This window comes from Kordiimonas marina (assembly GCF_023006325.1).
Lineage (GTDB): Bacteria > Pseudomonadota > Alphaproteobacteria > Sphingomonadales > Kordiimonadaceae > Kordiimonas > Kordiimonas marina.
In genome coordinates this window covers 1-56,080 of the sequence record NZ_JAINDF010000001.1, presented here as the reverse complement: position 1 = coordinate 56,080, position 56,080 = coordinate 1, and the positions used below count along the sequence as shown (strand labels likewise).

Annotated in this window: 58 protein-coding genes, 1 other RNA gene and 1 pseudogene (1 of these 60 cut by a window edge); 41 read left to right on the top strand and 19 right to left on the bottom strand. The window is 60.1% G+C overall.

Features of this window, described 5'->3' with window-relative positions; translation table 11 throughout:
* Positions 1-211: the 5' portion of a chloride channel protein gene (locus K6118_RS00290; RefSeq protein WP_247118123.1), read on the bottom strand. 1,259 nt of this gene lie to the left of the window's left edge; 211 of the gene's 1,470 nt are visible here — the first part of the coding sequence; its start codon is at positions 209-211; the stop codon falls past the left edge of the window.
* A 259-nt stretch (positions 212-470) separates the two neighbouring features.
* Between K6118_RS00290 and K6118_RS00285 the strand changes: the two genes are divergently transcribed.
* Positions 471-3,998: an AsmA family protein gene (locus K6118_RS00285; RefSeq protein WP_247118122.1), complete on the top strand. Its 3,528-nt coding sequence runs from the start codon at positions 471-473 to the stop codon at positions 3,996-3,998.
* 12 nt (positions 3,999-4,010) lie between these two features.
* Here K6118_RS00285 and K6118_RS00280 read toward each other — a convergent pair whose 3' ends face one another.
* Complete coding sequence (locus tag K6118_RS00280) at positions 4,011-4,244, bottom strand: ribbon-helix-helix domain-containing protein (RefSeq protein ID WP_247118121.1); 234 nt, start codon at positions 4,242-4,244, stop codon at positions 4,011-4,013.
* 127 nt (positions 4,245-4,371) lie between these two features.
* Here K6118_RS00280 and K6118_RS00275 point away from each other — a divergent pair, with 127 nt between their 5' ends.
* Entirely contained in the window at positions 4,372-4,686 is a 315-nt protein-coding gene (locus K6118_RS00275; protein ID WP_247118120.1) for an ArsR/SmtB family transcription factor, read from the top strand.
* 2 nt (positions 4,687-4,688) lie between these two features.
* Positions 4,689-6,053, top strand: a complete 1,365-nt coding sequence (locus K6118_RS00270) for a pyridoxal phosphate-dependent decarboxylase family protein (RefSeq protein ID WP_247118119.1) — start codon at positions 4,689-4,691, stop codon at positions 6,051-6,053.
* A 53-nt stretch (positions 6,054-6,106) separates the two neighbouring features.
* Here K6118_RS00270 and K6118_RS00265 read toward each other — a convergent pair whose 3' ends face one another.
* Together K6118_RS00265 and K6118_RS00260 are read right to left on the bottom strand one after the other, a co-directional pair.
* Complete coding sequence (locus K6118_RS00265) at positions 6,107-7,717, bottom strand: fumarate hydratase (protein WP_247118118.1); 1,611 nt, start codon at positions 7,715-7,717, stop codon at positions 6,107-6,109.
* Positions 7,718-7,811: 94 nt separating this feature from the next.
* Complete coding sequence (locus tag K6118_RS00260; protein ID WP_247118117.1) at positions 7,812-8,360, bottom strand: SspB family protein; 549 nt, start codon at positions 8,358-8,360, stop codon at positions 7,812-7,814.
* Positions 8,361-8,792: 432 nt separating this feature from the next.
* On the opposite strand from K6118_RS00260, the gene K6118_RS00255 reads away from it, so the two are divergent.
* From K6118_RS00255 to K6118_RS00240, 4 genes are all read left to right on the top strand, one after another.
* Entirely contained in the window at positions 8,793-9,530 is a 738-nt protein-coding gene (locus tag K6118_RS00255; RefSeq protein WP_247118116.1) for a LuxR family transcriptional regulator, read from the top strand.
* 99 nt (positions 9,531-9,629) lie between these two features.
* The gene (locus tag K6118_RS00250) at positions 9,630-10,265 is read left to right on the top strand and encodes an acyl-homoserine-lactone synthase (RefSeq protein WP_247118115.1); all 636 of its coding nucleotides are present in this window, start codon (positions 9,630-9,632) and stop codon (positions 10,263-10,265) included.
* Entirely contained in the window at positions 10,262-10,612 is a 351-nt protein-coding gene (locus K6118_RS00245; RefSeq protein WP_247118114.1) for a hypothetical protein, read from the top strand. The genes K6118_RS00250 and K6118_RS00245 overlap by 4 nt, the downstream gene beginning before the upstream one ends.
* Positions 10,590-11,465: a phytanoyl-CoA dioxygenase family protein gene (locus K6118_RS00240; RefSeq protein WP_247118113.1), complete on the top strand. Its 876-nt coding sequence runs from the start codon at positions 10,590-10,592 to the stop codon at positions 11,463-11,465. The genes K6118_RS00245 and K6118_RS00240 overlap by 23 nt, the downstream gene beginning before the upstream one ends.
* Positions 11,466-11,631: 166 nt before the next feature.
* On the opposite strand, the gene ssrA is transcribed toward K6118_RS00240, so the two are convergent.
* Positions 11,632-12,007: a transfer-messenger RNA gene (gene ssrA, locus K6118_RS00235) on the bottom strand.
* A gap of 117 nt (positions 12,008-12,124) precedes the next feature.
* Here ssrA and K6118_RS00230 point away from each other — a divergent pair.
* From K6118_RS00230 to K6118_RS00195, 9 genes and pseudogenes are all read left to right on the top strand, one after another.
* Positions 12,125-12,502, top strand: coding sequence for an ArsR/SmtB family transcription factor (locus K6118_RS00230; RefSeq protein WP_247118112.1), 378 nt, complete (start codon positions 12,125-12,127; stop codon positions 12,500-12,502).
* Positions 12,503-12,528: 26 nt separating this feature from the next.
* Entirely contained in the window at positions 12,529-13,581 is a 1,053-nt protein-coding gene (gene arsB / locus K6118_RS00225; protein ID WP_247118111.1) for an ACR3 family arsenite efflux transporter, read from the top strand.
* Positions 13,582-13,602: 21 nt separating this feature from the next.
* A pseudogene (locus K6118_RS17460) lies at positions 13,603-13,998 on the top strand (arsenate reductase ArsC); the annotation flags it as partial.
* A 15-nt stretch (positions 13,999-14,013) separates the two neighbouring features.
* Complete coding sequence (locus tag K6118_RS17455; RefSeq protein WP_343269894.1) at positions 14,014-14,472, top strand: VOC family protein; 459 nt, start codon at positions 14,014-14,016, stop codon at positions 14,470-14,472.
* A 105-nt stretch (positions 14,473-14,577) separates the two neighbouring features.
* A complete protein-coding gene (locus K6118_RS00215) occupies positions 14,578-15,180 on the top strand; it encodes a hypothetical protein (protein ID WP_247118109.1) in 603 nt (200 codons plus the stop codon).
* Positions 15,181-15,326: 146 nt separating this feature from the next.
* Positions 15,327-15,665 (top strand): zinc ribbon domain-containing protein YjdM, encoded by a 339-nt coding sequence (locus K6118_RS00210; protein WP_247118108.1) that lies wholly within the window; start codon positions 15,327-15,329, stop codon positions 15,663-15,665.
* A gap of 154 nt (positions 15,666-15,819) precedes the next feature.
* Positions 15,820-16,614: a thymidylate synthase gene (locus K6118_RS00205; protein ID WP_247118107.1), complete on the top strand. Its 795-nt coding sequence runs from the start codon at positions 15,820-15,822 to the stop codon at positions 16,612-16,614.
* A 27-nt stretch (positions 16,615-16,641) separates the two neighbouring features.
* Positions 16,642-18,534: an ATP-binding protein gene (locus K6118_RS00200; protein WP_247118106.1), complete on the top strand. Its 1,893-nt coding sequence runs from the start codon at positions 16,642-16,644 to the stop codon at positions 18,532-18,534.
* 23 nt (positions 18,535-18,557) lie between these two features.
* The gene (locus K6118_RS00195) at positions 18,558-19,040 is read left to right on the top strand and encodes a dihydrofolate reductase (RefSeq protein ID WP_247118105.1); all 483 of its coding nucleotides are present in this window, start codon (positions 18,558-18,560) and stop codon (positions 19,038-19,040) included.
* A gap of 3 nt (positions 19,041-19,043) precedes the next feature.
* Here the strand turns inward: K6118_RS00195 and K6118_RS00190 are convergent, their stop codons facing one another.
* Complete coding sequence (locus K6118_RS00190) at positions 19,044-20,138, bottom strand: Mrp/NBP35 family ATP-binding protein (protein ID WP_247118104.1); 1,095 nt, start codon at positions 20,136-20,138, stop codon at positions 19,044-19,046.
* Between the two features lie 148 nt (positions 20,139-20,286).
* On the opposite strand from K6118_RS00190, the gene hflK reads away from it, so the two are divergent.
* The 4 genes from hflK to K6118_RS00175 are packed head-to-tail and all read left to right on the top strand — an operon-like array spanning position 20,287 to position 24,032.
* A complete protein-coding gene (gene hflK, locus K6118_RS00185) occupies positions 20,287-21,363 on the top strand; it encodes an FtsH protease activity modulator HflK (RefSeq protein ID WP_247118103.1) in 1,077 nt (358 codons plus the stop codon).
* 3 nt (positions 21,364-21,366) lie between these two features.
* Complete coding sequence (gene hflC, locus K6118_RS00180; RefSeq protein ID WP_247118102.1) at positions 21,367-22,242, top strand: protease modulator HflC; 876 nt, start codon at positions 21,367-21,369, stop codon at positions 22,240-22,242.
* A gap of 6 nt (positions 22,243-22,248) precedes the next feature.
* Positions 22,249-22,443, top strand: coding sequence for a DUF2065 domain-containing protein (locus K6118_RS17450; RefSeq protein WP_343269708.1), 195 nt, complete (start codon positions 22,249-22,251; stop codon positions 22,441-22,443).
* A 56-nt stretch (positions 22,444-22,499) separates the two neighbouring features.
* Complete coding sequence (locus K6118_RS00175) at positions 22,500-24,032, top strand: DegQ family serine endoprotease (RefSeq protein ID WP_247118101.1); 1,533 nt, start codon at positions 22,500-22,502, stop codon at positions 24,030-24,032.
* 91 nt (positions 24,033-24,123) lie between these two features.
* Here the strand turns inward: K6118_RS00175 and serB are convergent, their stop codons facing one another.
* The gene (gene serB, locus K6118_RS00170) at positions 24,124-25,008 is read right to left on the bottom strand and encodes a phosphoserine phosphatase SerB (protein WP_247118100.1); all 885 of its coding nucleotides are present in this window, start codon (positions 25,006-25,008) and stop codon (positions 24,124-24,126) included.
* Positions 25,009-25,046: 38 nt separating this feature from the next.
* Here serB and miaA point away from each other — a divergent pair, with 38 nt between their 5' ends.
* The 4 genes from miaA (at position 25,047) to ilvC (ending at position 29,678) form a co-directional block, all read left to right on the top strand.
* The gene (gene miaA / locus K6118_RS00165; protein ID WP_247118099.1) at positions 25,047-25,991 is read left to right on the top strand and encodes a tRNA (adenosine(37)-N6)-dimethylallyltransferase MiaA; all 945 of its coding nucleotides are present in this window, start codon (positions 25,047-25,049) and stop codon (positions 25,989-25,991) included.
* A gap of 260 nt (positions 25,992-26,251) precedes the next feature.
* Complete coding sequence (locus K6118_RS00160) at positions 26,252-28,051, top strand: acetolactate synthase 3 large subunit (RefSeq protein ID WP_247118098.1); 1,800 nt, start codon at positions 26,252-26,254, stop codon at positions 28,049-28,051.
* Between the two features lie 39 nt (positions 28,052-28,090).
* Positions 28,091-28,603: an acetolactate synthase small subunit gene (ilvN, locus tag K6118_RS00155; RefSeq protein WP_247118097.1), complete on the top strand. Its 513-nt coding sequence runs from the start codon at positions 28,091-28,093 to the stop codon at positions 28,601-28,603.
* A 55-nt stretch (positions 28,604-28,658) separates the two neighbouring features.
* On the top strand, positions 28,659-29,678 hold the full coding sequence (gene ilvC, locus K6118_RS00150) for a ketol-acid reductoisomerase (RefSeq protein ID WP_247118096.1): 1,020 nt from the start codon (positions 28,659-28,661) through the stop codon (positions 29,676-29,678).
* Positions 29,679-29,824: 146 nt separating this feature from the next.
* Here the strand turns inward: ilvC and K6118_RS00145 are convergent, their stop codons facing one another.
* Positions 29,825-30,361, bottom strand: a complete 537-nt coding sequence (locus K6118_RS00145) for a hypothetical protein (protein ID WP_247118095.1) — start codon at positions 30,359-30,361, stop codon at positions 29,825-29,827.
* A 589-nt stretch (positions 30,362-30,950) separates the two neighbouring features.
* On the opposite strand from K6118_RS00145, the gene K6118_RS00140 reads away from it, so the two are divergent.
* From K6118_RS00140 to K6118_RS00095, 10 genes are all read left to right on the top strand, one after another.
* Entirely contained in the window at positions 30,951-32,495 is a 1,545-nt protein-coding gene (locus tag K6118_RS00140) for a 2-isopropylmalate synthase (protein WP_247118094.1), read from the top strand.
* Between the two features lie 129 nt (positions 32,496-32,624).
* The gene (locus tag K6118_RS00135) at positions 32,625-33,416 is read left to right on the top strand and encodes a CPBP family intramembrane glutamic endopeptidase (protein WP_247118093.1); all 792 of its coding nucleotides are present in this window, start codon (positions 32,625-32,627) and stop codon (positions 33,414-33,416) included.
* A 272-nt stretch (positions 33,417-33,688) separates the two neighbouring features.
* Positions 33,689-34,723: a rod shape-determining protein gene (locus K6118_RS00130; RefSeq protein ID WP_247118092.1), complete on the top strand. Its 1,035-nt coding sequence runs from the start codon at positions 33,689-33,691 to the stop codon at positions 34,721-34,723.
* 61 nt (positions 34,724-34,784) lie between these two features.
* Positions 34,785-35,654 carry a rod shape-determining protein MreC gene (gene mreC / locus K6118_RS00125; RefSeq protein ID WP_247118091.1) on the top strand — a complete coding sequence of 290 codons (870 nt, stop codon included), beginning with the start codon at positions 34,785-34,787 and terminating at the stop codon, positions 35,652-35,654.
* A complete protein-coding gene (gene mreD, locus K6118_RS00120) occupies positions 35,651-36,160 on the top strand; it encodes a rod shape-determining protein MreD (protein ID WP_247118090.1) in 510 nt (169 codons plus the stop codon). The genes mreC and mreD overlap by 4 nt, the downstream gene beginning before the upstream one ends.
* A gap of 4 nt (positions 36,161-36,164) precedes the next feature.
* Positions 36,165-38,069: a penicillin-binding protein 2 gene (gene mrdA / locus K6118_RS00115; RefSeq protein WP_247118089.1), complete on the top strand. Its 1,905-nt coding sequence runs from the start codon at positions 36,165-36,167 to the stop codon at positions 38,067-38,069.
* The gene (gene rodA / locus K6118_RS00110; protein WP_247118088.1) at positions 38,069-39,223 is read left to right on the top strand and encodes a rod shape-determining protein RodA; all 1,155 of its coding nucleotides are present in this window, start codon (positions 38,069-38,071) and stop codon (positions 39,221-39,223) included. The genes mrdA and rodA overlap by 1 nt, the downstream gene beginning before the upstream one ends.
* An 88-nt stretch (positions 39,224-39,311) precedes the next feature.
* Positions 39,312-40,637, top strand: coding sequence for an amidohydrolase (locus tag K6118_RS00105; protein ID WP_247118087.1), 1,326 nt, complete (start codon positions 39,312-39,314; stop codon positions 40,635-40,637).
* A gap of 127 nt (positions 40,638-40,764) precedes the next feature.
* Positions 40,765-41,238 carry a transcriptional repressor gene (locus K6118_RS00100; RefSeq protein ID WP_247118086.1) on the top strand — a complete coding sequence of 158 codons (474 nt, stop codon included), beginning with the start codon at positions 40,765-40,767 and terminating at the stop codon, positions 41,236-41,238.
* Between the two features lie 60 nt (positions 41,239-41,298).
* Positions 41,299-43,479 (top strand): tetratricopeptide repeat protein, encoded by a 2,181-nt coding sequence (locus K6118_RS00095; protein WP_247118085.1) that lies wholly within the window; start codon positions 41,299-41,301, stop codon positions 43,477-43,479.
* A gap of 7 nt (positions 43,480-43,486) precedes the next feature.
* Here K6118_RS00095 and K6118_RS00090 read toward each other — a convergent pair whose 3' ends face one another.
* Together K6118_RS00090 and msrA are read right to left on the bottom strand one after the other, a co-directional pair.
* The gene (locus tag K6118_RS00090) at positions 43,487-44,368 is read right to left on the bottom strand and encodes a 5'-nucleotidase, lipoprotein e(P4) family (protein WP_247118084.1); all 882 of its coding nucleotides are present in this window, start codon (positions 44,366-44,368) and stop codon (positions 43,487-43,489) included.
* A 169-nt stretch (positions 44,369-44,537) separates the two neighbouring features.
* A complete protein-coding gene (gene msrA, locus K6118_RS00085; RefSeq protein ID WP_247118083.1) occupies positions 44,538-45,005 on the bottom strand; it encodes a peptide-methionine (S)-S-oxide reductase MsrA in 468 nt (155 codons plus the stop codon).
* A 114-nt stretch (positions 45,006-45,119) separates the two neighbouring features.
* Here msrA and K6118_RS00080 point away from each other — a divergent pair, with 114 nt between their 5' ends.
* The 4 genes from K6118_RS00080 to K6118_RS00065 all read left to right on the top strand — a co-directional run bounded on the left by K6118_RS00080 (position 45,120) and on the right by K6118_RS00065 (position 46,734).
* The gene (locus tag K6118_RS00080; RefSeq protein WP_247118082.1) at positions 45,120-45,563 is read left to right on the top strand and encodes a hypothetical protein; all 444 of its coding nucleotides are present in this window, start codon (positions 45,120-45,122) and stop codon (positions 45,561-45,563) included.
* Positions 45,564-45,584: 21 nt separating this feature from the next.
* Positions 45,585-45,923 (top strand): hypothetical protein, encoded by a 339-nt coding sequence (locus K6118_RS00075; RefSeq protein ID WP_247118081.1) that lies wholly within the window; start codon positions 45,585-45,587, stop codon positions 45,921-45,923.
* A gap of 159 nt (positions 45,924-46,082) precedes the next feature.
* Positions 46,083-46,496, top strand: coding sequence for a putative toxin-antitoxin system toxin component, PIN family (locus K6118_RS00070; protein ID WP_247118080.1), 414 nt, complete (start codon positions 46,083-46,085; stop codon positions 46,494-46,496).
* Positions 46,489-46,734, top strand: a complete 246-nt coding sequence (locus K6118_RS00065; RefSeq protein WP_247118079.1) for a YlcI/YnfO family protein — start codon at positions 46,489-46,491, stop codon at positions 46,732-46,734. The genes K6118_RS00070 and K6118_RS00065 overlap by 8 nt, the downstream gene beginning before the upstream one ends.
* 173 nt (positions 46,735-46,907) lie before the next feature.
* Here K6118_RS00065 and K6118_RS00060 read toward each other — a convergent pair whose 3' ends face one another.
* The 5 genes from K6118_RS00060 to K6118_RS00040 form a co-directional block, all read right to left on the bottom strand.
* Positions 46,908-47,288 carry an acyl-CoA thioesterase gene (locus K6118_RS00060; RefSeq protein ID WP_247118078.1) on the bottom strand — a complete coding sequence of 127 codons (381 nt, stop codon included), beginning with the start codon at positions 47,286-47,288 and terminating at the stop codon, positions 46,908-46,910.
* Positions 47,289-47,291: 3 nt separating this feature from the next.
* Entirely contained in the window at positions 47,292-48,455 is a 1,164-nt protein-coding gene (locus tag K6118_RS00055; RefSeq protein ID WP_247118077.1) for a mechanosensitive ion channel family protein, read from the bottom strand.
* 9 nt (positions 48,456-48,464) lie between these two features.
* Positions 48,465-48,722, bottom strand: a complete 258-nt coding sequence (locus K6118_RS00050; RefSeq protein ID WP_247118076.1) for a hypothetical protein — start codon at positions 48,720-48,722, stop codon at positions 48,465-48,467.
* A gap of 53 nt (positions 48,723-48,775) precedes the next feature.
* A complete protein-coding gene (locus tag K6118_RS00045) occupies positions 48,776-49,081 on the bottom strand; it encodes a hypothetical protein (protein ID WP_247118075.1) in 306 nt (101 codons plus the stop codon).
* Between the two features lie 62 nt (positions 49,082-49,143).
* Positions 49,144-49,899, bottom strand: a complete 756-nt coding sequence (locus tag K6118_RS00040) for a DUF1499 domain-containing protein (RefSeq protein ID WP_247118074.1) — start codon at positions 49,897-49,899, stop codon at positions 49,144-49,146.
* A 308-nt stretch (positions 49,900-50,207) separates the two neighbouring features.
* On the opposite strand from K6118_RS00040, the gene K6118_RS00035 reads away from it, so the two are divergent.
* Entirely contained in the window at positions 50,208-50,636 is a 429-nt protein-coding gene (locus K6118_RS00035; RefSeq protein WP_247118073.1) for a CBS domain-containing protein, read from the top strand.
* 13 nt (positions 50,637-50,649) lie between these two features.
* On the opposite strand, the gene K6118_RS17445 is transcribed toward K6118_RS00035, so the two are convergent.
* Entirely contained in the window at positions 50,650-51,819 is a 1,170-nt protein-coding gene (locus K6118_RS17445; RefSeq protein ID WP_247118072.1) for a glycosyltransferase family 4 protein, read from the bottom strand.
* Positions 51,820-51,830: 11 nt separating this feature from the next.
* Positions 51,831-52,817 (bottom strand): patatin-like phospholipase family protein, encoded by a 987-nt coding sequence (locus tag K6118_RS00025; RefSeq protein WP_247118071.1) that lies wholly within the window; start codon positions 52,815-52,817, stop codon positions 51,831-51,833.
* 182 nt (positions 52,818-52,999) lie between these two features.
* Between K6118_RS00025 and K6118_RS00020 the strand changes: the two genes are divergently transcribed.
* Entirely contained in the window at positions 53,000-54,013 is a 1,014-nt protein-coding gene (locus K6118_RS00020) for a lipid A deacylase LpxR family protein (RefSeq protein WP_247118070.1), read from the top strand.
* 13 nt (positions 54,014-54,026) lie between these two features.
* Here the strand turns inward: K6118_RS00020 and K6118_RS00015 are convergent, their stop codons facing one another.
* A complete protein-coding gene (locus K6118_RS00015; RefSeq protein WP_247118069.1) occupies positions 54,027-54,248 on the bottom strand; it encodes a helix-turn-helix domain-containing protein in 222 nt (73 codons plus the stop codon).
* 19 nt (positions 54,249-54,267) lie between these two features.
* A complete protein-coding gene (locus tag K6118_RS00010; RefSeq protein WP_247118068.1) occupies positions 54,268-54,798 on the bottom strand; it encodes a DUF2975 domain-containing protein in 531 nt (176 codons plus the stop codon).
* 285 nt (positions 54,799-55,083) lie between these two features.
* Between K6118_RS00010 and K6118_RS00005 the strand changes: the two genes are divergently transcribed.
* Positions 55,084-55,695, top strand: coding sequence for a hypothetical protein (locus tag K6118_RS00005; RefSeq protein WP_247118067.1), 612 nt, complete (start codon positions 55,084-55,086; stop codon positions 55,693-55,695).
* Positions 55,696-56,080: the final 385 nt, after the last annotated feature.

Sequence of the window (56,080 nt, the reverse complement as noted above, 5' to 3'; positions counted from 1 at the left end):
GGCCGATGGGCGGCAGCATATAGGCCACGACCGGCCACCGTGTGAGCACGGTACCGAAGGCGCGGTGTGCTTCATCCGCCATGTAGGCCATGCCGACCGCGAAAGCGCCCACTGTCAGGCCGCCAAGCACGAACATGATCCGCCGTGTCCAGCGTGTCAGCCAGACGCGGTGTGCGCGGTGGTCTGTCAAATGATGCAAGTGCGACGGCATGGGGCGTTCCTGTAAGCGGTAAGCATTACAAATGTTTTTGGTATTCGAAAATGCGCCCGGTCTGGAATGCATCCGGTCTGGGAAGCTGCGTTTCAGAGGGGGCGTCAGGGCCGAATCGGTTGGCGGTGATCCTAACAGGAGTTTACGCGCCGTCAACATAGACAGAGAGGGAAATTCCGCCGTATCCTTGCCCCAATTCCGCGGATACTTATAGGCGGTAGGAATGGGCGGATGAATGCCCACGAATCGGAGGCCGGACGTGAAACAGAACAAGCTCGCCAAAATCGCTTATTGGGTGGCGGGAAGTATCGTTGGTCTCATCATTCTCCTGTCGGTTCTCCTGAACTTTCTGGACTGGAATCAGTACCGCAGTACCCTGGCCGCCATGGCATCCGACCAGCTTGGAATGCGGGTGGAACTGGCGGGCGACGTGAAGCTCGCCCTGTTCCCGCACCCGCTGGTGTCCGCCCGGTCTGTGCGCATCACGCCTGAAGGGGCGGCAAGTACGGACGGCGCTGTCGCTACCGCCGACCGGATCGAAATGAAGCTCGGGCTCTCTGAACTCCTGAGCGGGCAGATCGCCGTCTCCCAGCTCAATCTCGATGGTCTCAGCCTGAAGGTGGCAGAGGATGCGGATGGCAGCTGGCGAGTCAAAGGCTGGCCGCAGCGCACGGATACGGGGGGCACGCCGACGGCCATCCAGCTTGATAAGCTCCAGGTCAATGGCGGGCGGATCAATATCCAGCCATACGGCACACCCGCGCGCGTGGTGGAGGACCTTTCCTTCGAGCTTTCGGGCATGGTGCCGTCCGGGCCATTGGAATGGCAGGGCACTTTCGTCAGCGCGGGCGAGAAAGTAACCACGGACGGCAGAATGCGGCCGTCACCCGAACGGGACGACTTCGCCTTCAAGAGTGACTTCACCCTCCAGGGCGGCACCATGACGCTGTCCGGCCGGGTCGGGGCCGCGGACGGGGCCGGTCGTATCCAGCTTTCCGGTGACAGTCTCAAGAATTTCCTGAGCGCCGCGCGCCGCGTCTTTGTGGGCGGTGGGGCTGATGTGACCATGCCGGACATGGGTTTCTCGCTCGATGTGCAGGCGGACCGCAAGGGCGATGTCACCCATCTTGTTTCCAGGCAGGTGGAGCTTGGCAGCACGCAGGGCCGGCTGGACCTCACGCTTGCGCAAAAAGGCGGTCAGCCGCATGTGGCGGGTGCCTTGACCCTCGGCATTATCGACCTGAAGCCCTGGGCGGATGCTTTCAAGACGCTGCCGGTGAAGGCTGAGGGCACTCCGGCTCAGGCCCAGTCTTCAGCTCAGCCTTCTGGTTCGTCCCCAGCCCAATCCTCTACGCAGTCCCCGGCTCCGGCCTCGGTGCAGTCCCCCGCCAAGGGCAAGGGGCAGGCCCAAGCGATGAAGATGCCCCTGACGGGTACGCTCGATATCTCGGTGGAGGCACTGCAGATCGGCGGCGATGCTGTCCAGCATTTGGAAGCTGTAGCCGGTCTCGCGCCTGACGGCCCCTATGTGACCAGCCTTCAAGGCCTGATGCCGGGCGGCAGTGCGGTGTCCTTCCAGGGGCATGTTGCCCTCAAGGACGGTGGCGAAGGCCAGGTTCGGATGACCTCAGGCAACCTGCAGGCGTTTCTGAAATGGCTCGGGAGTGATGTTTCCAAGAGCGTGCAGCCGGGCCGGCTCGCCACTGCGGACCTTAGTGGCACGCTTACCGTTTCCGCGGACGACTGGTCGCTCAAGGACCTCACGGGCAAGGTCGACACCATGGCGCTCAAGGGCCATATCTCTGGCGCGCGGGATGACGGGATGCCGACCGACGTGGCGCTGACAGTCGATCAGGTCAATCTGGATGCCTATATGGCGAAAGCTGGCAAGGGCGAGGCGGACTTCGCGGCCCTGATGCCGCTGAAGCCCATGGCGTTCGACCTGCAGGCAGGGGCGCTTTTGTGGCAGGGCAGCCAGTTCAGCAATGTTCATCTGAACGGTAAGGCCGGGGGCAAGCATCTGTCGCTGGAAGCAGGCGATGTTTCCTATGAAGACGGCCGCCTGGCCCTGGCCGGGGACCTGCGCCACGATGCCGACACCTGGGTCGCGGACCTCAACCTGAACGCCGACAAGTGGCGACTGCCGTTTGTCCGGGCCTTCATGCCGGAAGCAAAGCCGTATCTGACGGCCCTCAGGGCAAACAGCGTCAGCGGTAAGGTGAGCCTGACCGGCCCCATGAGCAACCTCCGCCTGTCCAGCCATCTGGACCAGGGGGTGGGCACCTGGGTCCTGAACGGCAGCGCCGGGGTGAAAGGCGGGGCACTTGATGCCCTCAATGTGCAAGGCACGGTCAGCCACAAGAATCTGGCGCCGCTGATGCATCTTCTCGGGCTCAAGGATGCCCGCAACCTGCCTGCGTCGCTGACGGTCAGCGCCGCGCGTCAGGAAGCCGGGGCACCGCTGGCCCTGCGCCTGAGCGGGGACCTCGCCGGGGGGCAGATTATTGCGGATGGCCGCATGGCGCCCGCGGGCCGCAAGATCCAGGTTACCTATGACCATAAGGTGGCGGCACAGGCCTTCAGGCGGTTTGGGCTCGGGCTTGCAGCGCCTGAACCGGCTGAGCCGGTCCACGCCGACCTTACCCTCGTTCTGGAGGAGGGCGGCTGGCGTCTGGACGGTGTCGATATGCGCAATGGCGGGGCCTCTCTGCGCGGCGCGCTTGCCGGTAAAGGCACGGCGGATGTAACCGGCAGTCTGAAGCTCGCCGGGTACCGGGTGCGCACCGGGCGTCTTGGCTCGGCGGCGCCGGAGACCGACAACAGCTTCCAGATGCCGACAGGCTGGGAAGGTTACAGCGGGAAAGTCGCGCTTGCGATTGACAGCCTGGCTATTTCGGGCCAGCGGCTGGATGCGCCCCATGCGACGGCGGTGGCCGACAAGGGCACGCTGACGCTTGACCTCGGGGCCGACGCCAAACTGAACGGCGCACCTGCGGCAGGCAGTTTTACCCTCAAGGACGGCAAGATCCCGGTGCTGAACGGCCGGATGAAGCTGGATTCCGTCGATATCGGCAGCTTCTTCAAGGCGCAAGGCTTGGGCGGCATCGCAAGCGGTAGCACGGGCTTCACCTTCGATTTCGATGCGAAAGGAGCAAGCGGCGACGCGATCCTCCGCTCCGCCAAGGGGCATGGTGTCCTCAAGGGGCGTGCGGGCACGCTCAACTTCCTTTCGGTGCCGCAGCTTGTGCAGGAAATAAGGTCGGCGCCGTCGGGGCTTTCATTCCTCAATGTGGTTGGCGGTCTGTTGCGGACCGGGCAGACCACCTATAGCGATATGGATGCCAGCTTCACGCTCGATGGCGGTACCGCGCTTGTCGAAACCGCCAAGGCTGCCGGGACATGGGGGAACTTAACCCTCGATGGTCAGATCAACCTGCTGGCGCGGCAGATGGACATGAAAGGCGTGCTCGCGCTCACGAGCCCGCCGGACACGCCCGCGATTCCGGTCACCTATAAGGGGAGGCTGGATGATCCGGCGGCAAACTGGACCAGCCGCGCGCTTGAAAAGTTTGTTATCTCCGGGGTGGAAAGCCGTCTGCGGTCAAGCCTGTTCAAAGAGCAGCAGGCCCAGAAGACCGGGGAAGGGGCGGAAGCCAACCCGGGGGCTGCGGTGTTCGGCCGGGCCTTCGATATGCTTATGTCCTTGAAGAAAAAGCAGGAAACGGCTGACACGAAGAAGAAAGACGACACAGCCAAGAAGCAGGAGCCCGGCAGCAAGCCCAAGTGAGGGAAGGGGCGCTTAAGCCCCCGCCTTGCTTTCCAGATGCTGGAGCACCAGCACCCTGAGCGCCCCGCTTAACGAACCTGCCCGGGCCTCGTCGATCTGCCGGACCAGTTCATTGATCGACAGGCCGTCCGCTTCGGCAATGACGCGCAGGTGCCGCCAGAAGCCTTTTTCCAGCGAAATAGACGTGCGGTGCCCGGCGATGGTCACCGAATGTTTTTCAAGCTTTGCGTCTTCAAGGTTCAGCATGTCCCCGATGTTGCACCGGTGGCGCCTGAGGTCAAGCCGCTTGACGCAAGCCTGTTCAATCTCCGCTTATGGCGGCGGCAACGAAAACTGGTTTGTCGTTTTGTCATCTATATAGCAATATTGCTATATGACGATAGACAAGCAGATTGAAATGGCCCTGAAGGCACTGGCGAGTGACAAGCGGCTTCAGGTGTTGGACTGGCTGAAGGACCCTGTGGGCAACTTTCCGCCGCAGGTGGATGGCGACCTGATCACCGACGGCGTATGCGCCAACTTCATCACCGACAAGCTGGGGGTCAGCCAACCGACGGCGGCCCGGCACCTCAAGGTGCTGGCGGACGCCGGGCTTATCATCCCCACCCGCAAGAAGGGCTGGACCTTCTACCGCCGCGACGAAGCGGCGATCAGCCGCCTCAAGCGGACTATCAGCGAGGATTTATGACCATGACGGACCCCCGATACGCGCCGCTTTTAGACCTCGCCGCCGCCCATGCTGCCGACTATATCGAGGGCCTGCCCGATATGCCGGTTTTCCCCGGCGTTGCCGCGCGCGCCGGGCTCAGTGCGTTCGATGAGGCCTTGCCGGAGGTCGGTATCGATCCGCGATACGTCATCGACCGCCTGCATGGCGCGGGCAGTCCGGCCACAGTGGCGAACGCGGGTGGCCGGTATTATGGCTTCGTGATCGGGGGTGCGCTGCCGGTGACCGTGGCGGCCAACTGGCTGGCGGGCGCCTGGGACCAGGTCGTAACTTCGAGTGTCAACTCACCTGCGGGCACCTATATCGAGGATGTCGCTTGCCGCTGGTTGCTTGATTTCCTCGATCTGCCGCGTGAAAGCGCCGTGGGCCTGACGACGGGCGCGACGGTGGCCAGCTTCACCGCGCTCGCCGCGGCCAGGAGTGCGCTTCTCGCCCGCGCCGGCTGGGACGTGGAGGCGGACGGCCTTTATGGCGCGCCGGAGATCAAGGTCGTGGTGTCAGATGATGTCCATGCCACGATCGAGAAAGACCTGGCGATGCTGGGCCTCGGCCGCAACCGGGTAACGCGTGTGCCGGTGGACAGTGAAGGCCGGATGCGCGCGGATGCGCTGCCACCTTTGGATGCGCTGACGCTCGTCTGTACCCAGTGCGGCAATGTGAATTCCGGTTCCATCGACCCGATCGGCGCCATCGTGCGTGAGGCGCGCAAGGTTGGTGCCTGGGTGCATGTGGACGGGGCCGTCGGCCTTTGGGCGCTGGCGCTGGATGACCTCGCCGAGACGACCGAAGGGATCGTGCTTGCCGACAGTTGGGTGACCGACGGTCACAAGGGGCTCAACACGCCCTATGACTGCGGCATCGTGATCGTGAAGGAAGCCGCAGCACTTCACCGGGCAATGGGTATCTCAGCCGCCTATTTGCCGGAAGCGATGGGCGAGCCGAAAGACCGGGTGCCTGAATCGTCCCGCCGCGCGCGCGGGGTTGAGGTGTGGGCCGCGATGGCCAGCCTCGGCCGTCAGGGATTGATCGATATGTTTAACCGCTTCCGCATTCACGCGCGTGCTTTCGCCGCCGGGCTTGAAGATATCGGGTTCGAGGTGCTGAATGATGTTATGCTCAACCAGGTGGTGGCGACCATCGGCACGCCGGAGGAGCTCAAGGCCATCCGTGCGCACGTGGAGGCGTCTGGCGAATGCTGGTTCGGGCCGACCCACTGGCTGGGGCGCGATGCCATCCGGATCGCGATTTCAAGCTGGCGCACGACCGAGGCGGATGTCGACCGGTCTCTGGCCGCCATCCGGGCTGCCAAGGAAGCGGTGATCGGCTGATAAATGAAAAGGGCGGCTGATTGGCCGCCCTTTCCGCTTAAAGTCTTGGGGCCTTAGAGGTCCTTGAAGAAGTCATTGCCTTTGTCATCGACGATGATGAAGGCGGGGAAGTCTTCGACGTCGATCTTCCACACGGCTTCCATGCCCAGTTCCTCGAAATCCAGCACTTCGACATGCTTGATGTTGTTCTTGGCGAGAATGGCCGCCGGGCCGCCGATGGAGCCGAGGTAGAAACCGCCGTTTTCCTTGCAGGCGTCGGTGACCATGCGCGAGCGGTTGCCCTTGGCGAGGCTGATCATGCTGCCGCCGAGTTTCTGGAACGGGCCGACATAGCTGTCCATCCGGCCTGCGGTCGTCGGCCCGAACGAGCCCGAGGCATAGCCTTCCGGCGTCTTGGCGGGACCGGCGTAATAGATGATGTGATCCTTGAAATAGTCCGGCATCGGTGCGCCGTCCTCGATCATCTTCTGCACGCGGGCATGGGCCAGGTCACGCGCGACCACGATGGTGCCGGTCAGGCTCAGCCGCGTCTTGATCGGATACTGGCTCAGTTCAGCCAGGATGTCCTTCATCGGGCGGTTGAGGTCGACCTTGATCACATGGTCGGACAGCTTGCTGTGGTCGATCTCCGGCATGTATTTGGCCGGGTCGGTCTCCAGCGCCTCCAGGAAGATGCCTTCCTCGGTGATCTTGGCTTTGGCCTGACGGTCGGCCGAGCAGGAAACCCCGATGCCGACGGGCAGGCTGGCGCCGTGGCGCGGCAGGCGGATCACCCGCACGTCGTGGCAGAAATATTTGCCGCCGAACTGGGCGCCGATGCCCAGGTTCTGCGTGAGCTTGTGGATTTTAGCTTCCATTTCGACATCGCGGAAGGCGCGGCCGGTTTCGTCACCGGTGGTCGGCAGGGTGTCATAGTCCCGCGCAGAGGCCTTCTTGACCGTGGCGAGGTTCTGTTCCGCCGACAGGCCGCCGATCACGATCGCCAAGTGGTAGGGCGGGCAGGCCGCGGTACCAAGCGATTTGATCTTCTCCTCCAGGAACGCCATCATCTTGTCTTCGCGCAAGCTGGCGGGCGTCTGCTGGTAAAGGTAGGTCTTGTTGGCGCTGCCGCCGCCCTTCGCCATGAACAGGAAGTTATATTCCATGCCCTTGTCGGCATAGATGTCGATCTGCGCCGGGGTGTTGTTCTTGGTGTTGACTTCCTTGTACATGCTCAAGGGCGCCATCTGGCTATAGCGGAGGTTGGTCTCCGTATAGGTGCGCATCACGCCCTTGGTCAGCGGTGCGCCGTCGTCGCCGTCGGTCCAGACATACTGGCCCTTTTTGCCGACGATGATGGCGGTGCCGGTGTCCTGGCAGCTCGGCAGCACGCGGCCCGCGGCGATGTTAGCGTTCTTTAGAAGCTCTTCCGCGACGAAACGGTCGTTCCCGCTGGCTTCCGGGTCATCAAGGATGCTGGCAAGCTGCTTCAGGTGGCTCGGCCGCAGGAGGTGCGCAATGTCCGACATGGCGGTGCGGCTCAGCAGTTCCAGCCCTTCGTCTTCAACCTTCAGGACGCGCTTGCCGTCCACCTCGATCACCGAGACAAAGTCGCTTGTGAGCTTGCGGTATTCGGTCTTGTCTTCGCCAAGTTGGAAGAGCTTGGAATAGGTCCATTCGGTCATGATGCGGGTCCTCAGATTAGGAACTGGGAATTAGGGGCAAGCCCGCCTGTGGCTCGGGCGGGCGGGGCGGAGAGCCGCCCCGGCGATGCTGATTTTATTTTTTGCGGAAAGCGTCGAGCGTGACGACATTGCCGCCATCGCCGTTGCTCGGGGGGGTGTCTACCGGGGTTTTATCCTGCGGTGCGTTGGCTTCAGGCGCTTCGGCCACGGCTGGGGCGAACTCGGCAACGATGTCGCCATCCTCGATTTCGCCGTTCTCGCCAAATTCTTCCGCGTCGATTTCATCGCCTTCATCATGGAACTGAAGCGCGAACTGGACGCTGGGGTCGACAAAGCCGACCACGGCATCGAACGGGATCTCCAGATGTTCCGGCTTCTGATTGAAGGAAAGGCCGACCTCGAACCGGTCGTCATAGACCTTCAGCCCCCAGAATTTATGCTGGAGCACGATGGTCATCTCATCGGGGAAGCGGCTCATCAGGCTCGCGGGGATATTGACGCCGGGCGCCTGGGTCTTGAAGGCGATATAGAAATGATGCTCGCCCATGAGGCCGTCACGCTCGGTGTCCTGAAGGACTGAACGGACGACACCGCGCAGGGCATCCTGCACTTTGGCGTCATAGTCGATGTAGGTGTCTGACATGCGGTAACCCAAACTTTTCTGAAAATGCGGCAGTCAAGCCCAATTGCGCCCCTTATAAAACGAGCTTTCCGGGTCGTGAAGGAAAAAAACGACCCTGAGGCAGGTTGTGTGCTGGTGGGCGGTGGGGGCGGACCTTCATGAGCGGTCCTTTTCGCCCGTCAGGGAAGGGCACAAACACAGGTTTTGGCGCGGCGGATGTTTGCAAGACATAATTGAAAGTGTAGATTGTTTCATAAGCAGGCGGTTAAATCGTTATTAACCTGTCAATTGTCACTTTAGTGGAATTCTTGCCAGTTTTGGTGAGGCTTCGGCGCTGAAACCTGGGTGAGGGGCCTGGGGGCAGAGGCCAGACAAGTGTTTGAGCGGGTTTGGTGTAGGCCGTCTTCTGGGGCGGAAAAACAGGGAAGATGCCCAGGCATCTATATTGCCTTTATGAACCTTGAGTATTTCCAACTGGCAATGGAATTTATTGAATCGTCCAAAACGATCGACAATTTGGACGACCTGGGCCGTTCATTTCAGAATACGGCGCGCAAGCTGGGCTTCGAACATTATGCCTGCGTCTCCTGCGTCGAGTTCGGCTCCATGCCGGAAGGGGCCGTCTTCCTGGCCGATTACCCCGAGGACTGGACCAATTATTATCTCGAGAACAGCTATGAGCGCAAAGACCGCATTCTGCAGGTGTCTTTGAAGCAGCATTTGCCGTTCAACTGGGAGAACGAGATTGTCACCAAGGGCATGAACGCCCAGCAGAGCGAGATTTTCAGTGAGGCCGAAGATGCCGGGCTTCTGTATGGCGTGACGGTCCCGATCCATGTGGTTGGCGCTTTCCCAGGGGCTGTGAATGTGGTCGGGGAAAACCGGGATGTCGACCCGGCGGCTGAACATGCCATCCATCTCATGAGCGTTTATCTGCATGATGCGGCGCTCAGGCTGAAATATAAGAACGATGGCCAGGTGGAGCCGATCACCAAGCTGACAACCCGGGAACGCGAATGCCTGGAATGGGTGGCCGCGGGCAAGACGGACTGGGAGATTTCCGCGATTCTGTCGATCGCCGAACGCACGGTCCATAACCATGTGGAAAGCGCCAAGGTAAAGCTTGGCGTGCATACAAGGGTACAGGCTGTGGTGAAGGCGTTCCTCTCGAACCTGATTCACTATAGGTAGCACTATGCTACCACTTTCCGAAAACTAGTCTGATCGGCCAATAGGCCTATTAAAATGAATGTTTGATCATGGGGCGTCCACATATTGATGGAGGTCCGCATGATCCATGTTGTCAGTGATGTAAACCGGTCTGAATACCGCAGTTACTTGCGCCAGCTCTGGCAACAGCGGTACGAGGTTTTTGTCGAAAAAATGGGCTGGAGCCTCGATTGCGCCAAAGGGATCGAGCGCGACCGTTTCGACCATGCGGAAACCATTTACCTCCTCTCGATCAACGACAAGGGTCTCCTCAAGGGGGCCATGCGCCTGCTGCCGACGGAGAAGCCGCACCTGCTGGGTGAAGCTTTCCCGAACCTCTGCGCCGACAAGGTGCCGACGGCAGCCGATACCTGGGAAGTTTCCCGCTTTTACAGCCTGACAGGGCGTCATCTGCTGCTCGAACGCGACCGGACGGTCAGCGAGCTTGTCTGCGGTCTGTTCGAATATGGCCTGATGCATGACATCCGCCACGTGACCTGCGTGGCCAGCATGGTGCTGTTCCCAACGATTTTGAAAGCTGGGTGGAACGTTACGCCGCTCGGCCTGCCGGACGTCGTCGATGGCGAGGTGGTCCTCGCCTTCCAGATCGACCTTGACGAAAGCCATTATCAGTCTGTCTGCGCCACCCGCGGTGTCGAAGGCAGCGTTCTTTATAACGCACCCACATTGGTGCCTGAATTGGAGGTTGCGGTATGAGCGTGTTCACAGCGGAATTCAATCAGGCGACCCCGCTTGATCTCAGCGGCGCAGCCAATCAGCTCGGTTTCCTTCTCGGTCAGTTGGACGGCAGCAAGGTTGAAGCCATCGCGGCCAAGGTCGAACGGCTCGCCGATGTTGCCGACGTCGACCATGGCACTGCCCCCGATGGGGAAGAAGCCGCCCTGCCGATCCATGCCCGGGTCCAGCAGGCGATCGCCCGCATTCTCTATGCCGTTGCCGGCATGAGCTATGAGGACCGGGTTTTTGCCCTGACCTATGCCGAAATTCAGGCTGTTTTGGATGGAGCGAACGATGAGTGCTATGAAACCCCTTATTGTCAGTGACAGTGACGACCAGACGGTCGCCGCCATCACCGCTGAGCTGGAAACGGAAGGCCTCGTGCATCTGCGTTTCCCCGCGCTCAAGGAAACTTTCGCGCGCCTGCAGGAAGACCTGAAGCCGCATCTGGAAAGCTACCCTACTTGCGAAGGCATGTTTTTCGGCTACCAGACCAAACGTTTCGGCAGCGTTTTCTCAAAATCAGACGCGTCATGGGCGCTGGCGACCCACCCGGTCGTCACCGGGGTTATGAACAAGATACTCGGCCCCTTCTGTGACCGCTACCAAATCAACCTGACCCAGGCGATCCGGATCGAACCGGGCGAGAAGGAACAACTACCGCACCGCGACGATGAAATGTTCCCGTTCCCGCACCAGGGAACCCATTTCATGGTCAACGCCATGTGGGCCCTGAGTGACTTCAGCGAGGAAAACGGCGGAACGCGCATCTGGCCCCGGTCGCACAAAGACGACCTCACGCGCGAGCCCAGTTACGACGACGTTTATTACGCCACCATGGAGGCGGGCGATGTGGTGCTTTACCTCGGCTCGGCCCTGCACTGTGGCGGTGCCAATCGTTCTGAGGCGCCGCGGGACGGCTTGGTGATCTCCTACAGCCTCGGCTGGCTCCGGCAGTCGGAAAACCAGTATCTGGCCTATCCGCCAGAGGTGGCGAAGCGCTTTCCGGTCGAGCTGCAGGAGCTGATCGGCTACCGCGCCCACCGGCCCAACCTTGGCTGGCTCGACGGGCAGGAACCCATGCGCATCCTGGCGGACGATGTGACGGAAGGCCCTGTGCCGACCCTCGACCTACTGCCGCCTGAAATCGAGGCCATGGTGAAAGAAATGGCCGCCTAAACTGCTCTCTCTCGTTCCGCCGTCTTTCAGGACTCCGGCGGGGCAGACCAACCGCCAAAACCGGGCGTGGCTACCCGGTTTTGGCGGTTTTTTTATTGCGGGCAGCATAAAGGCGCCGCCGGGGATGGCGGGCAGGGCAGGTAACAATGTCTGGGAAAAGGATAGAAGTGGGCCGTTCTGTTGCTAGGTGGCCCGGACCCCACCTGAAGGCGTCAACCCCCAGGAATTTATAAATGTAGCTTACTGGGACTGCTTACGCAGCAACAGCAAACTCGACGTTGTTGTCGTTAGCATTTATTTGTTTTGGCCCATCACAGCGGTACCATCCTGAGCGAAGAGCAATACACCGTTCAATACACGTCGATCCTATTTCGCCCCCATCAGAAACGGTCTGAAATCCGTTCTCAGCCTTCTGGCCGCTTCTGGTGGAGGCGCCGGGTACCGCCCCCGGGTCCGCAATACCTACTTAATGCGCCGTTTATCGCCATAGCTGGTTACCCAGCACGCCTGATATAAGCGTTCCAGCCCCGAATTTAAAGACCTAATGACGGCTGAAATGGAATTCCGCAGCCGGGCAGGGGTGCGACATTTTCATCATTGACCTTCCAGGGCATCGTCCTTTATATCGTTAATCGACGATATACGAATAAGAGGTGTTCATGAGTATGCTGCCGACAGTGGAAACAGCAGGATATAGCGACGACGACATCGCCTTGACCGCCAAGGCACTGGGCCATCCCGCGCGTATCCACATCGTGCGGGTGCTCCTCGCAAAACAGTCTTGTATCGGCTGCGATATTGTCGAGGAAGTCGGGCTGGCCCAATCCACGGTGTCCGAGCATCTGCGCATCTTGAAGGCCGCAGGCATCATCAAGGGCGAGGTCGAGCATCCGCGGGTCTGTTATTCGCTCAATGCGGACAGACTTCTCCCGCTCGCAGGATTGCTGAACCTCGTGTTTGAACAGGAGAGCCAGGGCGAGCTCATGGGCTCTATCTGCTGCCCGCCCGGCGCGTGTGGGCCTGAAGGCGCCGCGTGAGATAGCCATAAACGAAGGAAACGATCATGGACACTGACATGCCCCGCAAGCGGCTTTCTTTCCTGGACCGATACCTGACAGTCTGGATTTTCGCGGCCATGGCGCTTGGTGTCGGGCTTGGCTCGGCCTTCAAGGGCTTGCCTGTGTTTCTCGACAGCCTGTCTTTTGGCACCACCAATGTGCCCATCGCCATAGGCCTGATCTTGATGATGTTCCCGCCGCTCGCGCGCGTCCATTATGAGGACCTGCCGATGGTGTTCAGGGACCGGCGGGCGCTTGCCCTGTCGCTGATCCAGAACTGGCTGATCGGCCCTGTGCTGATGTTCGCGCTCGCCGTCATTTTCTTGCGGGACTATCCCGAATATATGACCGGTCTGATCCTGATCGGCCTGGCGCGCTGTATCGCCATGGTCATCGTCTGGAACCAGTTGGCGGGCGGCAACAATCAGTATGTGGCGGCGCTCGTGGCCTTCAACTCGGTGTTCCAGATCGTGTTTTTCAGCGTCTATGCCTGGTTTTTCCTCACCGTCCTGCCGCCGATGGTCGGGCTTGAGGGCAGGGTGGTCGATGTCGACTTCTGGACCATTGCCCAGGCGGTTCTGATCTATCTCGGCATTCCCTTCGCGGCCGGTTACCTGACACGCCGCACCCTGATGCAGCGGAAGGGCCGGGATTGGTACGAAGGCCATTTCCTGCCGAAGATCGCGCCGGTCACTTTGATCGCGCTTCTGTTCACCATTGTCGCCATGTTCTCGCTCAAGGGCGGCATGGTGCTCGATCTGCCGCACGATGTGCTCCGGATCGCGGTGCCGCTCGCGCTTTATTTCGTCATCATGTTCGTCGTCAGTTACGTCATGAGCAAGCTGATGGGGATCGACTATCCCCGCACCACGGCCATTTCCTTCACCGCAGCCAGCAACAATTTCGAGCTGGCGATCGCGGTCGCTATCGCCGCCTTCGGGCTCGCGTCGCCGATCGCGTTCGCAACGGTGATCGGCCCACTCGTCGAGGTACCTGTCCTGATCTCGCTGGTCACGGTGGCGCTCAAGCTGAAAGCACGCTGGTTCGATACGCCCTGAGCTTCCGAATAGGAGAGAGTTATGCGTAACATTCTGTTTCTTTGTGTCGGCAATTCCGCCCGTAGCCAAATGGCCGAAGGTCTGGCCCGGGACATTTTGGGGTCGGACGTGACCGTGCAAAGCGCGGGGTCTGAGCCCGCAGGTGTCAACCCATTGGCGGTTGAAGTTATGGCTGAGCTGGGGATCGATATTTCGGCCCAGCGATCCAAGTCTGTAGACGACATCGACGCAGGCGCGGTGGACCTTGTTGTCACCCTGTGTGCGGATGCCGTCTGCCCGGTGTTTCCCGGCCCTGTAAAGCGGCTCCATTGGCCGATTATGGACCCCACGCCCAAGGAGAGCACGGTATCGGCTGATGAGCTGCGTCAGCGCTTCCGCACGGCGCGGGACCAGATCAAGGGCCGCATCGAGGTATTGGCGGCGCTGGCGGATGTGCCGGACGGCCCACCGTCGGACGAGTTTCACGCCAGCATCCGTGTGGCCGATCTGGCAACCAGCGTGCGCTTTTATGCCTGGCTTCTCGGGACCTGGCCCAAGGATTGGACGCACCGCTACGCCACCTTCATCCGGCCGGACCTCAATTTGAACTTCGTTGTGGTGGTGTCGGACGGTAAGGAGCTGCACCATGATACGCTCTACCACCTCGGGGTCGGTATGTCGGACCGGGAAGCGGTGGTGGACGCCTATCACAGGGCGGTCAGCTTCGGCGCCCATGTTGAAAAACCGCCGCGCACCACCTGGAAGGGCACACCGCTGCATGAACTGTGGCTTAAGGACCCGGATGGCACGCTGATTGAGATCTATGCGCGCCTGACCGAGGCGCAGCTCGCAGAAAAGCCGGCGGATGAGATGCCGATCTTTTTGGTCCCGGGCACCGAGCCGCCTGCTTAGGCAGACTGCATAGTCGAAATCAGCCCCGAAAGATGAGATTCGGGGCTGACGCCTTTTTGTGGCATAATGGACCGGTGTTGGGCGTTTTGTGATGGGAGATAGACCATGGCAGACAAGGAACACTGGGAATGGAGGGATGTAACCGGCCCGCGCGGTAATTACCGTGAAGCGGTTGCCCTTTTCGATACCGAACAGGACCTGCAGGAAGCAGTGGATGACCTGGAAAGCCACGGCTTTTCGAACGCTGCCATCTCGCGGCCCGTATCCCCGGAAGAAATCGAATCCACCCTGCGCCGCAGCATCAGGAGTGTTGCGGAACTTGAGGACGATTCCCGCGTCCCGCGTGAACCCTATATCGACAGGAATAGCCGGTCGACCGCGCTGATGGTGACGGTCTTTGCCCCGATCTATATCCTGTTGCTCGCGGGGACGGGGCTTGCGACAGCCCATGGCATGGAGCCGTGGCAGGCTGTTGTGCTGGTGTCCGGGCTCGGCGTCATCGGGGCGCTTGGCGGCGGGTTGATTGCTTACCGGCACGCTACCCGGATGAAGGACCGGGCGCGCAAGGAAAAATCCTGGGGTGGCCTGCTTCTGTGGGTCAGGACCGGTAGCCGGGGTCAGGAGCAGCGTGCCCTCGATATTCTCAGGCGTCACGCCGGGCGCGATGTGCACCTGCATGGACCCGCGGGTGCGGCTGCCGTCCACTGACAGGCTTTGCCTGAAACCTATGACCCCGGCGTTACTTGCGCCGGGGGCTGGGTTCTTTTGCTAGATTATCGGGCTATTTTATAATTATTTCTTTGAATTTTGATGTTTAAAACATTATATGGCGGCGAAAGCTGAAAGGAATTCCCATGAGCGACCTGCCGCCCTGCCCGAAATGCCAGTCCCCATACACCTATGAGGACGGCATCATGCTGATCTGTCCCGAATGTGGCCATGAGTGGGCGCCGGGCACCGAAGCCCTGGGCTCGGATGAGAAAGAAATCCGCGACGCTGTTGGCAATATTCTCTCGGACGGTGACACCATTACGGTAATCAAGGACCTTAAGGTCAAAGGCTCGTCCACCACCGTCAAGGTCGGCACCAAGGTCAAGAATATCCGCCTGGTGGATGGTGACCATGACATTGATTGCAAGATTGACGGTATCGGCCCGATGAGCCTCAAGTCGGAATTCGTCAAGAAAGTATAAGGCGCCGTAAGGGCCTGAACCGGAAGGGTCGCTTTTTGCGGCCCTTTTTTGTGCGCGTGATTGGCCGCAGCCGGGTATGTGGCTATTGCCTCAGGCCGTGCCAGGCCCTATAGATTTTGACTGTATCAGCTTGGTAAGGGGGGGCAGCGCGTTCATGCGGCAATATCTTGATCTCGTGGCACGTATCCGGGAAGAAGGCGTCTTCAAGGGCGACCGTACGGGGACGGGCACCTACAGTGTGTTCGGCCACCAGATGCGCTTCAATCTTGCCGACGGCTTTCCGCTCGTTACCACGAAAAAGCTGCACCTGCGCTCGATCATTCATGAGCTTCTGTGGTTCATCACCGGTGACACCAACATCCGGTATCTCAAGGAAAACGGCGTTTCCATCTGGGACGAATGGGCCGATGAAAATGGCGACCTCGGGCCCGTATACGGCCACCAGTGGCGCAGCTGGCCGACGCCGGACGGCGGCACCATCGACCAGATCACGAATGTCATCAACCAGATCAAGACCAATCCGAACAGCCGCCGCCTGATCGTGTCGGCCTGGAATGTGGCCGATGTCGACAATATGGCGTTGCCGCCGTGCCACTGCCTGTTCCAGTTCTATGTCGCGGACGGCAAGCTTAGCTGCCAGCTTTATCAGCGCAGCGCCGACGTCTTCCTGGGCGTGCCCTTCAACATCGCTTCCTATGCGCTGTTGACCCACATGATGGCGCAGGTATGCGGCCTTGAGGTGGGGGATTTCGTCCATACGCTGGGCGACGCGCATCTCTACAGCAACCATATCGAACAGGCCGACCTCCAGCTCACGCGGGAGCCGCTCAAGCTGCCCACGCTGTGGCTCAATCCGGCGGTCGACGATTTGTTTGCCTTTACATATGATGACATTCGCATAGACAATTATCAGGCACATGCGCACATCAAGGGGGCTGTAGCGGTCTAACGCTCGGCAGGACCAAAGGGGGGATTTGTGCCGCGGGAAGGCGACGTCGATTTACGCCAGTTGGCGCTTTTAATATTCGTGCTTGTCATCGGCCTTGGGCTTACCTGGTCGGCGACGCGTGAGGCTGTGCATTCCGCCCAGTCGGAAGCCATGGCGCGCTTTGAATCGGCTGCGGAACTTTATACCGACCGTATTTCCGGCACCTTCAAGACCGGCATCACCATGGCGGGGGACCTTAACCGCTATTATTACGCCTCCGATCATATGACCCGGGCCGGGTTTTCAAGCATTGTCGATGCCACCTCAATCCTGCACCAAAACCGCCGCCTTGTCGCCATTGTCGCCCCGGTACCGCATGGCAGGATCGGCCTGTTGGAACAGGTGGCGCGCACCCGCGACAGCGAACCCTATCATGCGCATGAGCCGGTCGGCGTGACGTCCCCGGCGAAAGATACCGATATCGGCTATTATCTTTTCTATGTCTGGGCGCCGGACAAACAAAATGAGACAGCCTGGACCGGGCTGAACATTGGTGCCTGGCCCGCGGTCCACAGCTTCCTGGATGAAGTTATGGCCACCAATAAACCGGCGGCAATCCCCCTTCCGATGCTTGGCCATGATATTGCCCCCAGCCCGGGGAATGTGATGATCGCGACGCCGATTGTCACGCGCGAGGGGCCGCGGCGGGCCGTGATTGTCCAGATTGTCGATATGGGCGCTGTCATGCGCTCGATCGCCGAGACGCACAGCCTTTCCAGCCTGAACCTGCAAGTGCGAAGCAGCTGGAACCAGGGCAAGATATCCGAGGGCTTCAGCATCCGTCACCAAGGGACGGAGGTAGACAACCAGCCGCTTCCCAAGAACCAGGCCATTTGGCAGATCCATGAGAAACTTCAGCTCGGCCCGCAGGTCTGGGACCTGACGCCCTGGGCGCCCTTGCGCGCATTCAGGGTGGATTATGGCCCGGCGGTCATCACCGCCAGCGTGTGCCTGCTGCTGACCGGCCTTGTGCTCTTTATCGTCTGGTCACAGTCCGAGCGGGCGAAGCGGGTGGTCGAGATCGTCAACCGCCGCACCCGTGCGCTCAAGGAAGCGCATGAGGAACTGGAGGAGCATTATAAGCTCCTGCAGAACCTCAACAAGGATGTCGAGGAGGCGCGCCAGTCCGCGGAAACCGCGAACCGTGCGAAATCCGAATTCCTCGCGACCATGAGCCATGAACTGAGGACCCCGCTGAATGCCATTCTCGGCTTTTCCCAGCTTCTCCGGGAGCAGCCGCTCGGGGACCTGGGCGATGCCCGCTATGTGGAATATGCTGTCGATATCCACACCAGCGGCTCACACCTCCTTAGCCTGATCAACGATATCCTCGACCTCGCCAAGCTTGAGGCCGGCAAGATCAATATCGAACGCAAGGTGGTCGATACCCGGGCGCTGGTGGACCGTGTGCTGACGCTTCTGGGGCAGCAGGCGGAGGATAAGGGGATCGAGTTCAAGGCCGAGGTGGCGGAGGCGATGCCGAGCCATATCTGGGGGGATGAGCTTCGGCTCCGGCAGATCATGATCAACCTGGCTTCGAATGCGATCAAGTTTACCAACAAGGGGTCTGTTGTCATCCGCTTGCTGCCGAAACCTTTCGCGAACGGCCAAGCCGGCTGGGTGCTGGAGGTGCAGGATACCGGTATCGGCATCCCCGAGGACAAGCAAAGCACGCTGTTCGACCGCTTCACCCAGGTGGACCCCTCGCTCTCCCGCCGTCATGGCGGTGTGGGGCTCGGGCTCGCCATCTGCCGCGAACTGGTCGACCGGATGCACGGCAAGATCAGCGTGCGCAGCATCCCGGACGTGGGCACCACCATCCGTGCGCATCTGCCGCTTGAACCGGCGGATGCCGAGGATGTAGACGATATGATGATCTGATCCAGATCCGGTTTTGGAGTTTTATGATGGCTGTAATCCTCGTTGTCGCAATGGCGGAAAACAGGGCAATCGGGAAGAACGGCGACCTGCCGTGGCGCTTGCCGGCTGACCTCAAGCATTTCAAGGCGGTGACCATGGGCAAGGCCATGATCATGGGCCGCAAGACCTTCCAGTCGATCGGCCGTCCGCTGCCGGGGCGCCGCACCATTGTGGTGACCCGCAACAAGGATTGGTCGGCAGACGGCGTCGAGGTTGCCTACAGCCTTCAGGATGCCATGGCGCTGGCGGGTGAGGGCGATGTCATGATCGTCGGCGGCGGTGAGATTTACACCCAGGCGATGGATGTGGCTGACCGGCTTGAGGTCACCGAAGTGGCGCTCACGGTCGATGGCGATGCTTTCTTCCCGGAAATCGTCGCGTCTGAGTGGCGGGAGGAAAGTCGTGAGGCCTTCCCGGCCGAAGACGACAAGCCCGCTTACGCGTTCGTCAGCTACGTCCGGGTTTAAGGCTCAGACCTTCAGGCTTTCAGCGATTTTTCCGGCAATCTCACGGTAGGCGGCGGAGATCGGGCTGTCCGGCTCCGCGGCCACAATCGGTGTGCCGGCATCGGCATGTTCGCGCACGCTCATATGCAGCGGGATACCGCCGAGGAACGGCTGGCCGAGCTTTTTCGCCACCTCTTCCGCGCCGCCATGGCCGAAGATATGGGCTTCGCCGCCGCAGTGCGGGCAGACGAAGCTGCTCATATTCTCGATAATGCCGAGGATCGGCACATTCACTTTCTGGAACATGGCGAGGCCCTTGCGCGCGTCAATCAGCGCCAGGTCCTGCGGGGTGGAGACAATCACGGCGCCCGAAAGCGGCGCCTGCTGCACCATGGTCAGCTGTACGTCGCCGGTGCCCGGCGGCATATCGACCACCAGAACGTCCAAAGGCCCCCACGCCACATCCTTGAGAAGCTGTTGGGTCGCGCCCATCACGCGGGGACCGCGCCACACCACCGGCTGGTCGACATCGATCAGGAAGCCGACCGACATGACCTTGAGGCCATAGGCCATCAGCGGCTGGATGATCTTGTCTTTGATTTCGGGGCGCTCGTCCGTGCCCACCAGCATCGGCAGGCTGGGGCCGAAAATATCGGCGTCCAGCACACCCACCTTCAAGCCCTGCGCCTGAAGCGCGAGCGCGAGGTTGATGCTGGTCGTCGATTTGCCGACGCCGCCCTTGCCGCTTGCTACCGCGATAATGTGCTTCACGCCGGGAATCTCGACCGGGGTCGGCGGCGCCTTGTGTGCGCCTTCCATTTTCGGTGTTTCCATCTTCGGCGGTTGCGGCTTGGCGCTCGCGGGCCGTGAGGCGGTGACAACCACATTGGCGGCTTCAACGCCGTCCACTTCCAGGGCCGCACGTTCGACGAAAGCGCGCAGGTCTTCCCGGTTCGGCGGCGCCTGGGTGCCGAAATCCAGCACGATGCCCACCTGTCCGCCATCAGCGATCACGGCGCTGACAATCCCGGCGGCCACAATATCCTGCCCGTCGGGGCCAGGGGACAGCGTGATTTCCTTGAGCCGGTTGAAAACAGCCTGTTTAAGCGTGTCGGACATGGGAGAAAGCCTCTTAATTCAACTAATTTGGGCTGGTGCCGTTGCAGCCACGCGGTGCCTACCATATATAGCAAAGCAAGACACGGCCTTTCTATTCACGTTAGGCTGGCAAGGCGGCTGTTCAGGCCGCACCACAGGGGAGACAAGTATGCCTTGGCAAAATAACGGTGACGGTGACCGCCCGAACCCATGGGGCTCCGGCCCGCGTCGCGGTGGCGGCGGTGGCGGCGAACCCCCGCAAATCGACGATATCATCCGTAAAGGACAGGAACAGATCCGCAAGGCGCTGCCCGGTGGCGGCGGCGGTGTCGTGATCATGCTCCTCGTGGCGTTCATGCTGTGGCTCGCAAGCGGTATCTACCGGGTCGGGACCAACGAACAAGGTGTCGTTCTCCTTTTCGGTAAATGGATCGAATCGTCCGCGCCGGGCCTGCACTGGCACCTGCCGTATCCGATCGAGTCCGCCGAAGTACGCGGTGTGACCGATGAACAGCAAACGCTGATCGGCAGCCGTGAGTCCGAAGATCGCCGGGGAATCCGTTCTTCAGCACGTCCGGATGAAAGCCTGATGCTGACGGCGGACGAGAATATTGTTGATGTCCGCTTCAACGTGGTCTGGAAAATCAAGGACCTGGGCCAGTATCTGTTCAAGATCAAGCGGCCAGAGCAAACAGTTAAGGCTGTTTCGGAAAGTGTCATGCGGGAATTGGTTGGCGAGACAAACATCGTGCCGATCATTACCAAGGGCCGGGACCGGCTGCAGACAGATGCCCGTGCATTGATCCAGCAGACGCTCGATAGCTATCAAGCCGGCGTTGAAGTCATCCGTGTCCAGATCCTGGAAGCTGAAGCTCCCGCAGAAGTGAAGGATGCCTTCCTTGATGTTCAGCGGGCTGAAGCCGACCAGCAACGTTTCCGGAACGAGGCGGAAGCCTACCGGAACAAGGTTGTGAACGAAGCTGAAGGTAACGCTGAGAAAACCATCCAGCAGGCTGAAGCTTATAAAGCACAAACCATTGCCCGTGCCGAAGGTGAAGCTGCCCGTTTCAAGGATGTCTACGCCCAGTATGCCCTGGCAAAGGATGTCACCAAGAAACGCCTGTATCTGGAAACCATGGAAGACGTTCTTTCAGGGATGCACAAGGTTATTCTGGATGCCAAGGGTGGGACCGTGACCTACCTGCCGGTCGGTGATTTGCTCAAAACGCAAAGCGGGGGGAAATAAGTCATGAATACTAAAACCCTGATTGGCCTTGTGCTTCTCGCCGTTCTCGCCTTCACGGGCCTGAGCAGTCTCTATGTTGTTAAAGAAGGTGAACAGGCTCTCGTCGTGAAATTCGGTGACCCGAAACGGACAGTCACCGAGGCAGGCCTGCATGTGAAAATTCCTTTCATGGAGCAGGTGATCACCCTTGAGAAGCGGATCATGAGCCTGGATATCCGTCCGCAGGAAGTCCTTGCCAGCGATCAGCGGCGTCTTGTCGTCGATAGCTTTGCCCGTTACCGCATCGTTGATCCGCTTAAGCGCTATCAAGCCGCCCGGACTGAAACCGGTGCTGCCAGCCTTCTGGAAAACGCGATGGAATCAACGGTCCGGGAAGTGCTCGCCAAGGAGACGATGCAAAATATCGTCTCTGGCCAGCGGGCGGAGCTGATGCAGCGCATCCGTGACATCACCAACGACAAAGCCAAAAGCTTTGGCCTTGAAGTGGTCGATGTTCGCCTGAAGCGCGTTGATCTTCCGAAAGCGAACAGCCAGGCGATCTTCGCCCGGATGGAAACAGAACGTAAGCGGGAAGCCACTGAGAAGCGTGCTGTTGGTCAGCGGGATGCCGTGAAGATCAAGGCTATGGCGGACCGTAATGCCGCTGAACTGAACGCCGATGCCGGCCGTAAAGCCCAGATCATCCGTGGTCAGGCCGATGCGCAGGCGGTGAAAATCTTCGCCCAGGCGTTCGGCAAGGACGAAGACTTCTTCGAATTCTATCGTACTCTGCAGGCCTACAAGAAAGCGCTGAACAAGGACAACACCACTTTGGTCTTGTCACCGGACAGCGATTTCCTCAAGCTGTTCAAGAATGGGGACGAGAAGGCCAAGCGTTAAGCTTCCATGAATTGGACTCTTCTACTGACAGGGCTAGGCCTCGCTCTCTTTATTGAGGGCGCGGCCTATGCTCTTATTCCGGACAGCATCAGGCGGCACCTTATCGCAATGCTGGAACAACCTGTCGCAAAGCTTCGGTGGCTAGGGTTGACCCTGGCGGCAATTGGTGTTGCGATGGTTTGGCTGGTAAACAAACCGTGATTTGTGCGTCAGCTGTGCGGCCAACGCAGAGAATAATAATCGAAGGAGTAAGTGCCTTGAGCACCAACTTGACAAAAATGATTGATGGACGGAAGACGGCGGCCTTCTGGCGGACCATGATGATGGGATTTGCCATACTGGCAGCCGCCATGATCATGGTGAAGCCGGCGGCAGCCCGTGGCGCGCCGGACAGTTTTGCCGACCTCGTGGAAAAACTTTCGCCGGCTGTGGTGAATATCTCCACCATCCAAACCATCCGTGAATCCAAGAGCGATCGTGCACAGATGCCTGAAGGCCTGCCGTTTGGCGACCTGTGGGATCAGTTCCGTGGCCGCGAAGATGACGAACCGCGTCAGGCTCGCTCGCTTGGTTCAGGCTTCATTGTCGACCCTTCGGGTATCGTGATTACCAACAATCACGTGGTTGAAGACGCCGACGAAATCAGTGTGATCACCGTTGACGGCACCAAATATGCCGCCAAGGTTCTCGGCAAGGATGCCCTGTCGGACATCGCCGTTCTCAAGATCACGCCGAAAGATGGTACAAAGCTGCCCTTCGTGCCGTGGGGCGATTCCGACAAGGAACGCATCGGTGACTGGGTTATTGCCATCGGCAACCCGTTCGGCCTCGGCGGTTCTGTGACTGCCGGTATCGTGTCGGCCCGCAACCGTGCGATCAACAATTCGGGTGATGTTGAATTCATCCAGACCGATGCTCCGATCAACCGTGGTAACTCCGGTGGTCCGCTCTTCAACATGAAGGGTGAAGTCATCGGCGTGAACTCGGCCATCTTCTCGCCGTCGGGCGGCAACGTCGGTATCGGTTTCTCGATCCCGTCCAACGATGCATCCCGCGTGATGAAAGAGCTGATGAAATACGGCAAGGTTCGCCGCGGCTGGCTCGGTGTCGGTATCCAGGGCGTGACCCCGGAAATCGCCGAATCGCTCGGCCTCGATACCCATAAGGGTGCGATCATCGGCAACGTACAGGATGACAGCCCGGCCGCAAAAGCTGGTCTGCATCAGGGCGACATCATCGTCACCTGGGACGGCAAGGAAGTTGACGACAGCGCAGGCCTCAGCCGTCTGGTCAAGCGGACCGAAATCGGCAAGCCTGTTGTGGTTGACATCATCCGTGACGGCAAGCACCAGAAAATCAATGTCACCACCGGTGAGCTCAAAGGCGAGCAACTGGCGGAAGCCGAAGGCCGTGACCGCGAAGACGGCGGACCGAACGATGGCTACCGTGCTGACCGTGAGCTTGTCCAGGGCATGGAACTGGCGCCGCTCAATGACGATATGCGCCGCCGCTATAACCTTGATGATGGTGTCGATGGTGTTGTTATCCTGCGCACCGCGCCGGGCTGTCCTGCTTACTTCGCAGGCATGCGTCCGGGGACCGTTATCCTTCGGGTCAACCAGCATAAGGTTTCGAACCCGTCGGATGTGGTTAAGCAGATCAACAAAGCCCGCGATGAAAAGCGGGAGCGTGTCCTGCTTCTGGTCAATGCCCGCGGTAACACCGTGCATATTCCGCTGAAGCTGATGAGCAAGGCAGAAGAAGACAAGCTGATGAAGCGCCGGAAATAAGCCGGGCTTCACCGCCAAGACAAAAGAAAAGGGCCGGTTTTCACCGGCCCTTTTTGCATGGGAATGCTGGTTGTGCCCGTGGGACGAAGCGTCAGGAGACGAACTCGTCCTTGCTGTAGCCCTGCAGGTACAGAAGCGCGGTCAGGTCATTATGGTTGACCGCCACCTGCGCGGCCGCCGCGGTTTTCGGCTTGGCGTGGTAGGCGACACCGAGGCCCGCGGCCTGGATCATCGGGATATCGTTGGCGCCGTCGCCGACCGCCAGCACATCCGTGTGCGTGTAGCCGAGCGCGTCAGCCTGTTCCTTCAGCGTGTCCAGCTTGGTGTGGGCGCCGCAGATCGGCATCTGCACGGTGCCCGCAAGCGCGTCCCCGCTGGTTAACAGCACGTTGGCGCGGTGCATGTCGAAGCCGATCTCTGCCGCGACCTTCTCGGTGAAATAGGTGAAACCGCCGGAGACGAGCACGGCACGGGCGCCTGCAGCCTTCATGGTCCGCACCAGCGTGCGCGCGCCGGACATGATCTCGATCCGCTCGTTATAACAGCGGGCCAGCGTCTCAAGCGGCAGGCCCTTCAGGAGTGCTACCCGTTCGGTAAGCGCGCCTTCGAAATCCAGCTCGCCGCGCATGGCGGCCTCGGTGATCTTGGCGACATGCTCCTTGATGCCCGCGAAGTCAGCCAGCTCGTCGATGCATTCAACCGTGATCATGGTCGAATCCATATCGGCGAGGAACAGCTTCTTCTTGCGGCCGTGCGCTTCCTGTAGCGCCCAATCGACCGGCATGCCCTCAAGTGCGCTTGCCAGTTTTTCGCGGGCCTCCGCCGCGTCGCCCGCATAGGTCATGTCGACCGCTTCACCGGGCGCCAGCTCATGCGTGGGGCCGAGCGCAGGCAGCGCCACACGCGCCTTTTCCTCCGCGCTTTTCAGCGCTTCGCTATTCTGGGGGTTGACGATCAGGGTCAGCACCATATTCATAGGACGAACTTCCAACATGCGCACAAAAGGCGACGGGTTTGAAAACTGCCATTCTTATTGCAGGTCCGACAGCGAGCGGCAAGTCGGCTTTGTCGCTGAGGCTCGCGGCTGACACGAACGGCGTCATCATCAATGCCGACAGTATGCAGGTCTATCGGGACCTCCGCGTCATCACCGCCCGGCCGAGCGAGGAAGACGAAGCCAAGGCCCCGCACAAGCTTTACGGCTTCATGGATGCGACCGAGGTCTGTTCCGCCGCCTTCTGGGCCGAACGCGCCATGGCGGAGATCGAAGCCGCGTGGGCTGAGGGCCTCACGCCCATCGTAGTTGGGGGTACGGGCATGTATTTCAAGGTGCTCCTGGACGGCATCGCCGAAATCCCCGAAATCCCGGAGGACATCCGCGCGGACGTGCGCGCGCGCTGCGACGCCGAGGGCAGCGAGGTGCTGCACGCCGAACTGAGGACCGTGGACCCGGTCACCGCCGACCGGCTTGCCCCGGGGGACAGCCAGCGTATCTCACGCGCGCTCGAGGTTTATAAAGCCACCGGCACGCCGCTCAGCGTCTGGCACAAGGACACGCGCCCCGGCCCCCTGAAACCGCTTGAGGAAGCGGGCGGGCTGATCAAGCTGGTGATCGACCCACCCCGCGACGTTCTCTATGACCGCTGCAATCGCCGCTTCGACCTGATGCTGGGGGAGGGCGGCCTTGACGAGGTGAAGGCGCTGATGGCGCGGAACCTTGATGTCAGCCTGCCGGTCATGCGCGCGCTCGGGGTGCCGAGCCTGATGGCCTACCTCCAGGGCGAGGTCAGCCTGGAGGGCGCGGTCGAGGACGCCAAGATGCAAACCCGGCGCTTTGCCAAGCGTCAGCTCACCTGGTTCAGGAACCAGTTTGGCGCCTGGGATCGTGTATCTGCGCAACTTTCGGAAAGCCAGTACCGGGATTTTTTGAATAAAAAGATCAAAAAACTTATTGACTGAGAAATTTTCGTACAATAATTTGGCCCTATCGGCGCCATGCCAGCCCAGGTGCCGATGCCGGAACCTCCAGCCCAAGTTGGTTCCAAACTGTGACGAGACCCACCCCCTGGGGGCGCTCCTGTAGCGCCCCCAACTATTATCGGCCCCGCGCAATGCCCCAGGGCGACGCGGTCCGGACCCCGGGGGGGGACTGTATGGAGTAGCTTCCGCCATAACGGGGGAAGATGCTGGTAAGAACAATTTGAGTGGACACGAGAACGATGACCGCAACTGAGACCAAGGCCCGCGCAAGCGAGGCAGCCGCCGCACCGCCGATCCTTTCCGGCGCCGCAATGATTATCCGCGCGCTGACCGAGCTAGGTGTCGAGGTGGTGTTTGGCTACCCGGGCGGCGCGGTTCTCCCCATCTATGACGAGATTTTCAAGCAGGACGGCATCCGCCACATCCTGGTGCGCCACGAGCAGGCCGCGGTTCATGCCGCCGAAGGCTACGCGCGCGCGACCGGCAAGCCCGGCGTTGTGCTGGTAACCTCAGGCCCCGGTGCCACCAATGCCGTTACCGGCCTCACCGACGCCATGCTGGATTCGATCCCGGTCGTTTGCCTCACGGGCCAGGTTGCCCGCCACCTGATCGGCAATGACGCCTTCCAGGAGGCCGACACCGTCGGCATCACGCGGCCCTGCACCAAGCATAACTATCTGGTCAAGGAAACGTCCGACCTGCCGAAGATCATTTCCGAGGCTTTCTATGTCGCCACCAATGGCCGTCCGGGCCCCGTGGTTGTCGACCTGCCGAAGGATGTTCAGATCGAGAAGGCGCCTTACGTCATGCCGGGCCAGCGCGAACACCGCACCTACCGGCCGCAGGTTCACTGTGACGATAAGGCGATCCGCGAAGCCGCGCGCCTGCTGGCCGCGGCCGAACGCCCGATCATCTATTCGGGCGGCGGCGTCATCAATGCCGGGCCGGAAGCCTCCGACCTGTTGACCGAATTTGCCCGCATCACCGGCATTCCAGTCACCAGCACGCTGATGGGCCTGGGCGCTTATCCGGCCAGTGACAAACAGTTCCTGGGCATGCTGGGGATGCACGGCACGTGGGAAGCAAACCATGCCATGCACGACTGCGACGTCATGCTGGCGATCGGCGCACGCTTCGATGACCGGGTGACCGGCCGTATCGATGCCTTCTCGCCCGGCTCGAAGAAAATCCAGGTCGATATCGACCTGTCGTCGATCAACAAGAATGTCGCGGTTGACCTGCCGGTGATCGGCGATGCCTGCAACGCGCTCGCGCAGCTTGTCGCCATCTGGCACGAGGAAAAACTGGGGCAGGGGCAGCCGTCCCTGGATACCTGGTGGCAGCAGATCGAACATTGGCGCACCAAGGATTGCCTGGCCTATGAGGACAGCACCGAAGTGATCATGCCGCAAAAGTCGCTCGAGCGGCTGTTTGCGCTCGTCAAGGACAAGGACCCGATCATTTCCACCGAAGTGGGCCAGCACCAGATGTGGGCGGCTCAGTTCCTCGGCTTCGACAAGCCCAACCGCTGGCTGACTTCTGGTGGCCTCGGCACCATGGGCTACGGCCTGCCGGCTGCCGTCGGCGCGCAGATCGCGCACCCGGACCGGCTGGTGATCGATGTCTCCGGCGAGGCCTCGTTCCAGATGAACCTGCAGGAGCTGGGCACCATCGCCCAATATAAGCTGCCGGTGAAGGTGTTCATCATGAACAACGAATATATGGGCATGGTGCGCCAGTGGCAGGACCTGACCTATGACGGCCGCCGGTCGGAAAGCTATTCGGAAACTTTGCCCGATTTCGTCAAGCTCGCCGAAGCCTACGGCATTAAGGGAATGCACGTCGAGGACCCGGCCAAGCTCGATGCTGCGATCCAGGAAATGATCGACCATGACGGCCCGGTCATCATGGATTGCCGCGTCGCCAAGATCGAGAATTGTTTCCCGATGGTGCCGGCCGGTGCCGCGCACAATGAAATGCTGCTCCCCGGTGACGTGGTGGGCAAACCAAAAGATGACGAAGCCTTGGCTGTGGTTTAACCTTGGAAGCTAGAAAGTAATTACAAAATGGACGGCTCCATGAAAGAAATTGGCACCATCGCCTGCCACACGATCAGCGTTATCGTTGACAACGAAGCGGGCGTTCTCGCGCGCGTTATCGGCCTGTTTTCCGGCCGCGGCTACAACATTGAAAGCCTGACCGTGGCGGCGGTTGACCAGACGGGTGAGCGCTCGCGCATCACCATCGTCACCTCCGGCACGCGCATGGTGATCGAACAGATCAAGGCCCAGCTTGACCGGCTCGTGCCCGTGCACAAGGTGGGTGATCTGACGATTGATGGTCGCTTCGTCTCGCGCGATATGGCGCTGGTGAAGGTGGCTGGCACCGGTGAGAAGCGTGTGGAGGCCCTGCGTCTCGCCGACACGTTCCGCGCGCGCACCATCGATGCGTCCGCGAACAGTTTTGTGTTCGAGCTTACGGGCTCGGCCGACAAGCTCGACGCATTTGTCGAGCTGATGAGCGAACTCGGCCTTGTTGAGGTGGCGCGGACCGGGGCAGTCGCCCTCGCGCGCGGCCCTGGCGGGCTTTAACAGTTTTGGAAACCATTTGGGTAGAAGGGGCTTCGGCCCGTTAAAGGACAGTATTATGCGTGTTTATTTTGACAGTGACGCCGACGTTAATCTGGTGAAAGACAAGACCATCGCCGTCGTGGGCTACGGCAGCCAGGGCCACGCCCATGTCGCCAACCTGCGCGACAGCGGCGTGAAGAAGGTGATCGTGGCGCTCAAGGAAGGCTCGGGCACCCGCAAGAAGGCCGAAGCCGCCGGCTTCACCGTGATGACCGCCGCTGAGGCCGCCAAGGTCGCCGATATGGTGATGGTGCTGGCGCCGGATGAGCATCAGGCCAAAATCTACACCGACGAGCTGAAGGATAACCTGAAAGAAGGCGCTGCGCTCATGTTCGCGCACGGCCTCAACATCCATTTCGGCCTCATCGAAGCCCGCGCTGACCTTGATGTCATCATGGTGGCGCCGAAGGGCCCGGGCCACACCGTGCGGTCGCAATATGCGCAAGGAAAAGGCGTACCGTGCCTGATCGCGGTTCACCAGGATGCCTCCGGCAAGGCGCATGACCTGTGCCTCTCCTACGCGTCCGCCATCGGTGGCGGCCGTTCCGGCATTATCGAAACCAACTTCCGTGAGGAATGCGAAACCGACCTGTTCGGTGAGCAGGCCGTTCTGTGCGGCGGCGTGTCCGAGCTGATCAAAGCTGGCTTCGAGACGCTGGTGGAAGCAGGCTACGCCCCTGAAATGGCTTATTTCGAGTGCCTGCACGAAGTGAAGCTGATCGTCGACCTGATCTTCGAAGGCGGCATCGCCAACATGCGCTACTCGATCTCGAACACCGCCGAATATGGCGATTATAAAACCGGCCCGCGCATCATCACTGCTGACACCAAAGCTGAGATGAAACGGGTTCTGGAAGACATCCAGCAAGGCCGGTTCGTAAAGGATTTCATCGCCGACAATCTTGCCGGCAACCCGGAGCTGAAGGCCCACCGTGGTCTGGCGGCCCGGCACCCCATCGAGGAAGTCGGCACGCGCCTGCGCGGCCTGATGCCCTGGATGGAGGAAGGCAAGCTCGTCGACAAGGCGAAGAACTAAGTCCCCCTTAGACTCTCATTTCTGTTTAGAGAGTTTTCTCGGGCGATCCCAATCGGGGTCGCCCCTTTTTTTATTAACCAGCGAGTTAAAGTCGCGAGGAGGAGGTGGGGGTCGAGGCAGGTTTGACTTCTATACGGTATGTTTCCTTAAACTTCCTTATCCTGACTGGGCTCAGTTTCTCCGTATTTAACTTCCGCATTAATTTCAGTATCAATTTTGTGGATAATCATCGCCAGAGTAATCATGATGACAGCTATGGAGGCAGCAGCCAGCCAACCCCAGAAATGCGCAATTGCCCAGAATATACCTAATATTAATGATGCAATTGATATCTCTATAAGCCATTTGTCTAAAATAATAAAAACGACCACGGTCAACAGAAGTGGGCTTACTATTATGAAAGTGGAGACCCAAAACGATCCTATTATTATCCCTGTAATTGCTAGTGCTATTCGTTCAGCCAAATCTTCAGCTTCTGACATTTCATTAACTAATTCAGATATCGATTCGGTGAGCGCTGTCAGCACTGGGATGAAAGCTCCCCAAGGCCAAAGCGCTATTCCGAAAAGAAATAAAATAAGGTGAACAGCAGCAAGCACTATTCCTGCAATAAGAAAAGATGGTTGCTTTATCCATGATAGAATGCGGTTCGTATGTATGGCATAGCGAACTACATTGCTCATGGGGTTTGTGCCCCAGAAGCTCCCCTCCTCACCCATTCGGGCCTCCGTAAGTTTTCGTTATGCGTGTATGAGAACTTAATTTTACAAGTAAAGCAAGTTTCAAGCCCTTTCTCTTCTGGGCTTTCATTATGAGCAAATGGTGTGAAGAGCTTTCTTCCTATGCTCAGGAGGCGAGTAGCCAGTAATACTTCAGCGTCTTCAATAGTTTAGGTCAGCAATATTGTCCTTTTGAGATGGTTTCTTTTGAAATAAAATTTCTCAAATTTCGTTGTTGAGAAAACAAAAGAATATGCTATCCCTTGATTATTGAAGTTTTTTGAGGACTGAGCGGACCATGAATGGGGCCCACCATCGTCGGGGAAAAGCCAAGGCCATCGCGCTTGCTGCATCGGCACGGGCTGATGCGCACGCTCGCGCGCTTGTGCTTTCCGCGTCCGCGCTTCTCCTTTCGCTCCTCCTACTAACGGGGGCCGGCCGACTTATCGGCCCTTAAGCATCACGGCAAGCGGCGCCTGGTTGCGCCCTGGTTGCTTAAGGGTATCGCCGCTTTTTCACAGATAGTCTCGTTACGAAAATCAGGAATTTAGTCATGTCACACAGTGAAGCAAACCGTGTGCGAATCTTCGACACAACGTTGCGTGACGGGGAGCAATCCCCCGGCGCGTCGATGACGCTCGAAGAAAAGCTGCAAATCGCCTCCGTGCTGGAAAATATGGGCGTCGATATCATCGAAGCCGGGTTCGCCATCGCCTCAGAGGGGGATTTCGAATGCGTGAACAAGATCGCCCAAAGGGTCAAGAACTCGACCGTCTGTTCGCTGGCGCGCGCGGCCCTGGGCGATATCGACCGGGCGGCCGAAGCCATCAAACCGGCGGCAAGCGGCCGGATCCATACCTTCATCGCCACCAGCCCGCTCCATATGAAATTCAAGCTCCAGATGGAGCCGGAAGCGGTGATCGAGGCCATTCACAAGTCGGTCAGTCACGCCCGCAACCTGTGCGAGGACGTCGAATGGTCGGCCGAGGACGCGACCCGGACGGAGATGGACTTCCTCTGCCGCGCGGTGGAAGCCGCGATCAAGGCCGGGGCCACCACCATCAACCTGCCGGACACGGTGGGATACACCACGCCTGAGGAATATGCCGCCATGTTCCGCACTGTCATCGAACGGGTGCCGGGGGCGGACAAGGCGATCTTCTCCACCCACTGCCACAATGACCTCGGCCTCGCGGTGGCCAACTCGCTCGCCGGTATCGCAGGCGGTGCGCGGCAGGTGGAATGCACCATCAACGGCATCGGCGAACGCGCCGGTAACGCCGCGATGGAAGAGGTGGTGATGGCGCTCAAGACCCGGTCGGACGCGATGCCGTACCATACCCGCATCAAAACGCAGGAAATCATGCGCGCGAGCCGTCTGGTCTCCACCGTCACCGGCTTTACCGTGCAGAACAACAAAGCCATTGTGGGCGCCAACGCCTTCGCGCATGAAAGCGGCATCCATCAGGACGGTATGCTCAAGAATGCCGAGACCTATGAGATCATGACCCCGGAATCGGTAGGGGTGACCAAATCGGTGCTCACCATGGGCAAGCATTCGGGCCGTCATGCCTTCGCCGACAAGCTGAAGGACCTGGGCTATGAGCTCGGTGACAATGCCTTCCAGGAATGTTTCCGCCGCTTTAAGGCGCTGGGTGACCGCAAGAAGAATATCTATGACGAGGATATCATCGCCCTCGTGGATGATGAGGTGGCGACCAGTGCCAACCGGATGCAGGTTGTCAGCCTCAATACCTACAGCTCGACCACTGGCTCCGCCTTCTCGGATGTCACCATGATGATTGACGGGGAGGAAAAGAAGGCCGTGGTTTACGGCTCCGGCCCTATCGATGCCGCCTTCAACGCGATCAAGCAGCTGATCGGGTTTGAGCCGCACCTCCAGCTTTTCCAGGTCCATGCGGTGACGCAGGGCACGGACGCGCAGGGCGAATGCACGGTCCGGCTGGAATATGAAGGCCGCACGGTGAACGGGCAGGGCGCGCATGAGGATACGGTCACGGCCGCGGCGCGCGCCTATGTTTCCGCTGTGAACAAGCTTCTGGTCAAGCGTGAGAAAACCGCGCCCGCGCCGATGTGACGGCTCTAGGCCAACAGAAATGACTGGAAAGGCAGGTCCGGGTGGCCTGCCTTTTCTTTTTGCTTTACGCACGCGGTCGAAGTTTGCTCTTCTGGCGTCGTTAACCGGCGGATGGGGGCGGAGAAAACGATGACGGATCAGGACAATACACCGATCACGGGCCAGGTGCCGGACGCGGGTGACGAACGTGAAGGCGCTTCCGCCACGCACCAGCCGTGGGGCGGGGCTGACCCGGCCCCGACGGTCGCGCAGGCGCTGTCGCTGGTCTTTGGCTTCATCGGTCTCCAGGTGCTTTTCGGGCTTACCCTCGGCTTCTTTGCCTCCCACGGCGGGGGCGGTCTGGATGTCGGCCAGCTGACGCTGATCGGCGGGGGCGGCACCGCGGTGATCATCCTTCTCTATGCCTGGACCGCGTTTAACCGGGGTGGCCCGGCCTTCATGCGGGCCGTCGGCTGGAAACCCAGCCACTATAGCTTCTGGATGACGCTGTATTATGCAGCTGGGATTTATCTGGGCCTCAGGGTCGTGACCGCCCTTTATGCCTGGGCCTTCCTGGGGGAGGACCTGGCCGGGTTCGCTGAACGCGCGGCGGCGGAAACCTTCGGGCACGGTTTCAACCTTCAGGTGCTGGGCTTGTGGCTGTTCATCGCCGGGATCGGGCCGATGGCGGAGGAAATCGTCTTCCGCGGCTACCTGCAAACCGCGCTCAAGGCCCGGTACGGCACCTGGATTGCGGTCACGGTGGCATCGGCCGTGTTCGCCTCCGTCCACTTCTCCCTGACCCTGTGGCCGATCTATTTTCTGCTGGGGCTCAGCTTCGGTATTCTCTATCACCTCACGGGCTCGTTGAGGGCATCGATGGCGCTGCATATTTTCAATAATGCGTTGGCGCTGAGCGTGCAGGCGATGGCGGCGAATTGATGATTTTTGAGGGCTGGTTTTAGGGCCTTCCCGCGGGGAGGATGCTGCCCCTCTCAAGCTCCAAACCGGCCCCAAACCGGCCCCAAACCGGCCCCGGACAGGCCGTGAATTTGCCGAAATTTTCCATAAAATTTGCCGGGACTTACCTATTAATAAGAATCTCGGTGTATTTATGATTAACGCCTCTTGTGTATGAGGCGTAACTGGCCCATAACCAGCTTTAAGACTCCTCGTAAATGTGCGAGGCCAACTACTAGACTGTGAGGCGTTAAATGCTGTCAAAGCTGCTCGGAATGTTTTCTTCCGATATGGCGATCGATCTCGGGACCGCCAACACCCTTGTGTATGTCAAGGGCCGGGGAATTGTGCTTAACGAACCGTCCGTCGTGGCGATCAAAAGCGAACATGGCCGGGACCGTGTTCTCGCGGTTGGGGATGAAGCCAAGCTGATGCTCGGCCGGACCCCAAGTGGTATCCAGGCGATCCGTCCGCTCAGGGATGGTGTTATCGCCGATTTCCACGTGGCGGAACAGATGATCAAGCACTTCATCCAGAAAGTGCATAATCGCTCATTCGCGAGCCCACAGGTCGTTGTGTGTGTGCCGTCCGGCTCCACCGCGGTCGAGCGCAAGGCGATCCAGGAATCGGCCGAGCAGGCAGGCGCGCGCAAAGTGTATCTGATCGATGAGCCGATGGCGGCCGCAATCGGTGCCGGTCTGCCGGTCACCGAACCGCAGGGTTCCATGGTTGTCGACATCGGCGGTGGTACCACCGAGGTGGCCGTGCTGTCGCTTTCCGGCATCGTGTTCGCGACCAGCGTGCGCGTGGGCGGTGACAAGATGGATGAGGCGCTCATCGCCTATATCCGCCGCAACCACAACCTCTTGATCGGTGAAGCCACGGCGGAACGGATCAAGAAGGAAATCGGTACCGCGCTCGCGCCTGAAGACGGCGTCGGTGCGACCATGACCATCAAGGGCCGCGACCTGATGAACGGCGTCCCGAAAGAGCTGGAGATCAACCAGCTCCAGGTTGCCGAAGCGCTTTCTGAGCCGGTCAGCCAGATCGTCGAAGGCGTGAAGGTCGCGCTTGAGCAGACCGCGCCGGAACTGGCGGCGGATATCGTCGACCGCGGCGTCGTGCTGACGGGCGGCGGTGGCCTCCTCAGCGACCTCGATACGGTCATCCGCCGGGCAACCGGCCTGCCGGTCACAGTCGCGGAAGAGCCGCTCACCTGTGTTGCCCTCGGTACCGGCCGTGCGCTTGAAGACCCGCTCCTCAAGATGGTTCTGATCGAGAGCTATTGATACGGGCGCGGCACTTTTTGTTAACGCGGGAGAGTGAAAGCTGACCCCCTCAACGCAATCCATGGGCCTTACGCCCCTCAGGCTCCGCGACCGCCGCGGGATGCGGGGGCGGGAGGCCTTTTGGTTTTATATAATCCTCGCCGGGGCGCTTCTCATTCTCGATATGACAGGGTCGCGCATCCCGCGGGAGATTCGCGCCTACGCCAATGACCTGGCGGCGCCGGTGCTCAACCTTCTGGACCGTCCTGTGCGGGCGATCCAGGCCGGGCTTGAACGCGTGGCCGGTGTCTCGGACATCTATCTCGAAAATGAAACCCTGAGGGATGAAAACGGCCGCCTGCGCCAATGGCGGGAGGCCGCGCTTCAGCTCAGCCGTGAAAACGAACGCCTGCGCCAGATGCTCAAGGTGCCGGGGCGCGAAGTGCCGCCCGCTGCCACCGCGCGGGTGATCGGCATCGGCGGCGGTGCGTTCGAGCGCAGCATCCTGATCAACGCCGGCGCCAAGGACGGTGTCCTCCGTGACCAGCCGGTGGTGGACGACAGCGGCGTTGTCGGCCGTGCGATCCAGGTTGGCCACTGGACCAGCCGCGTGCTGCTGGTAACCGACCTCAACAGCCGTATTCCGGTCCGGCTTGAACGTTCAGGCATTGTCGGCATCGCCGAGGGCCAGAACGAAACCCTCCTGCGCCTGCGTTTCCTGCCGAAGGAAGCCGACGTCAAGGTTGGGGACCGGGTGCTGACATCGGGTCAGGGCGGTATTTTCCCGCCAGACCTGCCGGTTGGCAAAGTGGTGTCGATCGACGGTGAATTCATCATGCTTGAACCCCTGGGGATGCTCGGCAAGCTCGATTATGTCCGGGTGATGGCCTATGTGCCGGTCCCGGCCGAGGACAAGAGCCTGCTTGAAAGCCAGGATGGGGGCAGACGATGAGCCTCGCCCGTCCGACCTTCATGACCTTCGGGGCCGCGGGCTTTGTGCCCTTGGTTGTCAGCCTGGTTTTCGCGCTGGTCATGCTGCTCCCCATCGGTAGCGGTATCGCCAATGTCACCATGCCGAACCTGGTGATGATTTCGGTCTTCTACTGGCTGTCGCACCGGCCGCTTCTCATGCCTTACGGCGCCTGCGCGCTTCTTGGCCTGTTTATGGACCTGTGGCTCGATGTGCCGCTCGGCCTCAATATGCTGATGCTGATCCTGACGCGCCTTTTCGTCCTCAACCAGCTCAAGCATTATCGCGGCCGCTCCCGCCTGGTGCACTGGGCGGTGTTCGCCATGATGTCTTTCGGGCTGTATGCCTTTGCCTGGCTGGTGATTTCCGCGGTCGAACGGTCGGTTTGGTCGGTGCAGCCGCTTGCGGTGCAGTGGCTGGTGACGGCTTTTTCCTATGCCCCGGTGGGTTTCCTTTTGGGCCGTATCCGCCGGTCGCTGTCGAAATAGCGCCATGTCACGGGAAGGCCTGAGATATCAAACATTCAGCCGCCGCGCTTTCCTGCTCGCCGGTGCCCAGGGGCTGGCGCTGGCCACGCTCGGCAGCCGGCTTTACTATCTGGCTATCATCGAAGGCGACCAATATAAGCTGCGTGCGGACAAGAACCGCATTTCGCTACGCTGGATCGCACCTGAACGCGGTGAGATCTTCGACCGGTTCGGCCGCAAGCTGGCGACCAACCGGCAGGATTTCCGCGTCTTCCTGATCCCCGAACAGGCCCACAAGGTGACGGACACGCTGGCCCGCCTCGGCCGCATCGTCCAGTTGGATGACAGGCGCCTTGCCCGCGTCGAACGTCAGATCAAACGCCAGCGCAAATTCATGCCGGTGACCGTGGCGCAGGGTCTGACGTGGAAAACCTTTGCCCGCGTCAATGTCGAGATGCCCAGTCTGCCCGGTGTTGTCACCGATTCCGGGCTCAGCCGCTATTACCCTGATGGGATCGATGTCGCGCACATCGTCGGCTATATGGCCAGCCCGCAGGAAGACGACATGAATACGAGCCCGCTTTATCAGCTTCCGGGCTTCAAGGTGGGCCGCCAGGGGCTGGAGCGCCGGTATGAGGACCAGCTCAGGGGCAAGGCCGGTACACGTCGGGTGGAAGTCAACGCTGTCGGCCGTGAAATCCGCGAACTGCCGCCGCGGCAGGATGCCGTCCGGGGCGAAAACATCAATCTGGCGCTCGATCTCGATCTCCAGAAATTCACCATGGAACGGTTGGGCGAAGAAGCGGCGGGGGCTGTGCTCGTTGACGTGCAGAGCGGGGATATCCTCGCCATGGGCTCGTCCCCCAGCTTCGACCCCAATGAATTTACCAACGGCATCAGCCACGAAAACTGGCAGGCGCTGCTGAAAGACCCGCGCAAGCCCTTGATCAACAAGCCGGTGGCGGGGCTATATCCGCCGGGGTCCACCTTCAAGCCGATCATGGCGCTGGCCGCCCTTGAGAGCGGGGTGGTCAAGCCGGACACAACGCATTATTGCAACGGGTCGTTCCAGCTGGGCTCCCATACGTTCCACTGCTGGCGGCACAGAGGCCATGGCCGGGTGAATCTTGAACAGGCGATCCAGCAAAGCTGTGACGTCTATTTCTACAAGGTCGCCGCGGATATGGACATCGACAATATCGCGGACATGGCCCGACGTTTCGGCCTTGGCGCTGTGTTCGATGTCGGTGTCGATGGCGAAAAAGAAGGCCTGGTGCCGGACAGGGACTGGAAACACCGCGTCATGCATGACCAGTGGCACCTGGGCGAAACGCTCAATGTCTCGATCGGGCAGGGCGCGCTTCTGGTCACGCCGTTGCAGCTTGCCATCATGTCGGCACGGATCGCGGGTGGCAACAAGGTGTGGCCGTCGCTTGTCCGGTCGCTGGACGGCGAACCGGATACGAACCGCTCGTTCCTGCCGCTCGATGTCAACCCGCTGCACCTGAAGGTCGTTCGCCGGGGGATGGAGATGGTGATGGAAGCCGGTGGTACGGCGCATGACTGGCACCGGCCCAAATCGGCCATTCGTCAGGCCGGGAAAACCGGCAGCGCGCAAATCAAGCGGATCACCAAAAGTGAACGCCAGACCGGGATCATCAAGCAGGAAGACCTGCCATGGGCGGAGCGGGATCATGCTCTGTTCATTGGCTATGCCCCGGCCGATGCCCCTGAGGTGGCCACGGGCATCCTGGTGCAACACGGCGCGCATGGCGGCAGTACCGCCGCACCGATTGCGCGGGACATGATGGACAAGGCGCTTGAACTCAAGCGCCAGCGGGAAGGCAAACCGCTACCAATCACCACGGCGACGGCAGGCCCCGTCAAGGGAACGCCGCCACCGCCCGACCCTGATGGGGAGGCTGACTGATGCGTAGCGCCCATATGTTCGCGCCCCGGCGTGTGAACAAGAATGTTTTTCAGCGGCTTATCGGCCTTAACTGGCTGATCGTGCTGATGAATATCATGATCGCCTGTGCGGGCTTCGCCATGCTTTATTCGGTCGCGGGCGGCGATTGGCATCCCTGGGCGCAAACCCAGGCGATCCGTTTCGCCGGGGCCCTGGCGCTGATGCTGGTGATCGCGGTTGTCGACATCCGCTACTGGATGGCGTTTGCCTATCCCGCCTGGGGTATCGGCGTTATCCTGTTGCTGGCGGTGGACGTTATCGGCGCGGTCGGCATGGGCGGGCAGCGGTGGCTCGATATCGGGTTCATGCGCATCCAGCCGTCTGAACTGATGAAAATTGCCGTCGTCATGGCGCTCGCGCGCTATTTCCATGGCCGCAATTATCATCAAAGCCGGAGCCTGAAATCGCTGATTATCCCGGCTGTCCTGATACTGGTGCCGGTGATCCTGGTGGTCAAACAGCCTGACCTCGGCACCGGTGTGATGATCGTTGCGGGCGGGGCTGCGGTCATGTTCCTTGCTGGCCTTCCGGCCTGGCTGTTCGTTGCGGCCTTCATCGGCATCGCAGCCGCGGTTCCCGTGGGCCTGCACTATATGCATGATTATCAGCGCAACCGGATCACCACCTTCCTGCATCCGGAATCCGACCCGCAGGGCGCAGGTTATCAGATTACCCAGTCGAAAATCGCGCTTGGGTCCGGGGGGATGACCGGCAAGGGCTTCCTGGAGGGTACCCAAAGCCAGCTCAACTTCCTGCCTGAAATGAAGACGGATTTCATCTTCACCGTGCTGGCGGAAGAATTCGGCCTGATGGGGGCATTCGCGGTGCTGGGCTTGTACGGGATTGTCCTGACCTACGGCTTGTTGATGGGAATCGGCTGTCGAAGTCAGTTCGGGCGATTGTTATCGGCCGGGCTTTCCATATCGCTGTTCCTCTATGTCTTCATCAATGTGGCGATGGTGATGGGGCTGATGCCGGTTGTGGGCGTGCCCCTGCCGATGATCTCCTACGGCGGGTCTGCGATGCTGACCTGGATGATCGCTTACGGCTTGATCCTGTCGGTTGCCGTCCACCGGGATGTGACCCTGGCGCCCAAAGGCAGTGGCCTCGCCTGACGAGGGTGGCCTCTTCACGGACTCCTGACTTGAAAGCGGCGCCCAGCGCCGTATCTTCGTGTGTGAAGATTAAAAACTGGGGAACACCATGAAAAAATTTCTGATGGGCTGCAGCGCCGCGCTGATGATGACGGCAGCAGCAAGTGTGGGGGCACACGCTGACGATACGCTGATGAAGGCGATCGACGGCGATTACCCGTATCTCAAATCGCTTTATGTGCACCTGCATGAAACGCCTGAGCTTTCGCTCCATGAAAAGAACACCTCGGCCCGTATCGCCAAGGAACTCCGCGAAGTCGGCTTTGACGTCACCGATCACTTCGGCGGCTACGGTGTCGTCGGCGTGATGAAAAACGGCGACGGCCCGACCATCCTGATCCGCACCGACATGGACGCGCTGCCGGTGACGGAAGAAACCGGGCTGCCCTACGCCAGCAAGGTGACGACCAAGGACGACGGCGGCAACACGGTCGGTGTCATGCACGCCTGCGGGCACGATATCCATATGACCAGCTTTGTCGGTACCGCTCGCCGCCTCGCTGCGATGAAAGACAAGTGGCGCGGTACGCTGGTGATGATCGGCCAGCCGGCCGAGGAACGCGTGAAAGGCGCCGAAGCCATGCTGGACGCTGGCCTTTTCACCAAATTTCCGCGGCCCGACTATAACCTCGCACTCCATGACAGCCCGGCCCTCAAGGCTGGCGAAATCGGCATGACGCCGGGCTATGCGCTCGCCAATGTGGATTCGGTCGATATCGAAATTCATGGCATCGGCGGCCACGGGGCCTATCCGCATACCACGAAGGACCCTGTGGTGCTGGGCTCCTATATCGTCGTCGCGTTGCAGACGCTGGTTTCGCGCGAGACCTCGCCGCTCCAGCCTGCGGTGGTGACCGTTGGCTCCTTCCATGCGGGCACCAAGCACAATATCATCTCGGACCACGCGCACCTGCAGCTGACCGTGCGCTCCTATGATGACAAGGTGCGGACGAACCTGCTGGCGGGCATCAAGCGCATCGCCCGCGGCGAAGCCATCGCTTTCGGCCTGCCGGAAAAACTGATGCCGGAAGTCACCTTCAGCGAACCGACGCCGTCCACCTATAACGACCCGGCGCTTACCGAGAAAATCTTTGGGGCGCTTTCAGCCAAGATGGGCAAGGACCATGTCCACAAGATCGACCCGGTGATGGGCGCGGAGGATTTCGCGCTTTATGGCCGCACCGATCCGAAGATCCCCAGCCTGATCTTCTGGCTTGGGGCATTGAAGCCCGCGGACGTGGATGCGGCCAAGGCCGGCAAGCTGAAGCTGCCGAGCCTGCATTCGCCCTTCTTCGCGCCGGAGCCGGACAAGACTATCCGGGGCGGTGTCGAAGCCATGACCACGGCGGCGCTGACGCTGCTCGCCAAGCCGTAAAAGCATACAGGATGGCCCTGCCTTTCGGGGCGGGGCCGTCTTCGGCCTCCTCCTGGCGCTTCCGGTGTCACAAGGCTGGAAACGCGGGCCATAAGCAGCTAAACTGCAGAAAAGACAGGGGACCCAAGTGGCTCATTCACACGACCATACCGTATGTATCGAACAGGCGATCGCTGAAGCCGAGCGCCTTTGCGAGGAGCGAGGCTCCCGCTTTACCGACCTTCGCCGCCGTATCCTCAAGATGATCTGGCAGGGGCACAAGGCTGTCAAAGCCTATGACCTTCTGGACCAGCTCGCCAATGAAGGCGGGTCCGCCAAGCCGCCGACCGTCTACCGCGCGCTTGATTTCCTGATGGAGCAGGGGCTCGTCCACAAGATTGAATCGCTGAATGCCTATATCGGCTGCCCGCATCCGGGCGACAGCCACGTGAGCCAGTTTCTCATTTGCGATAAATGTGAAACGGTGAAAGAGGTTACGTCCGACGCGCTGACCAAGGCCGTGCTGGCCGCCGCCGAAAACGCCGACTTCACCATCCACCGCCAGACGCTGGAACTGCACGGGGTGTGTGCCACATGCCGTCAGAACGCGAAGGCAGCCTAGGCATCTTTCTGGAAAATTGACTCGTCTTTTGTATCAGGCCTCTGTAAAGGGCTAAGCCTTATGGCTGAGCTTTTGGATATCCAGGCGACCGCGGCCGAATTTCTCGACCTCGCACGCCGTCAGGCAGCGGAGGGGCAGGCAGCCTCTGCCGAGGAAACTGTGCGCGCTGTGATCGCCATGGTGCCGCGCCACGCCCCTGCCTGGCGCATCCTGGGGGATCTCTTGTCCGCCCAGCCTGGCCGCCGTGCCGACGCCGCCGATGCCTACGCCAAGGCGCTGGAGATCGACCCCGGCAACAAAGCCGCGGAAGGCGGGCGCGAAAGCCTCGGCCACCGCGAAACCGCCGCGCCCAAAGTGGCCCATGCCGAACGGGAATTCCTGCTGCCGCACATGGTCGCGGACGGCAAGGAAGTCGCGATCGCCGAAGCCCGCGCGGCTGAAACCGCTGAGGACTGGGACACCGCCAAGGTCGCATGGGAACGCGCGTTGGAGATCGACCCGAGCGACACCTGGTCCTGGGCGCAGTATGGCCATCTCCTCAGCGTCAACCTTCATCAGTATGACAAGGCCGAACAGGCCTTCCGCCGCGCGATCGAGGAAGACCCGACCGACGACTGGGCCTGGGGCAAGCTCGGCATCATGCTGGCTGACTTCATGGGCCGGGTGAAGGAAGGGCAGAGCATGCTCCGCCGCGCCATCAGCCTGGAGCCCGCCGAAAGCTATTACCACGGCTGGCTCGGCTGGTCGCTCTACCGCCAGAGCGAGGACCTCAAAGGCGCCGAGAAGGCGCTGATGGAGGCCGTGCGCCTGTGGGGCGACTATCAGTGGGCCTATTACCACCTCGGCTATGTCCGCTTCCTGATGGGCGACCGGCCCCGGAAGGCCGAAGCCGCGCTCAGCCGCGCGCTCGAGCTGGACCCCGAGGATGTGCCGACCATGTTCAGCCTCGCTGAACTGTACGACGACCAGATGAACCGCCCGAAGAAGGCGCTGGCGCTTTATGAAAAGGTGCTGAACCTCACCGGCGGCGACCCGGCGGCGTGGCGGCGGGTCGGGATGCTCTATCACGGGGCGCTCCAGAACCCGGAAAAGGCCAAGCACGCCTATGAGAAGGCGCTGGAGACCAGCCCGTATGACTATGACGTGCTTACCCGTCTCGGCTGGCTGTTGTGGGAGACGCTGGGCGAGGTCGACGCAGGTATCGATATCCTGAAAAAGGCGGTCGACATGGCGCCCGAAAGCGCGTGGGTCGCGACCCATATGGCGCAGGCGCTGCAGCTTGGGCGCGGCAACATGGCCGGGGCCGAGGCCATGCTGCGCCGTGCGCTGAGGATTGATCCGGAATTCGACTGGGCCCATGCCATGCTCGGCGGCTTGCTGTATGAAGAGAAAAAAGACGTCGAAGGCGCGAAGGAACATCTGCATGAGGCCCTGCGCCTGAGCCCGGATTACGCCTGGGCGTGGCACCGGCTCGGCCAGGTTCATCTGTTCGCCGATGAGGATGTCGATGCCGCCTGGGCCGCCTATGAGCGCGCGCTCAAATCCTCGCCCAACCGCTCGGAAATCCTGTTCGACATGGTGTGGCTGGGGCTGTTCCGTCTCAACCGCGCCGACCTTATCCTCGACTATGCCCGCAGGCTTCTGAAGCAGCAGCCGAAAAGCGCCTTCGCCCATGCACTGCTTGGCCGCGCGCTCCGCTATACCGAGCCGGAACCGGGCCCGGCGATCGACCATCTGTCAAAAGCCGTGGCGCTCGACCCCGACGATCATTTCGTCTGGCACGAATATGGTGAGGCGCTCCTCTATGATATCGGCGACCTCGAAGCCGCCGAGGAAGCGCTGTTGCGCGCGCAAACGCTGGACAACAGCTGCAGCACGGTCGACGCCGACATCGGCATGATCCGCTATGTCCAGGGTCGGACCGAAGACGCCCATGGCCATTTCGAACGCTCGCTCGAGATCGACCCGGAAAGCAGCTATTCCTGGCTCGCCTTCGGCCGGTTCCTGATGCTCTCCGGCGAGGATGACACCATGGCCGAAAGCGCGTTCGAGCGCGCGGCGGAGCTGGATGACGGCAATTTCGAACCCTGGGCGACCCTCGCCGGGTTCCTCGCCCGCCAGCCGGGGCGCGAGGATGAAGCCGAGGAGGCCAAAGAAAAGGCCATGGAGCGCGCGCCCCACGGCCTTGATCTCGATCGCTGGACCGAACGTCAGCTCGACCCCGCCTTCCTGCATTATTGATCCCGCCTTATTGGGCGGCTTTCGCCTTGGTCTTTTCCACCTTGGGGGCGGGCTTGGGGCCTGCCCACGGCTTCAGCGCCTTCAGGAAATACGCCCGGCGCGGTTCCTTGCCGCCCTTCGGCACCGCGGCTGACTGCCACGAGCCGTACGTCGGGTTCGGCAGCGTGAACCAGCGCTGGCCCCAGTAGGCGTCATATTTCGCCATCATGGCATCGCGGCCCGCAATGTCGCCGCCCATGTCATCGACAAAATCGCCGAAATTGTCGCCGAGCAGCATCAGGATGCGGTAGTTTTTGGCGATAAAGGCGCGGCGCGTGCCCTTCTTGCCGGTCCAATCCTTCTGGCCGCCACGCAAGAGCACGACATCTTCGCCCGCCTTCATCGGAAAGCCGAATTTCTTGAGGTTACGGAGCGTGCCGTCCTTCACCGCCTCACTGCGGTTGGAGACGTAGAACACCGTGATGCCCTTCGCGGCCGCCGCTTTGGTGAACTGGAGCGCGCCGGGGATCGGCACGGAGACGCTGTCATTCGCGAACGCGTGCCAGCTCTTGCCGCTGAAATGCTGGTGATGGGTGATGATCCAGGCCTGATAGGCCGAGTTGTTCAGCACCGTCTCATCGATATCGAGGATCACCGCCGGCGGCTTGGCGGCAAAATCACCGGTCTGCTCCAAGGCGGCGGTTTCGCCCTTGTCGGCCAGCAGCGCATCCAGCTGGCGCGTGGCCCCTGCGTAAACCGAACGCGTCGATGCCTTATATTCCACCGAGGTCTGCAGCCACAAAGTGGCGTCGAGCCCGTCATTGGCGGCGGGGGCCGGGGCCTTGGCAAACGCCGGGACGCTGGCGGCCAGGATGAAGGCCGCCGCGGTGAGGGTGTGGTTCAATCGCATTGTCGTCTCCCTTATCGCCATCTGGCTATCGGGGCAGATGGCTTTCTCGGGGGAGACTAAAGACCCATCGCTTCCCGCGTGCAAGGGAAAACCTGGGCGGGAACCCATGAAAAAAAGCCGCAGCATCAAGGGGCTGCGGCTTTCCGGTACGATTTTAGGGGCGTGCGATTTAGTGGCAGACGCTCAGCCCGCGCTTCTTCAGATACTGCTGATGGTAATCCTCCGCCGGCCAGAAGGGCGCCGCCGGTTCAATCAGCGTCACGATCGGGCGCTTGAAACGGCCGGAGGCTGCCAGCTCCTCCTTCTTGCGCTCGGCCACCGCTTTCTGCGCGTCATCATGGTAGAAAACGACGGAGCGGTACTGCGTGCCTTCGTCCGGGCCCTGACGGTTCCATTCGGTCGGGTTATGGTTGGCATAAAACAGGTCGACCAGCGCGTCGTAGGAAATGACCTCCGGGTCAAATTCCATCTGCACCACCTCGGCATGGCCGGTCTGATCCGTGCAGACATCCTTGTAGGTGGGGTTGTCGAGCGTGCCGCCCATATAGCCGACCGTGGTCGAGCTTACCCCGTCCGTGGTGCGGAACACTTCTTCCACGCCCCAGAAACATCCAGCGCCAAAGGTTGCGGTTGCCATTTTTCTGTCCTTTTATGCAGCAATTGTTCTCGGCAGAATATGCTGTTGCCTTTCAGTCTTGTCGAGGGGCACAATGTAAAAAATCCGTGTGGGAGGCTAGGCGTGAACCGAGGCATGAAAATTCTGAGCGTGGGACTGATGGCATTGATGGCAAGCACGTCCGCGTGGGCGGAGGCTGCCAATGCCGCGCAGGTCACGTCACCGAGCCCGTCGGACAGTAGCCCGATTCCCGAACCGCTGTTGAAGCTTGAATTCCAGCGCTGCCTCAAGGGCTGCGTGCCGGACTTCAACGAAGCCGCCTGCGTGGCGCTGTGTGATTGCAGCGTGCAGCAGTTCAAGAAGCGGCTGAATTACGGTGAGTATGTCGACATGCTGCGCCAGCTCGCCAGTGGCAACGTCACGCCCAAGAACAGCAAGATGCTCGACAGCGTCGCCCATTATTGCTCCGCCGCCGTCGACAAGGCCGGCATCGCCGTCGGCCCCGCCGAAGCCAAGGACGCCGCGAAAGACGCCGCCAAGCCTGACGTGAAGCCGGACACGCCCAAAAGCCCGAAGTAGGGGGAACTATAGGAGGCCTATATGGGGGTGCGTAAAGGTAGCGGTGCCCTATACGATCAAGCAGGCAAACACCTAGGCGATGTGCGCTATGACGTTCAGTACTCGGATGGAGATGTAGCGTCGGACAAATATCCTAGCTTACATGGGCAGGTTTGGGATCGTTTTCCCTCTGTCCATACACTGGATACCTGGGCCTTGGCTGAGCGTGGAGATCCCATCGTGCTTGTTGATGACACCTCTAAGCTGGCGATCGATATGGAGGTCTTTCAGGGGGCTATAGAGTCGGGCGGCAAAGCCACCGTGAAACATATAGATGGTGGGGGAAGGTTTGACTACTCTCCCTCCTGGCTCGACGAATAGCGCCCTTCATTTTAAAGAATCTTCCCCATCACCCCTTCGGAATCGGGCGCTTGTTGCCGTTTTCGTCGACCGCAGCCATGATACGGCAATATCATATATGATATTATGTTTTGATATTTCTGTGATATTGCATATAATATCATCATGTTAAAGGTCGTCATGGATACGGATGTTCTGTATGCCGCATTTGCGAGCGATAGCGGGGCATCAAGAGTGCTTCTGAATGAAGCGATCGACGGCACTTTGAAGCTGGCGGCTTCAACATCCTTGTTTCTGGAATATGAGGCCGTCCTGTGCAGGGCAGAGAGCCTTGAACGGATTGGCCTCTCCCGTGACGAAGTGGTGGAAGCGCTGGATTTGCTCGCTGGCATCATTGAGCCTGTTGGGCTCCATTATCAGTGGCGGCCCGTGGCAAAGGACCCGGATGATGATTTCGTCATCGAAACGGCGGTCAATGCCGTTGCGGATATGGTGGTGTCCTTTAACTTGAAGGATATGGCTGCCGGGGCTGCTCTCTTCGGGATAGAAGTTGTACGGCCCGGCACTTTGGTAAGGAGGTTGAAAGATGAGTAATTTTGCCCTCAGGCTTCCCGATGACTTGAAGGAAGATGCGGCTGAGCTTGCCAAGGAAACCGGCGTCAGCCTCAATCAGTTCATTACCAACAGCCTGGTTGGAAAGGTCGCGGCCCAGAAGGAAGCATCCCGCTTCTTCAAGGCGCGTGCTGGACGTGTGGCTGGCGGTACGGAACGGCTGCGGGAAATTCTGGTGCGGGCAGGGGCTGGCAATCCACCGTTGCAGGGCGATGAATAACCCTCTTGCGCCTGCCGTCCTATGAGCACATTGGACTCACCAAGCCCACTTTCCGTCACTCGCCGACTTGATCGGCGAGTCTGGGAACACAGTAGTTGGCAGTTGGGCCTCTGCGTCTGGGTTCGCCGGTTAAACCGGCGAATGGCGACTAGAAAAGGAATAGCTTCCTCTATTCACCCCTTCGGAATCGGGCGCTTGTTGCCGTTTTCGTCGACCGCGACGAAAATATAGCGGCCGCGGGTGACCTGATGGTGCTCATCGCGGTTCGGCCCGCGTTCGGCGAAAACCTCCAGCGCCACGGTGATGGAGGTGCTGCCGACCTTCTCCACTTCGGTATAGACGCTGATCACATCGCCCAGCTGGATCGGCTGGATGAATTTCATGCCTTCGATCGCCACGGTCGCCACCGGCCCCTGCGCCACGCGGCTGGCGTGGTCGGCGCCCGCAAGGTCCATCTGGGCCAGCACCCAACCCCCGAAAATGTTGCCGTTCACATTGAGGTCGGACGGCTGCGGGATGGTGCGGATGGTGGCGCGGCGGTGTTGGTCGGTCATGGCTCAGGCGTCCTTTTGGGCGGGGATGGTCTGCGGGCTATGCAGGGGGGCGACTTCCAGTGCGTCCCCCGGCATGGCTTCTATGTAAAGCGAGCGGCTGGGGAAAGCAAAGCCCGTTCCCGCGTCCTCAACGATTCGTTTGATCGCCAGCAGAAGCTGCTCCTTCACTTCCAGCCATTCCAGCCAGTTGGTGGTTTTGGTGAAGCAGTACAGGAGGATATCGATCGAGCTTGATGAGAACTGGTCGATGCGCACGAAGGTCGCGGTTTCTTCGGGGCGGGCGAAGGCGTCATTTTCCTGCAGGTATTTCTCTATCCCGTCGCGCACTTGCTGAAGCTGTTCCGCCGTGGTGCGATACTCAAGCCCGATCACCCATTTGATTCGGCGGAAGGTCATGCGCGAAAAGTTGGTGACGGCATTGTCGGACAGTTTGGCGTTCGGCACATAGACCGGCGCCTTGTCGAAGCGGCGAATCATCGTGGTGCGGAAGCCGATATGCTCAACCGTGCCTTCGACCACGCCTTCGACCAATATCCAGTCGCCCGGCAGGAAGCGGCCTTCGCCGATGACGAACAGCCCGGCGATCAGGTTCTTGAACAGGTCCTGCGCACCGAGGGCCACGGCGACACCGAACAGCCCCAGCCCGGCGATGATCGGCCCGACCTGGATGCCCCAGATCTCCAGAATCGTGGCTGCACCCAGAAGCGCGAAGGCGATCTTGATGGCCTTGGCCAGCCAGTCGATCATCGAGATGGTCAGGAAGCGGTCGGCGCGGCGGAGCAGGGTGGAAACCGGGTCGGCGGCGCGGTAGAGCGCCCAGAAGATGGTGAAGGCCACCAAGGAGCGGTTGAGGTTCGAGGTGAAAATCTCGGACTGTTTATCAAGGTCCAGAAGCGCGCTCGCGAAAAACACCCCCAGCACGATGGGCACGAAGCGAATCGGCGGTTCCAGCGTGGCGAGGAGGGCATCGTCGATCTTGTTTTCCGTGCGTTCGGCCCAGCGGCTCAACCGGCCGATGACGAAGCGGGTGAACAGGTTCCGCGCCAGCAGGAACAGCGCGAACAGGAACACGGCGACGATGATGCGGCCGATGTCGATGCCGTACAGTCCTTCGGTCCAGACCTGTTTGACGAGGTCGAAGAAAGCGGTGATCTGATCCTTTTCCATACTGGGTCCTTAGTGTGCCTTGGGCTTGGTGTTTTTATCGGTGGTCATTGTTGCGGTTTCATGGGTTTCGCCATCATGGCGGGCCATGAAACGGTGGGCGATCATCCCGCCCGCAACATGGAGAAGCGCCACAAGCCCGCCCGCCGTGTAGGCGATGGCCATGGGGTTGAGGCCGCCTTCGCCCGCGTCGCCCCAGGCGGCATAGGCGCCGAGGCCGAGAAGCGCCACGCCGAGGATGAGGCCGGTCAGGATGAGCAGTTTGTTCATCGGGGCTCTCCCATTGGGTGGGGGCTCAGCCTAGTCCTGAACGGGCCATCGGCTCAAGGGGCGGTGGGGCCGGTCTTGTCGTCCGCGTTTGCGGCTTCGTCCTTATCTGCCTCATCCGTGCCCTTTTCCTTCTTGTTGAGGTTATGGACTTCCTCATCATGGCCGCGGCGGGCGCTGAAGAACAGCAGCGACATCAGCCCGACCCCGACCAGGAAGGTCATGATCAGGCCGCCGGCCATCGCCGCCATGCCGTTGGAGCTGATCTTCACGTCGCCGAGCTGGTCGGCGAGGTGGAAATTATAATAGGCCACCATGGCGATGCCGAGGATGGCGACCAGTATGACGAGCGCGGTTTTCATAAATAAGTTCCTTCAAACGGGCAGCGCCAGGGTAATGACTTTATCTACAGTATAAAGTGGGGTCAGGCCGCCATGATATCCAGAAATTGACGGATCAGCGCGGCATTGAGGCCCCAGCCGCCATCACCCATCTCAGATACGGCGCGAATGTCAAGGATGCTCCCGCCCGTGTGCGGCAATATGCGTATGACGATAAGGCTCTGGACGCCGAACCAGCGGTCCTCGCCGATGGCCTCGATGCGGCCGGTGGTCACGTCGCTCGCGACGATGCGCCATTTCAGCTTTTTCGCCACCTGAAGCGCCCGCGCCGTGGTGCTCGCCGGGCTCATGGTACTGATGTAGGAGACGAAGGGGGACTGGATCGCCGCCGCGGTCGCCGCCTGGGTTTCAGGCTCTGGCGCGGGGGCCTTGAGCGCCTTGAAGGCGGGCGGGTTCTGAGGGTTGGTGCTGATGTCGGCGTTCAGGAAGGCCTCATGGGTGCGCCTGTAGGCCTGGCCCATCGGCCAGCCAAGCCCGATCGCCAGCAGGATCGCCAGCGCGCCGCGCCAGCTCAGCCGCACCCGCGGGCTCGTCAGCGTATGCAGAATGCCGAGCATGGTGAAGAGGCTGCCGAGGGTCACGAGACCGAGCCCGACCGTGACCAGGCGGATTCGGAAATCGAAGGCGGTATCGGCCTGCCATAAGTTTTTGATGCTACCGATCTGGAAAAGGGGCCCTGCGATGATGAAACCGATACCGGCGAAGAGCAGCGTTACCAGCCCGAGCGTTGCCCAGGTGGATGGCTTCCGGTTTTGTTTCTTGAAAAATATCTGGGCCATGACCTCCCCGTCGGTGGCTTGTTATGAACGCCTGCCATTTATACTTTCGCTACACGTTGTAGCCGAAGTTGCGCCTTGATGATAGCCCCGCGCCCTTTTGTCCCTGTGGCTCAGGCAAACTGTTGCAGGGGCAACAGTTAAGGGCGGGGGGATGCAACAGTCATGCTGCAACAGGGGCAACAGCAGGCCGCCCCCTTTTCGTAAAGCTTTTTGCTCATAGGGCGAAAAAGAGGCATAATGATGGAAGACGTTCCGAGTGCCCAGAAACCCAGGGTCCGCAAGGGCTCGCGCAAGCCAAGGAGGCGCCAATGAATGTCGGCCATATTCTGGATATCAAGAAACAGGCCCTGGTCGCTCTAGACCTCGGTGCATCGGTTCTCGACGTTGCCAAAATGCTTGGAGAACGGCGGATTGGTGCGCTTCCGGTGATCGATGGGGGGCAGCTTGTCGGCATTATTTCCGAACGCGACATCGTGCGCGGCCTCGCCATACGCGGCGGCGGCGTGCTGGCGGAAAATATCGAAGCCCTTATGACAAAAGCGGTTTTCACCTGTAGCCAGGAAGATACGGTTCAGTTTGTCATGGCGATGATGACCGAGCGCCGCATTCGTCACGTGCCGGTATTGGAAGCGGGCAAGGTCGTCGGCATGATCTCGATCGGTGACGTGGTCAAGGTCCGCGTTGAGGAGACCGAGAAGGAGGCCGAAGCGCTGAAGGAATATATCGCAACCGCTTAATTTTGCTGGGCTTTCAGCTCTTCCGAGCTTCTATCAAGGGCTCGGCAATCGCTGAGATGCGGGCGGCATTATCCACCCAGGTATAATGCCGCCGCTCTATCGTACGTTTGGCTTCAGCACCGAGCCGCGCCCTTAAAGCCGCGTCCTCGATCAGGCGGCGGATCAGCGCGTCGGCGGCGTCGAAATCCTGCGGCGCGAACAGAAGCGCATCCTTATCGTCTTCCAGAATTTCGCAGATATTGGGTTGGGCTGGCGCGACAATCGCCAGGCCCGCCGCCATATATTCGAACAATTTCAAGGGGCTGGCATAATCCGTGACCGCAGGCTGGAGCGCGATGTCCATCGCCGCCAGATGCTCAGGGATGTGCATGCGATCGATGAAACCGGCGAAATGGATGCGGTCGGCAATCCCCAGTTTTTCGGCGCGCTCCCGGCACATGGGGATGGCCGGTCCGTCGCCGACAATCAGCATATGCGGGCTGTCCGCCGCGTCATAGTTGGCGATGAGGTCGATCATATGATCGAGCCTGTGCCATTCGCGCACAAAGCCGGTAAAGCCAAGGACCGTGCGGCCCTCAAGCCCATATTTCTGCCGGATAGCCGTGCCGTCGAGGCTTTCATAAAGCGCCGGGTCAATGCCGTTATGCAGAACGGTGATCGAGTTCTCAGGCGCGCCTTCCGCCTTCAGTATATCGGCGAGCACATCGCTTACCGGGAATATCCGGTCGGCTGCGCACCAGGTTTTGCGCTCGAGCGACCGCGCCAGCTTTTCAAGCTTCAGCCCGCCATAGCGGCTGCGTTCATCGGCCAGTGGCGCGTTGACTTCCAGCAGATAGGGCAGGTCGGTCTTTTCCTTGAGCCAGCGCCCGGCAGGCAGGAACAGATTGTGCCGTTCATACAGAACGTCCGGGCCGAAGCTTTTGTAAGCGGCCTTCAGTTTCAGATAGTCGCGCATGCCGTAGGCCAGCTCCATGACTTCCAACATAAAGTCGGGCAGGGCCCGCCGGAGCCAGTCCAGAAACCGGTTCTCCGCCCCGAATTCCTTGGGGCGCAGCGAGGGGCCAACCATATGAACCGTGTGCCCCAGCGTTTCAAACGCATGGATAAGCTCAGCCACATGCACGCTCTGCCCATCCTGGGCGGCGATTCGGTGGTGATAAAGAATTCTGAGCTTTTTGGTCACGGGCTGTCCGCCTAAATGTTGATCCGGTGCGTCACGATGGCGAGCGCATCCTTCAGATGGTGGAGTTTCAGGTCGAACGCGGCTTTGCCTTCGTCAATCAGTTCCTCGCTGCGGTGGAATTCCATGACCCCGATGTGACCGCAGCGCGGCGTGATGGTGACATCGGGCGGGTCGCCTGCAAGGCGTGAACGCGAAAGCCGGTTCTGCATGATATTGAGGCTGGCCACCATATTGGAGAACAGGCTGGGCGCATCCTTTTTATGGCCGAGAATCTTGCGGAAGAAGGAGGCGTTGCCGCGTTTCTCCAAAAGACCCTCGGCGCCACTTTCGGCGAAGACGCCATAGTCGTCGGAGCTGAGCGCGCCGCTGACCCGGGCCCGGGCGCGGCCATACAGGTCCTCGGCCAGGTTGACGGCGATGACCACTTCACACCCCGCGGCCCGGCAGACTGACACGGGGACTGGGTTCACAAGCGCGCCGTCCACCAGCCAGCGGCCATCGACCTTGCAGGGTTCGAAAACGCCGGGCAGGGCGAAGCTCGCGCGAATGGCGTTGGAGACCGGGCCTTCGTCGAGCCAGATTTCGTGGCCTGTCTTGAGTTCGCAGGCAACAGCCGTGAAGGGGATGTTCAGGTCCTCGAAATCGAGGTTGCCGAAACGGTCCCGCATCAGCTGGTTCAGGCGGTCGCTGCCGAACAGCCCGCCGCTGAGCCGGACGTCCAGAAACCGGAAAAAGTTGAATTCCTTCAGGCCCCGCGCCCAATCCTCGACTTCATCGAGCGCGCCGCAGGCATAAGCACCACCGACCACAGCCCCGATCGAGGTGCCTGCGATCATGTCGACGGGGATACCTTCTTCCTGCATCCGCCTGAGCACACCGATATGAGCCCAGCCGCGCGCCACCCCGGCGCCGAGCGCAAGCCCCACCTTGGGCCGCCGCGTCGCTGGGCGGTGCGTTTGTGTGTCTTCATTACTGGACTGTTCGCTGTCAGACGCCATATCTTTGTTCTTGAAGAGGCCTAGCATAAAATCTCTCTATTTATCGTTGTCCCGATTTGAAGCAAAAACGAGGGCAAGCGCAAGGGGCTGGGCAAAATAGATCGTCCTGACTGGGGAAATGCCTCATCCCCGTCATAAACCGGTGATTAAGTGCGGACGACAGAACAGTGAGGATAACGGTCATGGCTGGCGAAAGGTTTGGTTTCAGGGCGGGTGCCCTCGCGCTTCTATGTGCCCTTGGTGGGGGGCAGGCCGTGGCGGAGGATAATCATGTCGTGACCCTCCAGGTGGAGAACGACCTGTTTTTCGGCCATACCGACCGGGACTATACCAACGGCATGCGGCTTACCTATGTCCATAACCCGGGCGAGGTTTCAGGCGCCGACAGTATCAGTGCCATGCTCAAGGGACTGTCGTTTGTCGCCCGGCATTCCCCGGACAGCCAGATCTATTATAGCTTCGGCCTCGGCCAGAATATGTATACGCCGCAGGATATCCAAAACCCGGACCTCATACTGGATGACAGGCCCTATGCCGGTTGGACCTATCTTGAGTTCGGAGTCTCTGTCCAAAGCCAGAATGATCTTGAAGTCCTGAAAATCGATGCCGGGATGGTCGGTCCCGCTTCCCTGGCGGAATTCACTCAGCGCCAATGGCACAAATTGATCGGCTCACCGATTCCCCAGGGCTGGTCACACCAATTGCCCAACGAACCGGGGCTGAACCTGCATTACTTCCTCGCGCACCGAATTCGGACAGGGGGCGAGAAAGGCGGCCGCTGGGGTTTTGACGTCACCCCGCATGTGGGCCTCGCGCTTGGCAACATCTATACCTATGGCGCGGTCGGGGCGACCTTCCGCTTTGGCAGCAACCTGGACCGCGAGCTTGGGGCACCGCCCCGAATCCAGCCTTCCTTGCCGGGCAGCGATTATTTCGGCGGCTCCGGGCTCGATTTCTATGTCTTCGCAGGCGGGGAAGTGCGTGGGGTGGTCCGTGATATCTTTCTGGACGGGACCTGGCGCAGCCATGAGCATGACGTGGAAAAGAACACGTTCGTCGCGGACCTTCAGGTTGGTTTCGTTCTGCTCTGGAACGATGTGCGGCTCGCCATTACCCATGCTTTCCGGACGGATACCTATAAGATCCAGCACGGCGGCCATGAATATGGCGCCATTACCCTGTCTTATCGATTCTGATGGGGAAGGGCGCCTAGCCCTGATCGGTCTCATCCGGTTCATATTTAAGGATATCACCGGGTTGGCACTCCAGATAATCGCAAATGGCCTCGAGCGTGGCGAATCGCACGCCTTTGACCTTGCCGGACTTCAGGAGGCTCAGGTTCGCCTCGGTAATGCCGATATGCTGGGCCAGGTCCTTCGACTTGACCTTGCGCTCCGCCAGCATGACATCGAGTTTTACGGTGATGGGCATGATGTCTCTTTCGGCTGGCTCAGACTATTTCATTGAGTTCGTCGCGCTGGGCGCGGGCGAGCGACACTATGCGCGCAATGACAAATGCCATCAAGGCTGGGATGAGTCCGAGGACGTCATAATTGGAAATAGAGACAGTCAGCTCCCGGTGGCCGGGTCCGTTCGTCGCTGTCAGCACGAGAATCAGCAAGGTTTCGCCAAGCCAGTTGGTCACGACATACCAAAGCATCGCCTGTCCAATAGCACGCCAGTATGATTCGTTCTTTTGCCCAAACCAATCTCCAGCTTCCAACTGCTGGATCAGACGCCAAAGACAGTAAAGCGCATAGGCAAGGCAGGCTTGAGGGAGGGCGTTGACCGAAAAGCCCGCAAACCGCTGCCATAAAGCCAGCCGGGCGTAACCGCCATATGCCTCAACAATGTCATCTTTAGAGAAGACGCTGAAACTCGACGGGTCGACCCATTTCCAGATGACAGGAACTATGGCGCCAAGGAATGACACGTAGATTACCCATTTGAGAACCGTGAGACTGTTTGGACGGTGTTGCATATCGACCCTAAAATTATCGTTTTACAGAAATAAATTGTTCATCTATGATAAGCCTAAAGCGAGGATAAAGGAAGAGCAATGGCAGGCCGACATACAAGGGTGCTGATTCTGGCCGCTTTTATGTTGAGCCTGCTGATTCTTCTAGTGGGGCTCTTCCACCGCGCTGCCGCCCAGGATGTGACAGAATCAAGTGCCCCCCAGGCGGGCAGTTCGCCCTCAGCCGATTCTCCTGTACCCGTTTCTGATACTGACCAGCCTGGCGCATCTTCTGAGGCCCCTGCATCTGTGGCCCTGGGGGCTAAGGCCTTAACCGTTTCCCAGTCTTCCCCGCTTGTCGTTCCCGTCTATCCGCTGCACAGCAAGAAGGGCGCCTTGCCCAAGGGGGCGGACCTGCGTGATTCTTATGTGGTCCTCAAGGACGGTTCGGTCATGTCCGTTGCCGACTGGATATTGGGGGCCCTTAAAAGCGATCAGGGCGGCGTTGGCATGAGCGACTATGAGAATCGCCTGTTCTTGGGGCAGGTGGCCCGCGCGCTTGTCGGCCAGGATGAGAAACTGGTGGACAGAACCCCCGTGCCGCAGCCGGTTGCAGGCCTTGCGGCTGCGGCGGGGCAGGCGCCGTTTCGGATAGGGCCCTTTACCATTGATGGCAGCACCGTTGGCGGCAACAGGTCGCTGCAATCCGGGGCGCCGCGGGGCATCACTGTACTCAACGATGCGATCGGGACCAGCTTCACGGATGAGATATCCATCGGGAAGACGGCGCTGCTTGAGGACCCTTATAGTACGGCTTTCGCCGGCGCAGTGGAGGATTTCAAGCTCCATGGCACCTTCATGAACATGCTTCACGACTATGAAAAGCGTGAGCCAAAGGGCAATAACCAGGGCTCCAAATAGCTCTGCGCAATATTGTGTCTCTATCACGGGCGTGCGCGATATTTTGTGCTTCAAAACCCGTGATTTGCCCCTGATTTCAGGTTTTTTCGAAAAAACGCAAAAAAGGTGTTTACAGGTTGGGAAACCACCCCTATAACCCGCCTCCACCGACGGGGCGCACCGCACAGCGCGACGCACCGACGGGGCAGCGAGCCGGGATGATCCGGTAGGTGAAAACGGCCCGCTAAGTTGCTCTTTGACATAGTAGAATGGAAGGGAGATGTGGACGGTGGTCTGGTGACCGTTGTCTAGATCTCGACGAACGTCGGAAACGATGTTCGATATACGTAGATGATACGTATGTCAGTGAATTCTTGAGCTTGATGTTTGGCCTTTTGGTTGGATA

Bases quoted from the DNA above. Each gene is read 5' to 3' on its own strand.
- K6118_RS00280 (WP_247118121.1), bottom strand. From the start codon at position 4,244: ATGCTGAACCTTGAAGACGCAAAGCTTGAAAAACATTCGGTGACCATC.
- K6118_RS00275 (WP_247118120.1), top strand. From the start codon at position 4,372: ATGACGATAGACAAGCAGATTGAAATGGCCCTGAAGGCACTGGCGAGT.
- K6118_RS00270 (WP_247118119.1), top strand. From the start codon at position 4,689: ATGACGGACCCCCGATACGCGCCGCTTTTAGACCTCGCCGCCGCCCAT.
- K6118_RS00265 (WP_247118118.1), bottom strand. From the start codon at position 7,717: ATGACCGAATGGACCTATTCCAAGCTCTTCCAACTTGGCGAAGACAAG.
- K6118_RS00260 (WP_247118117.1), bottom strand. From the start codon at position 8,360: ATGTCAGACACCTACATCGACTATGACGCCAAAGTGCAGGATGCCCTG.
- K6118_RS00255 (WP_247118116.1), top strand. From the start codon at position 8,793: ATGAACCTTGAGTATTTCCAACTGGCAATGGAATTTATTGAATCGTCC.
- K6118_RS00250 (WP_247118115.1), top strand. From the start codon at position 9,630: ATGATCCATGTTGTCAGTGATGTAAACCGGTCTGAATACCGCAGTTAC.
- K6118_RS00245 (WP_247118114.1), top strand. From the start codon at position 10,262: ATGAGCGTGTTCACAGCGGAATTCAATCAGGCGACCCCGCTTGATCTC.
- K6118_RS00240 (WP_247118113.1), top strand. From the start codon at position 10,590: ATGAAACCCCTTATTGTCAGTGACAGTGACGACCAGACGGTCGCCGCC.
- K6118_RS00230 (WP_247118112.1), top strand. From the start codon at position 12,125: ATGAGTATGCTGCCGACAGTGGAAACAGCAGGATATAGCGACGACGAC.
- arsB (WP_247118111.1), top strand. From the start codon at position 12,529: ATGGACACTGACATGCCCCGCAAGCGGCTTTCTTTCCTGGACCGATAC.
- K6118_RS00215 (WP_247118109.1), top strand. From the start codon at position 14,578: ATGGCAGACAAGGAACACTGGGAATGGAGGGATGTAACCGGCCCGCGC.
- K6118_RS00210 (WP_247118108.1), top strand. From the start codon at position 15,327: ATGAGCGACCTGCCGCCCTGCCCGAAATGCCAGTCCCCATACACCTAT.
- K6118_RS00205 (WP_247118107.1), top strand. From the start codon at position 15,820: ATGCGGCAATATCTTGATCTCGTGGCACGTATCCGGGAAGAAGGCGTC.
- K6118_RS00195 (WP_247118105.1), top strand. From the start codon at position 18,558: ATGATGGCTGTAATCCTCGTTGTCGCAATGGCGGAAAACAGGGCAATC.
- K6118_RS00190 (WP_247118104.1), bottom strand. From the start codon at position 20,138: ATGTCCGACACGCTTAAACAGGCTGTTTTCAACCGGCTCAAGGAAATC.
- hflK (WP_247118103.1), top strand. From the start codon at position 20,287: ATGCCTTGGCAAAATAACGGTGACGGTGACCGCCCGAACCCATGGGGC.
- hflC (WP_247118102.1), top strand. From the start codon at position 21,367: ATGAATACTAAAACCCTGATTGGCCTTGTGCTTCTCGCCGTTCTCGCC.
- K6118_RS17450 (WP_343269708.1), top strand. From the start codon at position 22,249: ATGAATTGGACTCTTCTACTGACAGGGCTAGGCCTCGCTCTCTTTATT.
- serB (WP_247118100.1), bottom strand. From the start codon at position 25,008: ATGAATATGGTGCTGACCCTGATCGTCAACCCCCAGAATAGCGAAGCG.
- K6118_RS00160 (WP_247118098.1), top strand. From the start codon at position 26,252: ATGACCGCAACTGAGACCAAGGCCCGCGCAAGCGAGGCAGCCGCCGCA.
- ilvN (WP_247118097.1), top strand. From the start codon at position 28,091: ATGAAAGAAATTGGCACCATCGCCTGCCACACGATCAGCGTTATCGTT.
- ilvC (WP_247118096.1), top strand. From the start codon at position 28,659: ATGCGTGTTTATTTTGACAGTGACGCCGACGTTAATCTGGTGAAAGAC.
- K6118_RS00145 (WP_247118095.1), bottom strand. From the start codon at position 30,361: ATGAGCAATGTAGTTCGCTATGCCATACATACGAACCGCATTCTATCA.
- K6118_RS00140 (WP_247118094.1), top strand. From the start codon at position 30,951: ATGTCACACAGTGAAGCAAACCGTGTGCGAATCTTCGACACAACGTTG.
- K6118_RS00135 (WP_247118093.1), top strand. From the start codon at position 32,625: ATGACGGATCAGGACAATACACCGATCACGGGCCAGGTGCCGGACGCG.
- K6118_RS00130 (WP_247118092.1), top strand. From the start codon at position 33,689: ATGCTGTCAAAGCTGCTCGGAATGTTTTCTTCCGATATGGCGATCGAT.
- mreC (WP_247118091.1), top strand. From the start codon at position 34,785: ATGGGCCTTACGCCCCTCAGGCTCCGCGACCGCCGCGGGATGCGGGGG.
- mreD (WP_247118090.1), top strand. From the start codon at position 35,651: ATGAGCCTCGCCCGTCCGACCTTCATGACCTTCGGGGCCGCGGGCTTT.
- mrdA (WP_247118089.1), top strand. From the start codon at position 36,165: ATGTCACGGGAAGGCCTGAGATATCAAACATTCAGCCGCCGCGCTTTC.
- rodA (WP_247118088.1), top strand. From the start codon at position 38,069: ATGCGTAGCGCCCATATGTTCGCGCCCCGGCGTGTGAACAAGAATGTT.
- K6118_RS00105 (WP_247118087.1), top strand. From the start codon at position 39,312: ATGAAAAAATTTCTGATGGGCTGCAGCGCCGCGCTGATGATGACGGCA.
- K6118_RS00095 (WP_247118085.1), top strand. From the start codon at position 41,299: ATGGCTGAGCTTTTGGATATCCAGGCGACCGCGGCCGAATTTCTCGAC.
- K6118_RS00090 (WP_247118084.1), bottom strand. From the start codon at position 44,368: ATGCGATTGAACCACACCCTCACCGCGGCGGCCTTCATCCTGGCCGCC.
- msrA (WP_247118083.1), bottom strand. From the start codon at position 45,005: ATGGCAACCGCAACCTTTGGCGCTGGATGTTTCTGGGGCGTGGAAGAA.
- K6118_RS00080 (WP_247118082.1), top strand. From the start codon at position 45,120: ATGAAAATTCTGAGCGTGGGACTGATGGCATTGATGGCAAGCACGTCC.
- K6118_RS00075 (WP_247118081.1), top strand. From the start codon at position 45,585: ATGGGGGTGCGTAAAGGTAGCGGTGCCCTATACGATCAAGCAGGCAAA.
- K6118_RS00070 (WP_247118080.1), top strand. From the start codon at position 46,083: ATGGATACGGATGTTCTGTATGCCGCATTTGCGAGCGATAGCGGGGCA.
- K6118_RS00065 (WP_247118079.1), top strand. From the start codon at position 46,489: ATGAGTAATTTTGCCCTCAGGCTTCCCGATGACTTGAAGGAAGATGCG.
- K6118_RS00060 (WP_247118078.1), bottom strand. From the start codon at position 47,288: ATGACCGACCAACACCGCCGCGCCACCATCCGCACCATCCCGCAGCCG.
- K6118_RS00055 (WP_247118077.1), bottom strand. From the start codon at position 48,455: ATGGAAAAGGATCAGATCACCGCTTTCTTCGACCTCGTCAAACAGGTC.
- K6118_RS00050 (WP_247118076.1), bottom strand. From the start codon at position 48,722: ATGAACAAACTGCTCATCCTGACCGGCCTCATCCTCGGCGTGGCGCTT.
- K6118_RS00045 (WP_247118075.1), bottom strand. From the start codon at position 49,081: ATGAAAACCGCGCTCGTCATACTGGTCGCCATCCTCGGCATCGCCATG.
- K6118_RS00040 (WP_247118074.1), bottom strand. From the start codon at position 49,899: ATGGCCCAGATATTTTTCAAGAAACAAAACCGGAAGCCATCCACCTGG.
- K6118_RS00035 (WP_247118073.1), top strand. From the start codon at position 50,208: ATGAATGTCGGCCATATTCTGGATATCAAGAAACAGGCCCTGGTCGCT.
- K6118_RS00025 (WP_247118071.1), bottom strand. From the start codon at position 52,817: ATGGCGTCTGACAGCGAACAGTCCAGTAATGAAGACACACAAACGCAC.
- K6118_RS00020 (WP_247118070.1), top strand. From the start codon at position 53,000: ATGGCTGGCGAAAGGTTTGGTTTCAGGGCGGGTGCCCTCGCGCTTCTA.
- K6118_RS00015 (WP_247118069.1), bottom strand. From the start codon at position 54,248: ATGCCCATCACCGTAAAACTCGATGTCATGCTGGCGGAGCGCAAGGTC.
- K6118_RS00010 (WP_247118068.1), bottom strand. From the start codon at position 54,798: ATGCAACACCGTCCAAACAGTCTCACGGTTCTCAAATGGGTAATCTAC.